The 57,671-nt window shown below is 67.8% G+C and carries 53 protein-coding genes and 1 pseudogene (2 of these 54 only partly in view); 31 read left to right on the forward strand and 23 right to left on the reverse strand.

From position 1 onward, the window contains the following. From MHN84_RS14780 to MHN84_RS14800, 5 genes are all read left to right on the forward strand, one after another. Positions 1-1,718: the 3' portion of a bifunctional serine/threonine-protein kinase/transporter substrate-binding domain-containing protein gene (locus tag MHN84_RS14780; RefSeq protein ID WP_241205283.1), read on the forward strand. It extends 43 nt beyond the left edge of the window; 1,718 of the gene's 1,761 nt are visible here — the last part of the coding sequence; the start codon falls outside the window, past its left edge; it ends in the stop codon at positions 1,716-1,718. Positions 1,719-1,788: 70 nt separating this feature from the next. After that, a complete protein-coding gene (locus tag MHN84_RS14785; RefSeq protein ID WP_241205284.1) occupies positions 1,789-2,334 on the forward strand; it encodes a CsbD family protein in 546 nt (181 codons plus the stop codon). Between the two features lie 9 nt (positions 2,335-2,343). Then, a complete protein-coding gene (locus tag MHN84_RS14790) occupies positions 2,344-3,009 on the forward strand; it encodes an IF2 family translation initiation factor (RefSeq protein WP_241205285.1) in 666 nt (221 codons plus the stop codon). Continuing rightward, on the forward strand, positions 3,006-3,239 hold the full coding sequence (locus tag MHN84_RS14795; protein ID WP_241205286.1) for a DUF6480 family protein: 234 nt from the start codon (positions 3,006-3,008) through the stop codon (positions 3,237-3,239). The genes MHN84_RS14790 and MHN84_RS14795 overlap by 4 nt, the downstream gene beginning before the upstream one ends. Positions 3,240-3,523: 284 nt before the next feature. Next, positions 3,524-4,615 (forward strand): PE-PPE domain-containing protein, encoded by a 1,092-nt coding sequence (locus MHN84_RS14800; protein WP_241205287.1) that lies wholly within the window; start codon positions 3,524-3,526, stop codon positions 4,613-4,615. Positions 4,616-4,661: 46 nt separating this feature from the next. Here MHN84_RS14800 and MHN84_RS14805 read toward each other — a convergent pair whose 3' ends face one another. Then, entirely contained in the window at positions 4,662-6,854 is a 2,193-nt protein-coding gene (locus MHN84_RS14805; protein WP_241205288.1) for an MMPL family transporter, read from the reverse strand. Between the two features lie 347 nt (positions 6,855-7,201). On the opposite strand from MHN84_RS14805, the gene MHN84_RS14810 reads away from it, so the two are divergent. Both MHN84_RS14810 and MHN84_RS14815 read left to right on the forward strand, forming a co-directional pair. Then, entirely contained in the window at positions 7,202-7,687 is a 486-nt protein-coding gene (locus MHN84_RS14810) for a DUF5994 family protein (protein ID WP_241205289.1), read from the forward strand. Between the two features lie 82 nt (positions 7,688-7,769). Next, on the forward strand, positions 7,770-7,973 hold the full coding sequence (locus MHN84_RS14815) for a cold-shock protein (RefSeq protein ID WP_046366004.1): 204 nt from the start codon (positions 7,770-7,772) through the stop codon (positions 7,971-7,973). A 99-nt stretch (positions 7,974-8,072) separates the two neighbouring features. On the opposite strand, the gene MHN84_RS14820 is transcribed toward MHN84_RS14815, so the two are convergent. Further along, the gene (locus MHN84_RS14820) at positions 8,073-9,707 is read right to left on the reverse strand and encodes a fatty acyl-AMP ligase (protein ID WP_241205290.1); all 1,635 of its coding nucleotides are present in this window, start codon (positions 9,705-9,707) and stop codon (positions 8,073-8,075) included. Positions 9,708-10,009: 302 nt separating this feature from the next. On the opposite strand from MHN84_RS14820, the gene MHN84_RS14825 reads away from it, so the two are divergent. From MHN84_RS14825 to MHN84_RS14840, 4 genes are all read left to right on the forward strand, one after another. Continuing rightward, entirely contained in the window at positions 10,010-12,391 is a 2,382-nt protein-coding gene (locus tag MHN84_RS14825) for a CocE/NonD family hydrolase (RefSeq protein ID WP_308192947.1), read from the forward strand. A gap of 61 nt (positions 12,392-12,452) precedes the next feature. Beyond that, a complete protein-coding gene (locus tag MHN84_RS14830; RefSeq protein ID WP_241205292.1) occupies positions 12,453-13,232 on the forward strand; it encodes a maleylpyruvate isomerase family mycothiol-dependent enzyme in 780 nt (259 codons plus the stop codon). Next, positions 13,229-13,930 (forward strand): DsbA family protein, encoded by a 702-nt coding sequence (locus tag MHN84_RS14835; RefSeq protein ID WP_241205293.1) that lies wholly within the window; start codon positions 13,229-13,231, stop codon positions 13,928-13,930. The genes MHN84_RS14830 and MHN84_RS14835 overlap by 4 nt, the downstream gene beginning before the upstream one ends. Before the next feature lie 30 nt (positions 13,931-13,960). Further along, complete coding sequence (locus MHN84_RS14840) at positions 13,961-15,346, forward strand: wax ester/triacylglycerol synthase family O-acyltransferase (RefSeq protein WP_241205294.1); 1,386 nt, start codon at positions 13,961-13,963, stop codon at positions 15,344-15,346. Positions 15,347-15,351: 5 nt separating this feature from the next. Here MHN84_RS14840 and MHN84_RS14845 read toward each other — a convergent pair whose 3' ends face one another. Both MHN84_RS14845 and MHN84_RS14850 read right to left on the reverse strand, forming a co-directional pair. Further along, positions 15,352-16,263: an MBL fold metallo-hydrolase gene (locus MHN84_RS14845; RefSeq protein WP_241205295.1), complete on the reverse strand. Its 912-nt coding sequence runs from the start codon at positions 16,261-16,263 to the stop codon at positions 15,352-15,354. Between the two features lie 94 nt (positions 16,264-16,357). After that, positions 16,358-17,071: an SDR family NAD(P)-dependent oxidoreductase gene (locus MHN84_RS14850; protein WP_241205296.1), complete on the reverse strand. Its 714-nt coding sequence runs from the start codon at positions 17,069-17,071 to the stop codon at positions 16,358-16,360. Between the two features lie 145 nt (positions 17,072-17,216). Here MHN84_RS14850 and MHN84_RS14855 point away from each other — a divergent pair, with 145 nt between their 5' ends. From MHN84_RS14855 to MHN84_RS14885, 7 genes are all read left to right on the forward strand, one after another. After that, positions 17,217-17,900 carry a nitroreductase gene (locus MHN84_RS14855; protein WP_241205297.1) on the forward strand — a complete coding sequence of 228 codons (684 nt, stop codon included), beginning with the start codon at positions 17,217-17,219 and terminating at the stop codon, positions 17,898-17,900. Between the two features lie 64 nt (positions 17,901-17,964). After that, positions 17,965-18,720, forward strand: a complete 756-nt coding sequence (locus MHN84_RS14860) for an SDR family oxidoreductase (protein ID WP_241205298.1) — start codon at positions 17,965-17,967, stop codon at positions 18,718-18,720. A 58-nt stretch (positions 18,721-18,778) separates the two neighbouring features. After that, complete coding sequence (locus MHN84_RS14865; protein ID WP_241205299.1) at positions 18,779-21,568, forward strand: helix-turn-helix transcriptional regulator; 2,790 nt, start codon at positions 18,779-18,781, stop codon at positions 21,566-21,568. 123 nt (positions 21,569-21,691) lie between these two features. Further along, a complete protein-coding gene (locus MHN84_RS14870; protein ID WP_241205300.1) occupies positions 21,692-22,300 on the forward strand; it encodes a sigma-70 family RNA polymerase sigma factor in 609 nt (202 codons plus the stop codon). Positions 22,301-22,307: 7 nt separating this feature from the next. Next, entirely contained in the window at positions 22,308-22,718 is a 411-nt protein-coding gene (locus tag MHN84_RS14875; protein ID WP_241205301.1) for a cupin domain-containing protein, read from the forward strand. Positions 22,719-22,798: 80 nt separating this feature from the next. Next, a complete protein-coding gene (locus MHN84_RS14880) occupies positions 22,799-24,283 on the forward strand; it encodes a serine/threonine-protein kinase (RefSeq protein WP_241205302.1) in 1,485 nt (494 codons plus the stop codon). A gap of 46 nt (positions 24,284-24,329) precedes the next feature. Next, on the forward strand, positions 24,330-25,667 hold the full coding sequence (locus MHN84_RS14885) for an MFS transporter (RefSeq protein WP_241205303.1): 1,338 nt from the start codon (positions 24,330-24,332) through the stop codon (positions 25,665-25,667). A 4-nt stretch (positions 25,668-25,671) separates the two neighbouring features. Here MHN84_RS14885 and MHN84_RS14890 read toward each other — a convergent pair whose 3' ends face one another. The 4 genes from MHN84_RS14890 to MHN84_RS14905 form a co-directional block, all read right to left on the reverse strand. After that, positions 25,672-26,232, reverse strand: coding sequence for a TenA family transcriptional regulator (locus MHN84_RS14890; protein ID WP_241205304.1), 561 nt, complete (start codon positions 26,230-26,232; stop codon positions 25,672-25,674). 60 nt (positions 26,233-26,292) lie between these two features. Then, positions 26,293-26,784: a hypothetical protein gene (locus MHN84_RS14895; RefSeq protein ID WP_241205305.1), complete on the reverse strand. Its 492-nt coding sequence runs from the start codon at positions 26,782-26,784 to the stop codon at positions 26,293-26,295. Then, positions 26,781-27,353, reverse strand: a complete 573-nt coding sequence (locus MHN84_RS14900; RefSeq protein ID WP_241205306.1) for a hypothetical protein — start codon at positions 27,351-27,353, stop codon at positions 26,781-26,783. Before MHN84_RS14900 ends, MHN84_RS14895 begins: the two co-directional genes overlap by 4 nt. Before the next feature lie 90 nt (positions 27,354-27,443). Next, positions 27,444-27,599 carry a DUF6131 family protein gene (locus MHN84_RS14905; RefSeq protein ID WP_241205307.1) on the reverse strand — a complete coding sequence of 52 codons (156 nt, stop codon included), beginning with the start codon at positions 27,597-27,599 and terminating at the stop codon, positions 27,444-27,446. A gap of 101 nt (positions 27,600-27,700) precedes the next feature. Here MHN84_RS14905 and MHN84_RS14910 point away from each other — a divergent pair, with 101 nt between their 5' ends. Next, positions 27,701-28,357: a response regulator transcription factor gene (locus tag MHN84_RS14910; protein ID WP_241205308.1), complete on the forward strand. Its 657-nt coding sequence runs from the start codon at positions 27,701-27,703 to the stop codon at positions 28,355-28,357. Between the two features lie 3 nt (positions 28,358-28,360). On the opposite strand, the gene MHN84_RS14915 is transcribed toward MHN84_RS14910, so the two are convergent. The 4 genes from MHN84_RS14915 to MHN84_RS14930 all read right to left on the reverse strand — a co-directional run bounded on the left by MHN84_RS14915 (position 28,361) and on the right by MHN84_RS14930 (position 32,279). Next, positions 28,361-29,530: a N(5)-(carboxyethyl)ornithine synthase gene (locus MHN84_RS14915; RefSeq protein ID WP_241205309.1), complete on the reverse strand. Its 1,170-nt coding sequence runs from the start codon at positions 29,528-29,530 to the stop codon at positions 28,361-28,363. Between the two features lie 144 nt (positions 29,531-29,674). Further along, positions 29,675-30,577 carry a MetQ/NlpA family ABC transporter substrate-binding protein gene (locus MHN84_RS14920; protein ID WP_241205310.1) on the reverse strand — a complete coding sequence of 301 codons (903 nt, stop codon included), beginning with the start codon at positions 30,575-30,577 and terminating at the stop codon, positions 29,675-29,677. Beyond that, complete coding sequence (locus MHN84_RS14925; RefSeq protein WP_241205311.1) at positions 30,574-31,287, reverse strand: methionine ABC transporter permease; 714 nt, start codon at positions 31,285-31,287, stop codon at positions 30,574-30,576. Before MHN84_RS14925 ends, MHN84_RS14920 begins: the two co-directional genes overlap by 4 nt. Next, positions 31,284-32,279 (reverse strand): methionine ABC transporter ATP-binding protein, encoded by a 996-nt coding sequence (locus MHN84_RS14930; RefSeq protein ID WP_241205312.1) that lies wholly within the window; start codon positions 32,277-32,279, stop codon positions 31,284-31,286. The genes MHN84_RS14925 and MHN84_RS14930 overlap by 4 nt, the downstream gene beginning before the upstream one ends. Before the next feature lie 116 nt (positions 32,280-32,395). Here MHN84_RS14930 and MHN84_RS14935 point away from each other — a divergent pair, with 116 nt between their 5' ends. From MHN84_RS14935 to MHN84_RS14955, 5 genes are all read left to right on the forward strand, one after another. Continuing rightward, a complete protein-coding gene (locus MHN84_RS14935) occupies positions 32,396-33,304 on the forward strand; it encodes a MetQ/NlpA family ABC transporter substrate-binding protein (protein ID WP_241205313.1) in 909 nt (302 codons plus the stop codon). Then, complete coding sequence (locus MHN84_RS14940) at positions 33,301-34,635, forward strand: LLM class flavin-dependent oxidoreductase (protein ID WP_241205314.1); 1,335 nt, start codon at positions 33,301-33,303, stop codon at positions 34,633-34,635. The genes MHN84_RS14935 and MHN84_RS14940 overlap by 4 nt, the downstream gene beginning before the upstream one ends. 22 nt (positions 34,636-34,657) lie before the next feature. Beyond that, positions 34,658-35,812 carry a beta-lactamase family protein gene (locus MHN84_RS14945; RefSeq protein ID WP_241205315.1) on the forward strand — a complete coding sequence of 385 codons (1,155 nt, stop codon included), beginning with the start codon at positions 34,658-34,660 and terminating at the stop codon, positions 35,810-35,812. Positions 35,813-35,820: 8 nt separating this feature from the next. Then, on the forward strand, positions 35,821-36,681 hold the full coding sequence (locus tag MHN84_RS14950; protein ID WP_241205316.1) for an oxygenase MpaB family protein: 861 nt from the start codon (positions 35,821-35,823) through the stop codon (positions 36,679-36,681). A gap of 444 nt (positions 36,682-37,125) precedes the next feature. Beyond that, positions 37,126-37,449: a hypothetical protein gene (locus MHN84_RS14955; protein ID WP_241205317.1), complete on the forward strand. Its 324-nt coding sequence runs from the start codon at positions 37,126-37,128 to the stop codon at positions 37,447-37,449. Between the two features lie 460 nt (positions 37,450-37,909). Here MHN84_RS14955 and MHN84_RS14960 read toward each other — a convergent pair whose 3' ends face one another. From MHN84_RS14960 to MHN84_RS15000, 9 genes are read right to left on the reverse strand one after another with little or no spacing between them, the layout of a single operon-like run. Beyond that, positions 37,910-38,917, reverse strand: coding sequence for a zinc-binding dehydrogenase (locus tag MHN84_RS14960; protein WP_241205318.1), 1,008 nt, complete (start codon positions 38,915-38,917; stop codon positions 37,910-37,912). A 15-nt stretch (positions 38,918-38,932) separates the two neighbouring features. Then, the gene (gene araA, locus MHN84_RS14965; RefSeq protein ID WP_241205319.1) at positions 38,933-40,444 is read right to left on the reverse strand and encodes an L-arabinose isomerase; all 1,512 of its coding nucleotides are present in this window, start codon (positions 40,442-40,444) and stop codon (positions 38,933-38,935) included. Then, positions 40,441-41,154, reverse strand: coding sequence for an L-ribulose-5-phosphate 4-epimerase (locus MHN84_RS14970; protein ID WP_241205320.1), 714 nt, complete (start codon positions 41,152-41,154; stop codon positions 40,441-40,443). Before MHN84_RS14970 ends, araA begins: the two co-directional genes overlap by 4 nt. Beyond that, the gene (araB, locus tag MHN84_RS14975; protein WP_241205321.1) at positions 41,151-42,818 is read right to left on the reverse strand and encodes a ribulokinase; all 1,668 of its coding nucleotides are present in this window, start codon (positions 42,816-42,818) and stop codon (positions 41,151-41,153) included. Before araB ends, MHN84_RS14970 begins: the two co-directional genes overlap by 4 nt. Then, the gene (locus tag MHN84_RS14980) at positions 42,815-43,843 is read right to left on the reverse strand and encodes a LacI family DNA-binding transcriptional regulator (RefSeq protein WP_241205322.1); all 1,029 of its coding nucleotides are present in this window, start codon (positions 43,841-43,843) and stop codon (positions 42,815-42,817) included. The genes araB and MHN84_RS14980 overlap by 4 nt, the downstream gene beginning before the upstream one ends. After that, entirely contained in the window at positions 43,840-44,835 is a 996-nt protein-coding gene (locus MHN84_RS14985) for a sugar ABC transporter permease YjfF (protein WP_241205323.1), read from the reverse strand. Before MHN84_RS14985 ends, MHN84_RS14980 begins: the two co-directional genes overlap by 4 nt. Next, positions 44,832-45,887 (reverse strand): ABC transporter permease, encoded by a 1,056-nt coding sequence (locus tag MHN84_RS14990; protein ID WP_241205324.1) that lies wholly within the window; start codon positions 45,885-45,887, stop codon positions 44,832-44,834. Before MHN84_RS14990 ends, MHN84_RS14985 begins: the two co-directional genes overlap by 4 nt. Then, positions 45,884-47,398 (reverse strand): sugar ABC transporter ATP-binding protein, encoded by a 1,515-nt coding sequence (locus MHN84_RS14995; RefSeq protein WP_241205325.1) that lies wholly within the window; start codon positions 47,396-47,398, stop codon positions 45,884-45,886. Before MHN84_RS14995 ends, MHN84_RS14990 begins: the two co-directional genes overlap by 4 nt. Before the next feature lie 19 nt (positions 47,399-47,417). After that, the gene (locus MHN84_RS15000; RefSeq protein WP_241205326.1) at positions 47,418-48,407 is read right to left on the reverse strand and encodes an ABC transporter substrate-binding protein; all 990 of its coding nucleotides are present in this window, start codon (positions 48,405-48,407) and stop codon (positions 47,418-47,420) included. A 274-nt stretch (positions 48,408-48,681) separates the two neighbouring features. Between MHN84_RS15000 and chvE the strand changes: the two genes are divergently transcribed. From chvE to MHN84_RS15035, 7 genes are all read left to right on the forward strand, one after another. Then, positions 48,682-49,788 (forward strand): multiple monosaccharide ABC transporter substrate-binding protein, encoded by a 1,107-nt coding sequence (gene chvE, locus MHN84_RS15005; protein WP_241205327.1) that lies wholly within the window; start codon positions 48,682-48,684, stop codon positions 49,786-49,788. Then, on the forward strand, positions 49,788-51,326 hold the full coding sequence (gene mmsA / locus MHN84_RS15010; protein ID WP_241205328.1) for a multiple monosaccharide ABC transporter ATP-binding protein: 1,539 nt from the start codon (positions 49,788-49,790) through the stop codon (positions 51,324-51,326). Before chvE ends, mmsA begins: the two co-directional genes overlap by 1 nt. After that, positions 51,327-52,559 carry a multiple monosaccharide ABC transporter permease gene (mmsB, locus tag MHN84_RS15015; protein ID WP_241205329.1) on the forward strand — a complete coding sequence of 411 codons (1,233 nt, stop codon included), beginning with the start codon at positions 51,327-51,329 and terminating at the stop codon, positions 52,557-52,559. Between the two features lies 1 nt (position 52,560). Continuing rightward, a complete protein-coding gene (locus MHN84_RS15020) occupies positions 52,561-52,782 on the forward strand; it encodes a hypothetical protein (protein ID WP_046362468.1) in 222 nt (73 codons plus the stop codon). Continuing rightward, on the forward strand, positions 52,749-53,831 hold the full coding sequence (gene galT, locus MHN84_RS15025) for a galactose-1-phosphate uridylyltransferase (RefSeq protein ID WP_241205330.1): 1,083 nt from the start codon (positions 52,749-52,751) through the stop codon (positions 53,829-53,831). Before MHN84_RS15020 ends, galT begins: the two co-directional genes overlap by 34 nt. Continuing rightward, positions 53,828-54,886 carry a galactokinase gene (locus MHN84_RS15030; protein WP_241205331.1) on the forward strand — a complete coding sequence of 353 codons (1,059 nt, stop codon included), beginning with the start codon at positions 53,828-53,830 and terminating at the stop codon, positions 54,884-54,886. The genes galT and MHN84_RS15030 overlap by 4 nt, the downstream gene beginning before the upstream one ends. A gap of 218 nt (positions 54,887-55,104) precedes the next feature. Continuing rightward, positions 55,105-55,425 carry a hypothetical protein gene (locus MHN84_RS15035; RefSeq protein WP_241205332.1) on the forward strand — a complete coding sequence of 107 codons (321 nt, stop codon included), beginning with the start codon at positions 55,105-55,107 and terminating at the stop codon, positions 55,423-55,425. Positions 55,426-55,428: 3 nt separating this feature from the next. Here the strand turns inward: MHN84_RS15035 and MHN84_RS15040 are convergent, their stop codons facing one another. Together MHN84_RS15040 and ponA2 are read right to left on the reverse strand one after the other, a co-directional pair. Beyond that, a complete protein-coding gene (locus tag MHN84_RS15040) occupies positions 55,429-56,946 on the reverse strand; it encodes an MFS transporter (protein ID WP_241205333.1) in 1,518 nt (505 codons plus the stop codon). A gap of 49 nt (positions 56,947-56,995) precedes the next feature. Further along, positions 56,996-57,671, reverse strand: a pseudogene (gene ponA2, locus MHN84_RS15045) (transglycosylase/D,D-transpeptidase PonA2); it runs 1,786 nt beyond the window's last position.

Below are 57,671 nucleotides of genomic sequence, written 5' to 3' on the forward strand. Positions count from 1 at the left end.
TCGGTCAGGGCGGCATGGGTGAGGTCTACCGTGCATACGACACGAAGACCGATCGGGTGGTCGCGCTCAAGGTCCTGCCCCACCACATGGCCGCCGACGCGGTGTTCCAGCAACGTTTCCGGCGGGAGTCGCAGGCCGCCGCCGGGTTGAACGATCCCCATGTCGTCCCGATACACGGGTTCGGCGAGGTCGACGGCCGCCTGTATCTGGACATGCGGCTCATCGAGGGTCGCAACCTCGGCACCATGCTGCAGGAGGCCGACGAGCCGCTCGGTGTGGGATTCGCCGTCAGCATCGTCGAACAGGTCGCCGAGGCGCTCGACGCCGCGCACGCGACGGGTTTGATCCACCGCGACATCAAGCCGTCGAACATCCTCATCACCAGCGGTGACTTCGTGTACCTGATCGACTTCGGGCTCGCGCGCACGGCAGGAGAGCACGGTCTGACCACCGCGGGAAGCACCTTGGGCACGCTGGCGTACATGGCGCCCGAGCGTTTCGAGGGCGGCGAGGTCGACCGGCGGTCCGACATCTACGCCCTGACCTGCGTGCTCTACGAGTGTCTGACCGGGTCACGGCCCTATCCCGCCGACAGCCTGGAACAGCAGATCGCCGGGCACATGGTCTCGCCGCTGCCGCGCCCCTCGGACACCGACCCTCGGCTCGCCGCGTTCGACGCCGTCATCGCGAAGGGGATGGCCAAGAAGCCGGACAAGCGCTACCAGAGCGCAGGCGAACTGGCGGCCGCCGCGCGCAGAGCGATGACCGCTCCCGTGCCCCGGGCCGGCCGCGGCTCTCGGCATGCGGCCCGACCCCGACGCCGTGTGCCGGTCAAGGCGCTCTCGGCGGCGGCCGCGGTGGTCGTGCTCGCCGCGGGTGCGGCCGGACTGTGGATGTGGGCGCCGTGGCGGGACACGTCCACGACACCCGATGATCTGCCGGACGGGGCCGTGGCGTCGATCGCAGCCGCGGTCCCCGCCGACATCCGGGAGACGGGCCGGCTGGTGATCGGCGTCAACGTTCCGTACGCGCCGATGGAGTTCAAGAACGCCGACGGGCAGCTCGCCGGGTTCGACGTGGATCTCATGACCGCGGTCACGCGAGTCCTGGGTCTGGTGCCGGATTTCCGTGACACTCCGTTCGATTCGATCCTGCCGGGGGTGGTCGACGGCACGTTCGACACCGGTTCGTCGTCGGTGACCGACACCACCGACCGCGAGGAGCTGGTCGACTTCGTCACCTATTTGCGTGCCGGTACCCAGTGGGCACGCCGTCCGGGTACCTCATTGGGCCCGACGTCGGCCTGTGGTGTGAAAGTCGGTGTGGCGCAAGGGACTCTGCAGGAGACCGATGAACTGCCCCGGAAGAGCACCGAGTGCACGGCGGCGGGTATGGCGCCGGTGGAGATCATCGTGTTCAAAAGTCAGGACGAGGTGACCACGGCGCTGCTCAAGGGCGAGGTGGATGCCATGTCGGCCGACTCGCCCGTCACCGGATTCGCGATCAAGCTCAGCCGCGGTGACCTGGTACCTGCCGGTGACGTGTTCGACTCCGCTCCCTACGGGTGGCCGGTGAAGAAGAACTCTGCCCTCGCCGACGCGTTGCGCCAGGCGCTCGAGCAGCTAATGGACAGTGGCGAATACCGGGCCATCGCCAACATGTGGGGGGTGGAGCGCGGGATGATCGATCGCCCGGCCGTCAACGGCGCGACGAAGTGAGGCGTGTTCCGGTCAGTCCGTCGGTGTAGATCGGGTCAGCACGGGTAGCCCCCTCCCCGAAGGAGGCCACATGACCGATGACAACGCCGCCCAGACCCGCAAGAGCTTCGTGGAGTCCGTCAAGGGCAAGGCCAAGGAAGTAGCGGGCGCGGTGACAGGCAACGACTCGTTGACTGCGCAGGGCCAACTCGAGCAGACCGAGGCCACGCAACGGCGCGAGGCGAGCCGCATCGATGCCGAGGCCGACGTCGAAGCCGCCGAGGCACGCGACATCGCCACGGCAGCACAGCGCGAAGGCGCCCAGGAGCGGTCGGCGGCCGAAGCGCGTGCGGCTGAAGCGAAGACGTCGGTACGTGCCCAGGAGGCCGCCCAGCAGAGCGCGGCCGAAGAGGCGGGCCGCCGCGACGTCGATCGGGCGCAGGCCCAGTCCGAGGCCGAGGTCCGCAGCGAGGCGCTGCGTGCGTCTGCACAGGAAGACCAGCAGGTCGCGGCCGCCCAGTCCGAATACGACTCGGCGCTGGACGACTATCGCGACGAGGTCGGCGCGGCGGCACAGGCCGAAGCCGAGGCCGACAGGTTGCGCCGCCGAGCCGAGTCCGTCGACCCCGATGCCTAGGAGGCTCCGATGAAACTCACTGACGTACCGTTCGCCATTCTGCGGCTCCAATACCGCATTGCACGAACGCCATTGCAGTTGGTCGAGGATCGGTTGATGCCCCGCATCGACCAGGAGGCGCCGGGTCGGCTGATGTACGAGCGTGCGTTGGGTGCACTCGATGCCGCGGCCGGCAATGCACTCAAGGATGCTGCTCTCGAGGAGAGCGGAATCTCCCGTATTCAGCGGGCCGCGGCGCTGAGCGACGCGATGCGCCTCGACGACCTGGCAGCGGAGAAGAAGGAACACGCGCAGGATCAGTTGGCTCGCAAGCGTGAAAAGGCTGCGTCCGCACCCCAACAGGCGCAGGCAGAGGCCGAAGAGCGGGTCGCTTCTGCGCAGGAACGCGCTGAGCAGAAGACAGCGCAGGCCACTCGTTCGGCCGCCGAAAAGACGGCGGAGGCGAAGCGGAAGATCGAGCAGTCGGCGGATCAGAGCGTTGCTGCGGCCGAGAAAGCCAAGCGCAGCGCTCAGAACCGTAGCGAGGCCGCCGAGAAGGCGGTCACCGATGTCGCCGACGAAGAAATGGACGACGCCGCCGCGAAACGACGTGCGGCCACGGGAGCGCGAGCCCGGGCCGACCGGTTGGGGGATCTGAGCGACAGTGAACGGCAGCGGCAGGGCAACGTGCCGTGACCGCGCTGCCGCCCGATCCCGACCCCATGGACACCCCCAGCGAGGAGCGCGCTGGGGGTGTCCCCCCGGGGGAGATCTCGCCCCAGGCCGCGCAGACGTCAGCGACCAAGAATCCCGATCCGACGGCGGGCAGGAATCTGAATCCGCGCGCCGCCATCGGCATTGCTGCGGTCGCGCTCTTCATCGCGATCTTCGCGGTCGTCGCGATCGTTCTGATCATCCAGATCTGACGCGGGCGTACCAGAATGTGACTTTGGTCATCGCGCAAAGTGACAAATGCGCTGGCTCCGAATTTTGTATGCCATTTTGGTTAGCTGGCGCTTAACACGTTGATGGGTTTTCGGCCGTTGTCAGCTGGACAAGCACGGCCTGCTAGTTCAAGATCACGATTGCTGAAATTCCGATAATGGGAACACTTCGGATTTGCTGATGGCTCCTGCATTTCCCGGCCATACGCTCGTGTGGCGCCGATGGAATGGCGTTTCGACACGACGAGACAGATCCGGGGACACTCATGAACACCACCTTCTGCAAAGCCGCCGTCACGTGCGGGATCGCGTTTGCCTCAGCCTCGCTGGCGCTCGCCGGCGCCATGCCGGCCTCGGCCAGTAGCTCGGCGCTGATCATCGGCGGCATCGGGGCCGGCACCATGGGAGACTCCCTGATGGCCCCGCTGCTGGGAGGACAGTTCAAGAACGAGACGCGCGTGAACGTCACGTGGCCCGCACAGGCGGGGCCGATCACCGGCAAGAAAGACAAGAACCTCGGCGACTCCATCGACATCGGCGTGACCAACCTGACCGCCGCGATGAACACCGCGCTCAAACAGTTGTCCCGCGACGCCAACGGCAACGTGATCAACGGCGAGAAAGTCACCATCGTCGGGCTGTCGGCGGGTTCGCTGGTGGTCAACGAAGTCATGCGGAACATGGTCAGCAGCGGTCAACTGCCCGATCCCGACGACATCGAGTTCATCGTGGTCGAGGACTCCAGTCGGCAGGAGCTGATCAAGAACTCCACCAAGTACAGCGCCAAGCTGAACTACACCTATCAACCCGCGCCGGTGACGCCCTACGACGTGGTCGTCATCACCGGCGAATACGACGGCTTCGCCGATTTCCCCGATCGGCCCTGGAACGCGCTGGCGGTGGCCAATGCGATGGCCGGCGCCATCGTCGTCCACGTGCCGGTGATGTACGGCGGACTCGGAGCGGTCCCGGCGAAGAACATCACCGTCGAGACCAACGCAAAGGGCGGTACCACCACCCACTATCTGGTGCCCACCGCCACTTTGCCTCTGGTGCAACTGAATCCGAAGCTGAAGTCGCAGGAGGCCGCGCTGAAGGCGAAGATCGACGCGGGCTACAGCCGCAACGACAAGGTCGGGGCAACGCCGGCCAAGCTGACCGCGCTCGACGCTCCCGTCGTGGACACCCCTACACCGCAGGCAGAACCCACGCCGAAGTCAGACGCTGCCACCCGCCGCGAGGCGCGCGCGTCGCACCGCGCGGAGGTCAAAGCCGCCAAACGAGACGCACGCACGGCGGCCAAGGCCACCAGGGCCGCCCAGCGTGAGGAACGGAAGGCGGCACGCGCCGACGCATGACGAACCCGACCGAAGCCCCGACCTGACAGGTCGGGGCTTCGCCGCGTCAGGACACCGGCACCGGCGGGAAATGTCTGGCCGCCAAGGACGTGCCCTCGATGTCGAGGTCCGGCACGTACCTGTCGAACCACGTCGAGTGCTTCCACATACGGTCGCCGAGCATGGCCATGACCGCAGGGATGAGCGTGAGCCGGACGACGAACGCGTCGAGGAACACGCCGACGGCCAGGGTCAGGCCGACCGACTTGATGATCGGATCGCTACCGGCCACGAACGCGATGAACACGCCGAACATGATCAGCGCAGCGGCCGTCACCACCCGCGCCGACAATCCCACGCCGTGCCGCACAGCGGTCAGTGCGTCAGCGCCGTGGCCGACTTCCTCCTTGATCCTCGACACCACGAACACCTCGTAGTCGCTGGACAGGCCGAAGATGATCGCCAGCACGATGATCGGCAGGAAGCTGATCGTCTCTCCGGGCGTGATACCGAGAAGCGATGCACCCCAACCCCATTGGAAGACGGCGACCTGAACGCCCAGAGCCGCGAACACGGACAGGAGGAACCCCACGATCGAGGTCAGGGGCACCAGCGCGGCGCGGAACGCGATGGTCAGCAAGATGAAGGCCAACCCGACGACCACGATCAAGAAGATCGGCAACGCGGCCGCCAGCTTCTCGGAGGTGTCGATGTTGGACGCCGTGGTCCCGCCCACCAGGAAGGTCGCCCCGGTGTCGGCCTCGATGGCGTCGCGGTCGGCGCGGATCCTCGTGACCAGGTCCGCGGTGGCGGGGTCGTTCGGACCGGTCGTGGGGATGACCTGGATGATCGCGGTGCGGCCGTCGCCGCCGGCGGGCGCCGCCACGGCCACCCCATCCTCTTCGCCGATGTTCTTCGCCAGCGTGGCCACTGCGCGTGGATCGGTCGCCCGGGTCAGATCGGCCACCACCAGGAGCGGTCCGTTGAAGCCCTCACCCAGGTGTTCAGCGGTCAGGTCGTACGCCTGCCTCGATGTGTTGGATTCCGGCTGCGACGCGCCACTGGGCAGGCCGAGTTGCAGGCCGAGGGCCGGAATGCCGATCACGACGAGCGCCGCCGCCCCGCCCGCCAGCAGCGGCTTACGGAATCGCACCACGAATCCTGCCCAGCGGGCTCCGAGCGTGCGGTGCGGGGTGTAGGCCGCGACCTGCGCCACCTGCCTGGGCCGGCCGGGTTGGAGAGGGGGTTCGATGAACGACGCGACCTTCCCGCCCGCGAAGCCGAACAGCGCCGGCAACAGCGTCAACGCGATCAGCATCGCGAGGAGCACCGATACCGCTGCTGCGAGGCCCATATAGGTCAGGAACGGAATGCCGACGATGGCCAGGCCGCACAGCGCGATGATGACCGTCAGGGCGGCGAACACCACCGATCCGCCGGCGGTACCCACCGCGAGGGCGGCGGCTTCCTGGCGCGGCATCAGCAACAGCAGGTTGGTGCGGTAACGATTGAGGATGAATAGCGCGTAGTCGATACCGCACGAGAGACCCAGCATCAACGCCAGCGACAGCGATGCCGAGGGCATGTCGACGAACGCGGCGACCACGAAGATGCCGAGCGCGCCGATGCCGACGCCGATGCTCGCCGTGAGGATGGGGAGTCCGGCCGCGATCACTGCGCCGAACGTGACGAGGAGGATCAGGAACGCCGCCGCGATCCCGATGATCTCGGGCAGGTGCGGAACGTCGACTTTGTACCCGGGGAACACGCTGCCGGCGTACTCGACTCGGACGCCCGCCTTCTCGACCGGTGCCATCGCCGACTCGAGATCACCGAGCGACGCGTCGGTCACCTCGCCGATCGGAGCTCGCCACTGGACGGTCCCCAATCCGACCTGTCCGTCGGGTCCGATCTGGCGGGTCTGGGCCGGCCCCGCAGCGGCTGCCACCTCGGGCATCCGGGCCAGGGAGGCGACGGCTTCCTCGATCGTGGGTGCGACGGCCGGGTCGGTCAGGGTCTGCCCCGCGGGCGCGGCGAACGTGATCTGGGTCTGTGCGCCGGCGAAGGCCGGAAGCCGCTCGTGGAGCTGCTCGACGGCCCGCTGCGATTCGGTTCCCGGGATCGTGAAGTTGTCCGACGGCTCTCCCCGGAAGCCGACGAAGGCGAGCGCCACACCGATGAGGATTGCCAGCCACGTGCCCAGCACCAGGCGGCGACGGCGGAAGCTGAACCCACCGAGGGCGAACAGATAGCGCGACATCGATCTCTCCGTCAGATAGTGAACAGGAATCGTGATCTGTTCAGTGATGCCCGAATGCGCGCTGGATATTCGCCACGAACCTGTGATGTCGATGACGCCGTATCGGCTCCACCGGTGGGGTGTATGGTCGATGTCAGGGTTGCTCAGCCGGCGAAGCGATCGAAGCTTCCGCACTCAAGAGGCGGGACCCTCCCAACACTCGAGGACGTGCTCATGGATTCGTCTGAACTGTTTTCTCATCGTCAGGTCGCGCAAGAACATGCTCCGGTGTCGTCATCCGACGAACCGGTGGAGGCTCCTGTTTTCTCTGACCTTCTTCCGAGGCATTCTGCTGATTCGCCCCGTCGGTGAACGGCATACCGCGTGCCCGTCGTGCGGCCAAGCCGGTTCGCGTCAGTCTTGCGACCGACCGCGGTGGCGTGATCGACGGGGCGTGGTGGCCCCACTCCTCGGCTATCGCAGCTGAACTGCCCGACCTGATCGGGGCTTTGCATCGCGCACTCGGCGAGGTCCTGACGATGCAGATCAACTGGTCACCCACGGAGGGGCAGCTGGACCTTGAGACCATCGCGGCCGGGTCTCGCATGGCGTTGCCCGGTGGGCATCATCGCCGGCCACGGTTGATGTCGATCGTCGGTCGCGACGCGGCGGTGAAATTGCTTGTCGTCCCGAGCATGACGTCGGTGGCGCTCGGATCGATGGTGCTGCGGGCAGCCGCGGGGATGCCGCCCGGGATCGATCCGTCTAACAATCGGATGTACGAAACAGCTTGTCTGGTGGTCGGTCTCGCGCGTACGGAAAGCGTGAAATGGGGCGAGGCCGCCAATTCGTGACTGTTCGGCCGCTCGGCGCGTGCTACCGTAAGGGCGGGACGCCGAATCTGGCGTTTCATCCCATGAGAGAAGTTGAAAAAGTATGGCACAGGGAACTGTGAAGTGGTTCAACGGCGACAAGGGCTTCGGCTTCATCGCCCCCGACGGCGGCGCAGAGGACGTTTTCGTCCACTACTCCGCGATCTCCGGCGGCGGTTACCGCTCGCTCGAGGAGAATCAGCGCGTCGAGTTCGACGTCGAACAAGGACAGAAGGGTCCGCAGGCCGTCAACGTGACGGCTGTCTAAAGCGGCACGAGCTTTCGATCGTGGGCTGGTGGGTCACACTCACCAGCCCACTTTTCGTTTTCCGGCCCCCCTCGGGCTCACCCCCAGGGCAGCACCTCGCTAGCTGACCAGGGCCAGTGCATGCGCACGGCGTAGCTTGCCCGACGCCGTCTTGGGGATCGTCCCCGGCGCCAGAACCGCGACGTTGCGCGGCCGCACGTTCACCTCCGCGAAGACCTCGTGGGCGACCCGACGCTGCATTCGGCGGACCTGCTCGGCGTCGTGAAAGTCCTTGGACTCCACGGCAACTGCGAACGTCTCTCGTGACATCCCGGCGTCGAGTCGTACCGCCACCGCGCAGCCTGCGCGCACGCCCTCGACGCGGGCGGCGGCGCGCTCGATATCGGTGGGGTAGATGTTGCGCCCCGCCATGATGATCACGTCCTTGAGGCGTCCGCACACCACGATCTCACCGGTCTCGGTGAGGTAGCCCAAATCGCCGGTGTCGTACCAGCCGAGTTCGTCCTGGGCGGAGATGAAGCCGGCGACGGTCGTGTAGCCGCTCGTGACCGCTGCGCCTCGCACCTCGATGACACCGACGCCGCGGGTGGGCACCTCGGCGCCGTCGTCGTCGACGACACGGATGTCCATCCCGTCCAATGGGCGACCCAGTGAAACAAGTTGTCGGGCAGTACCTTTCGTGACCGGAACGGCGCGGTGCAGCGCAGACAGCAGATGGGCGTCGACATGGTCGACGACCATCCCGCCGCCGCACTGGGAGAACGACACGGCGACCGTCGTCTCGGCCATCCCGTAGGCCGGGATGATGGCCCCGGGATGCAGGCCGAACGGTGCCCCGGCATCGCAGAGCTCTGCCACGTCGAGGGGGTCCACCTGCTCGGCGCCCGACAACGCCCACCGCAGGGACGACAAATCGAACGCCCCGGGCTCGGCCTGGCGACGCAGTCGCTTGGACAACAGGGTGTAGGCGAAGTTGGGCGCAGCGGTCATCGTCCCGCGGTACTTGGAGATCAGCCGAGGCCACAGAAGTGTGTCGCCCAGGAAGTCCATGGGTGTGACCTTGACCAGTTCGGCGCCGAAGTACATCGGCACCGTCAGATATCCGGTCATTCCCATGTCGTGGAAGCACGGCAGCCAGCTGACGATCACGTCGGTGTCGAGGTCGAAATCGCACGCTGTCGTCATCGCCGCGGCGTTGGCGACGATGTTGGCGTGCGTGATTCGCACGGCCTTCGGGGATCCGGTCGAGCCGGAGGTCAGCTGCAGCAGCGCGAGATCGTCGTCATCGGTGTCGACCGGGCGCACGGGATCGTGGCCCAGCAAGGCATCGACGGTCACCACCGTCACCCCGAGTCCGGCGAGGACGGGGATCGCGGCCAGGAAAGGTTCGGAGACGACGACCGCCTTTGCCGCCAGCATGCGGATGACCGTGATCGTCTCGTCCGCCCAGCGGTTGAGGTCGGTGCGTGGTGTCGGTTGGTGCACCATCGTCGCGCTGGCGCCGCGCATCCAAATGCCTTGTGCGGTGGGCGCGATGTCAACGGGTGCGCCGGCGAGGACGGCAACGGCGTCGCCGGGCCCGACGCCGGCCGCGGCAAGTCCTCCCGCGATGCGGGCGGCTCGGTCGTGCACCTCCAACCACGACTGGCGCAGTGGCGCGTCGGGTTCGCCGGTGATGAATGCCCGCACGCTTCGGCGGGCGTTGTCGTACATGGTCTCGGTGAACTGGCTCAAGACAGCCCCTCAGGCGTAGGTCTGTGTGGTGGGTGAGCCGCTGGAGTACGACCTGCGCGGGGTTGACCTCCCCTGGGGTGCCCAGATGTGTGTGTGGTCTCCGACTGTACGGACCGCGACGCCCAGTTCCGGGGACGCGCGCGATATCCGTCGCGCGTTTCGCGAAACGCCACGGGTTCCGTCGCCGGAAACCCGGGATCTGACTCATCGGTAAGAAAGCGGCGAAACGCTCCCACCGCGTGCGGACCGCACGGTAAGACTGACGCATGGGTGCCGGGTCGTGTGTGGGTCGTGTCGGGGGATTGGCAGTAGCGCTCGGGATCGGAGTCGCGGTTCTCGCCGGTGCGGGCGTTGCGGCAGCCGACGACGGTGGCGACTCGTCGGGCACGTCCGGCGGATCGGCCGCCAAAACTTCCCAGACCTCCCAGACGTCGAAGCCGTCCCAGACGTCGAAGTCGTCGCGGAACTCGAAGACGTCGGACGCGTCGCGCCAGAAGCCCACAGTCAACCGCCCTGATGAGTCCACGACCTCAGCGCGCGCCACCGACGACGAGAAGCCGGATGCGGACACCAGGCCCGTCCGCACACGGCACAAGCTCGCCACGTCCATCTCCGAGACGCGAGCCGACAAGGCACGGGCCGACGAGACGCCCGACACCCGGCCGGCAGACACCGTCACCGAACCCGAGGTGGCGCCCGCCGGATCGGCTGTCGCCGATGTGCCTTCGGTGGTGCACAAGCCGTTCTGGGTGAAGAAGCCGGAGCTCGCCCGCGCCGAACCCGAGGTGGCAGAGCCGGCTTCGGACGAGCCGGCCCGCGCGCTGACGCCGCTGCTCGACCGCATCGCCGCCAAGCGCGCCGAGACGGGTGCCGGTGACAACCCGGCGCTGCCCGCACTGGCATCGCTGGTGATGTCGGTGGTGACCGCCGGTCGCGAGGTCACCGACGACACCTCGCCGACCGTCGCCGGCGCGCAGACCACGAGCCAGGTGGCCGACAGCTACTCGATCCCGGAAGGCGTGACGGTCGAAGAGGTTCACCCCCCGCTGTTCTGGCTGCAGCGCATCCCGGTGCTCGGCACGTTCGTCTTTACTCCGATCGTCCGCACGCTGCATGCCCTTCCCCTCGTCGGGGACGCCCTGCAGCCCATCATCGGCTTCCCCCTCAACCGGTTCGACCCGCCCGGGACGCCGCAACCGAAGAGCTACTGGGTCACCTCGTTCGACGGGACCCGAATCTTCGTCAACGTGATGCCGTCGTTGACGTTCGACGAAAACGGCCAAGCACCCACGGTTCTCGACGGCCCCGGCCTCGGCCTGCCGGGGTCGACGTCGCTGGCTCTGCAGAACGACAGCCTGTTGCCGTACGACGTTATCGGCATCGGACGGCTGCGGGAAGCCGGCTACAACGTGGTGACCTGGGATCCGCGCGGCGAGTGGCGGTCCGGCGGCATCATGCATCTGGACTCGCCGGATCTCGAGGGCCGCGACGTCTCCCACATCATCAGCTTCCTGTCGACGCTGCCGTACGTGAAACTGGACACGACCAATGATCCCCGCCTCGGGATGGTCGGCGCGTCCTACGGCGGTGGCATCCAATTGTCGGCAGCCGCAATCGATCACCGTATCGATGCGATCGTGCCCACGATCGCGTGGAACGACCTCGTCGACGTGCTCTTCCCCCGCGGAGCGGTCAACAGCGCATGGGGCACCCTGTTGCCTGCGGTGCTGGTGCTGACGTTGGCCCGCGAACACCCGCGGATCCTGCCCGTCGCCGTCATGGGGGTGCTGTTCGGCAAGGTGCAGCAATCCGACCTCGACCTCGTCGAGAGCTTCGGGTTCGCCGACCAGATCAAAGACATCACCGCGCCGACCCTGCTGATCCAGGGCACCGTGGACACGCTGTTCCCGCTCAGCCAGGCCGACGCCAACGCCAAGGACCTCCTCGCCGCGGGCACCATCACCAAGGTGATCTGGTACTGCGGCGGCCACGGCGCCTGCCTGAGTCAACCCAAGAGGGGCGAGGTGATCCTCGACCGCACGATGGACTGGCTGGACCGCTACGTGATGGGCGACGACACCGTCTCCACGGGGCCCGAATTCGAGTGGACCGACCAGAACGGCGTCTGGTACAGCTCCGACAAGTACCCGGTGGACAACGGCACCCCGATCACCGCGACCGAAGACACCCCGAAGACCATCCCGTTCATCCCGTTCCTCGGCGGCTCCGGACCCGACCCGCGGATCCTCTTCCACGGACCGCTGCAGACACTGCTCGGCATCGCCTCAGCAGGTCCCGCTCTGAACGCAGTCAACCTGAAAGTGCCTCCGGCGCAGGAGCTCACGCACATCGTGGGGGCGCCCGAGCTCACGCTGACCTACTCCGGCACGGGCAACGCCAAGCACGTGTACGCCCAGATCGTCGACGACAAGACCGGACTGGTGCTGGGCACCCAGGCGACACCGATCCCGGTCACCCTCGACGGTGACACGCACGAGGTCACGTTCTCCCTCGAGCAGGTGGCCCACACGTTGCAGCCGGGCGAATCGGTGACCGTGCAGCTGGTCACCTCGACCATCAAGTTCCTGAACTTCTACTCGTGGGGTCGGATCACCGTCGACGGCATGACGATCACGCTGCCGACGCTGGCCACCGAAGCCCAGCCGGAGCCGATCTCGGCCTGAGCCGGCGCACAGGTTCGCGAAAAGCCTTCCCTCGGAGCGCTCGCCCGGCTAGAGAAGAGGGATGCCCTCACGTACCCCCGACGACATCCGCACTGCACTCGAACAGTGCTACACCGCGATGGAGAAGCTCGCGGCCGATCTGAGTGACGCCGACTGGCAGGTCCAGTCGCTGTGTCCGGACTGGACCGTGCGCGGCGTGTTCGACCACGTCGTCAGCGTCGAAGCGGTTCTGGCCGGGTGGCTGCCCGACAGCGTCGACGAGCTTCCGCCGTTCGAGCGGGCGGCGGAGTTCGTCGCCGACCCGTCGCCCTATGCGGAGAAGATGCGTACAGTCGTCGAGCAGCGCCGCCGCGACCTCGCCGCGCTGTCGCCCGAGGACTACGACCGGCCGTCCTGGATGCCCGTCGGCCCGGGCACGTACGGGCGCTTCCTCGCGATCCGCGTCTTCGACATCTGGGTGCACGAACGCGACGTCACCACCGCGCTGGGCCGGTCCACCGACGACGGCGGCATCGCGGCCGAACTGGCGCTCGATCAGGTGGCCAACTCGATCGGCTACATCGTCGGCAAGAAGATCGGCCTGCCCGACGGCACCAGCATCACGTTCGACCTCACCGGCCCGGTCACCCGGACGCTGCACGTCCGCGTCGACGGGAAAGCCACGGCAGTGGACCACCTCGACGACCCCGACGTCGTGGTCACCACCGACTCGACCACCTTCATCCAACTGGCGTCCGGCCGCATCGACCCCCAGACTCAGATCGACGCCGGCCGGATCCACTGGACCGGGGCTGACGAACTCGGTGATCGGGCCGCCCGCAACCTGAGGTTCACGATGTGACGAATCCTGTTGACACGGTGGACTTCCACTTCGACGTGATGTGTCCCTTCGCCTACCAGACGTCGCGGTGGATCCGGGAGGTGCGCGACCTCGCCGGCATCACCGTCAACTGGCGCTTCTTCAGCCTCGAGGAGGTCAACCGCCGAGAGGGCAAGAAGCACCCGTGGGAACGCGAGTGGTCCTACGGCTGGTCGATGATGCGTATCGGGGCGCTGCTGCGGCGACAGTCGATGTCTGCCGTCGACGCCTGGTACGAGCGGGCTGCGCGCGCCCTGCACGTCGAGGGTCACAAGCCCCACGATCCCGCCGTCGCCCGGCACCTCCTCACCGAGCTCGGTTTCGATGCGGGGCTGGTCGACGAGGCCATCGCCGACCCCACGACCAGCGATGAGGTGTTGGCCGACCACCGACGGGTCGTCGACGCCGGCGGCTACGGGGTGCCGACGCTGTTCTTCGCCGACGGGCAGTGCCTGTTCGGGCCGGTGCTGATCGACCCGCCGACGGGGGAGGCTGCGCTTCGGCTCTGGCATGCCGTGGTGGCGTGGACGGAGTTCCCGCACCTCTACGAACTGCAGCGCCCCAAGACGGCTGCCGACCAGGAGGCGATCACCGAGACGTTCCGTCCCTACCTGCAGGCGAGGGACTGGGTGTCGATCAACCGCGGCGAGGTGGTGCAGTTCGACGAGCCCGGCGTTTGACGGGGACACCGCAGCGGGTACCTCGAACCGGTGGAACGCCTGGGGGGTCTCGACGCGGGCCTGCTGTACAGCGAATCGGCCGCGGTGCCGCTCAATGTGTCGTCGGTGGTGCTCGTCGACACGTCGACGGTGCCGGGCGGGTTCACTTACGAGAGGTTTCGTCGCGACATCGGCGACCGCATCCGGGCGCTGCCCGAATTGCGCGCCAAACTCGGCGACAGTCAGTTCAACCTGGACCATCCAGTGTGGGTGCAGGACAAAGACTTTGACCTCGACCGCCACCTGAACCGGATCGCGCTTCCGTCACCCGGCGGGCGGGAAGAGCTGGCGCAGGTGTGCGGGCACATCGCCTCCATTCCGCTTGATCGCAGCAAGCCGCTGTGGGAGATGTGGATCATCGAGGGTCTCGACGGGGCCGCGCTCGACGCCGGTGGGCCGCTGGCACTCATGATCAAGGTGCATCATGCCGCGGTCGACGGCGTGTCGGCGGCGAACCTGTTGGAGACGCTGTGCGATCTGGAACCGGATGCGCCGCCGCCTGCCCCGGTCGAGGGGCCGGGAGACGCGCCGGCGTGGGCGGTCGCGGCCGACGGGTTCGTCCACTTCATGACCCGGCCGTGGCAGTTGACGCGAGTGATTCCCGAGACCGCGGCGATGGTGGCCAAGACCGTCAACCGGGCCGTGTCGGGCAACGCGATGGCGGCACCGTTCACCGCGCCGAGGACCCGCTTCAACGCCGAGGTCACCTCGGAACGCTCGATCGCGTTGGTGCAGCTCGACCTGAGCGACGTCAAGAAGGTCAAGAACCACTACGACGTGAAGGTCAACGACGTGGTGATGGCGTTGTGCGCGGGGGCGCTGCGCGGATATCTGGCCGACCGCGACGAGTTGCCGGCCAAACCGCTGATCGCGGTCGTGCCTGCATCGGTTCACGGCCAATCGGACCGGCCCGGCCGCAACCAGCTCTCGGGGATGTTCTGCAACCTGCACACCGACGTCGCCGACTCGCTGGAGCGCCTCGAGACGATCGCCGCATCGAACAGGCGGGCCAAGGAGCACAGCGGCTCCTTGGGTCCGACTCTGCTGGTGGATCTGGCGCAGCTGCTGTCGCGCAACATGTACGGCTGGATGCTGGCGATGCTGTCGCGTACCCCGCTGACCCGCACCGCCATTCACAACGTGGTGATCTCCAACGTCGCCGGCCCGCCGGCGACGTTGTACAGCTGCGGCGCCGAGGTCACCGCGCTCTACCCGCTGGGGCCCATCTTCCACGGCTCCGGGCTCAACATCACCGTGATGTCGGTCGGCGACCGACTCAACGTGGGCATCATCTCCTGCCCCCAGCTCGTGGATGACCTGTGGGACCTGGCTGACCGTTTCGACGTCGAACTGGGTGAGCTGCTGCGCGGCTGCTGAGCGGATCAGTAGTCCCACACCGTCGGCACCGCGCGAAAAGCGTCGTCCGTCGCGGCGACTCGGCACAGTGACGGGAACGGTAGGTGAGTGGCGACGAGGGACTCGCCGGTCGCGGCGAGTTCCCGCAACAGCTCGAGGCGCACGCGTGCGGCCTCGTCGGGGTCGTGTTCGAAACCGTTGTGCCACTCGGGATTGCCGAACCCGGGGGCGAACACCGCGTCCCCGGCGAACGTCAGCCGCGCACCGCCCGACTCCAGTCGCACGATGCTGTGTCCCGGTGTGTGACCCCCCGTGCGGCTGACCACGACGCCGGGTGCCACCTCGGCGTGCTGCTCGAATGTGCGCAGCCGGCCGTGGTACTCGGTGAGGAACCGGGTGGCCGTCGAGCGCAACACCTCCGGCACCGGTTCGGGCATGTCGGTGCGGGAGAAGTCGGGTGCTTCCCAGAACTCGGCTTCGGCGGCTGCGGTGTGGACGCGCAGATTCGGTCGGAGGCGCTCGCGCAGGCCGTCACTGAGCAGGCCGCCGACGTGGTCCATGTGGAGATGGGTGAGGACGACGTCCGTGATGGTCGCCGGATCGATGCCGGCGTCGTGCAGCCGGTGGGCAGTCTGACCGGCCCGAGGGAAGCCGGGGAATTCCAGTCCGAGGCCCGAGTCGACGAGGATCGTCTGGTCGCCGCTGCGGACGACGACCACGTTGAGCGGCCAGTCGAGCACGTCCGGGGGCAGGAACATGTCCTGCAGCCATCCGCCCAACGCGGCCGGTTCGGCATTCGTGCCGAGCGTCCGCGCGGTGATCGGTAGGACGCCGTCGCTGATGATCACCACCTCGATGTCGCCGACCTGCACCGCGTAGCGCGACGGCACCAGCTCGCTCCCGGCCGATGTGGTGCCTTCCACGTGATCGATGGTCATGCTCGCTCCCTCGTGTTCGATTGCGGCGTCGAGTACGCCTCTGCGACCAGGAACGCGGCGCAGCTCCGCGACTCATCCTGGGAGTAAATGTTTTTCATGTCGCCGATCCGCCGCCATCCACACGCAGGATCGCGCCTGTGATGAAACTGGCCCGGTCGGAGGCGAGGAACAGCACGGCCTGGGCGATCTCCTCGGGCCGACCGGTACGGCCGAGCGGCAGCGCGCGACCCAGTTCCTCGTTGACCTCGCCCCACTCGGCGGCGACACCCTCGGTGCGGGTGGGTCCGGGCGCGACGGCGTTGACGCGTACACCGAAGCGGCCGAATTCGACCGCCCAGGTGCGGGTGAGCGATTCCACGGCTGCCTTGGTCGCGCTGTAGGTCGAGGCGGCGGGCACCCCTTTCGCGGCCACCATCGACGAGATGTTGACGATGCTGCCGTGCCCGCGCTGCACCATGCCGTCCACCACGCCGGCGGTCATAAAGTACAGCCCCCGGATGTTGACATCGAGCGTGCGCTCGAAGGACGCCACGTCCTGCTCCAGCGTCAGCGCACCGGGAAACGCCGCGGCGTTGTTGATCAGGACATCGACGTCGCCGGCGCCGGCCACCTCGCTCACCGCGGTCAGGTCTGCCATGTCGGCGGACACGAAGCGGATGTTGGGATGCGCTGCGGCCGAACGGCTTCGGTCGACGTCGCGGCCGGTGACAATGACCTCCGCTCCGGCATCGGCCAGTGATCGCGCGCAGGCCAGACCGATCCCGGCTGTACCTCCTGTGACGAGAGCTCTTCTCCCGGACATCTCCATGGACGACTCCTTTCTCGGGGACGACACCGATGAACGGGGCGGGGCCGTGAGATTCATCCCATGCGGTCGAGCGTGCGCGGGGATGAACCGGTGGAGGCTCCACCGTTCCTGGCGCCGACTCATTCATTCGGACAGGAGGTTTTCGATGGACGTCTACGAGGCGGTGATGACGCGGCGGGCAGTGCGCGGTTTCACCGCGCGACCGGTGCCGCCCGACATCGTGGATCGGGTGCTCACCGCGGCGGCCTGGGCGCCGTCGGGATCGAACCTGCAGCCCTGGCGCATCTACGTGGTGCGAGGACCGGAGCTGACGGCACTCAAAGAGCGTGCGGTGGCACGTGTGGCGGCTGGCGACCCCTGGGATACTCCGCAGTTCGAGATGTATCCGGCGCCGACGCCCGCACCGTATGCGGAGCGGCGCAGCGATTTCGGTCGTCGGCGATACAGCGCGCTGGGGATCGACCGCGACGACTGGGAGGCACGCCGGCGAAGTGCGATCGGCAACTGGTCGTGCTTCGGCGCACCCCTTGCGATGTTCTGCTACATCGACCGCCGGATGGGGCCGCCGCAGTGGGCGGATGTCGGCATGTATCTGCAGACCGTGATGCTGCTCCTTCGCGCCGAGGGCTTGAGCAGCTGCCCTCAGATGGCATGGTCGATGACGCACACCACAGTCGGCGAGACGGTCCATCCTGACGACGATCTAATTCTCTTCTGCGGACTCAGCGTGGGATATGCCGACCCGTCGGTCCACGACGTGCGCACCCGACGAGCTCCCCTTGCCGACACCGTCTCGTTCGTCCGTGACATGAGTGCGGCCCGGGGATGAATCGCGACGCCGTCGCTCGTTCTCCCCGCTGACAGAGCGCTGACCATCACAGAAAGGCCCTTTCATGAACATCGTCGTCATCGGCGGAACCGGTCGCATCGGGTCGTCCGTTGTGGGGCTGCTCACCGATCGAGGTCACCACGTCGTCGCCGCGGCACCCTCGACCGGTGTCGACACCTACACCGGCGCCGGACTCGCGGATGTCCTCACAGGCGCCGATGTGGTTGTCGACGTGTCGAATTCGCCGGTACTCGACGACAGCGCCATCGACTTCTTCCGGGTCGCCACCGGAAATCTGTTGGCTGCGGAGGCCGACGCCGGGGTGGGCTATCACGTCGCGCTGTCGGTCGTCGGCACCGACAGGCTCGCGCCGCAGAGCGGCTACTTCGAGGGCAAGCTGGAACAGGAACGCATGATCGCCGCCGGACCGGTTCCCTACACGATCGTCCACGCCACGCAGTTCTTCGAGTTCGTTGCGACACTGGCGGATTCGGCGACGATCGACGGTGAGGTGCGGCTGCCGCCCGCTTACTTTCAGCCGATGGCCGCCGCCGACGTCGCGACCGGTGTCGCTGATGCCGCGACGGGGGCGCCTGCGAACGGGGTGATCGAGATCGCCGGCCCGGTCGCCGTGCTGCTCCCGGACCTGGTCGGGGTCGCGCTGACCGCTCGCGGTGACACCCGCCCCGTCGTCGCGGACTCCGCGGCGCGGTACTGGGGTGTCGCGCTCGAGGAACGCACCCTGTGCCCCGGTGCCGGTGCGCGGACGTTCGACACCCGATTCGAGGACTGGATTCTGCGGTCCGCGATCACGCACTGACGGCCTGACGGTAAGGTCGGTCAGCGCCACCATCTTCCATCACACGCGGCGGAGTTCAATGTCGGGTCGGGACGTGTCTCTACACGGTCGCGGACTCGAATGCGCCGAGCTGGACCGCGTTCTCGCGTCGGTCCGCGGCGGCGCCTGCGAGGTCCTGGTCCTGCGCGGTGAAGCCGGCGCGGGCAAGTCGGCGCTCCTCGGTCATCTGACGTCGGCTGCCACGGGCTTTCGCGTACTGACCGTCGCGGGCGTGCAGGCCGACATCGAACTCGCCTTCGCCGGACTCCACCAGCTCTGCGCGCCGCTGCTGGAGCAGTCCCGCGGTGTGCCCGAACCGCAGCGTCGTGCACTCGACGTGGCGTTCGGTCGCGATGTCGGCGACACCCCCGACCGGTTCCTGGTGGGGCTGGCGGTCTTGAGTCTGCTGTCGACCGCGGCGGCGGATCAACCGCTGCTGATCGTGGTGGACGACGCGCAGTGGCTCGACAAGGTGTCGCTGCAGACGCTGGCCTTCGTCGCCCGCCGGCTGCTGGCCGAGCGGATCGCTCTGGTGTTCGCGGTTCGCGAGCCGACCGCACCGCTGGCGGGACTACCGGAAATGGTCGTCGCCGGACTCTCCGACGCAGCCGCGCGGGACCTGCTGGACTCGGTGATGCCGGGCGGTATCGATCCGCGAGTTCGCGACAGGGTGGTGGCCGAAACCCGGGGACTGCCGCTGGCGATTCTCGAAGTGCCGCACAGCATGTCGGCTGCCGAACTGTCGGGTGGCTTCTGGATTGCCGGCAAACGCTCGTCACCGGCGGCCGTCGAGCAGACCTACGTCCGGCGTATCCGTGCGCTTCCTGCCGCGACCAGGCAATTGCTCCTGCTTGCGGCGGCCGAACCGGTCGGCGACTCTGCGTTGTTCCTGCGCGCTGCCGCACGCCTGGGTGTCGCGATCTCCGAGCTCGGCCCGGCGGAGGGCGAAGGCCTGATCGAGTTCGGTCCCCGGATGCGGTTCGCCCATCCGTTGATGCGGTCGGCGGCCTACCGCGCTGCCGACCTCGCCGACCGCAGAGTCGTCCACGACGCGTTGGCTGAATCCACCGACACCGCAATCGATCCCGATCGGCGCGCCTGGCACCGAGCACAGGCCGCCGCCGGCCCCGATGACGAGGTGGCCGCCGACCTCGAAAAGTCGGCGGCGCGGGCCCGGTCCCGCGGCGGTATCGCCGCTGCGGCAGCCTTTCTCGAGCGCGCGACGGTGTTGACGGCCGACCCGGTCCTGCGAGCGGAGCGGGCGCTGACCGCCGCGGTGGCCAAGCGCGACGCCGCGGACACCGCGGCTGCCTACGATCTGCTCGCCATCGCCGAATCCCAAGGCACGTCGGAGGTGCAGGCCGCCACCGCCACCCGGCTGAGAGCGCAGATGCAGTTCGTACGCAGCCGCACCGGCGACCCGGGGGCACCCCGGGTGGCCGAGACCGCTCCCTTGCTGCTCGAGACGGGCCGCCGACTGACCCGACTCGATGACTACGGCGCCCGGGAGTGCTTTCTGGAAGCTGTTGCAGCGCTGATCTATGCGGGCCGACTCGCCGAACCTGCGGCTCTGGACCAGGCCGGTGCCCTCGCGCTCGAGGCGACAGCGGACCCGTCGACCGCACAGCGACCCGTCGACCTGCTGCTGCGAGGCATCGCCGAGCGACTCACCGGAGGGCCGGGGACCGGGACGGTGACGCTTCGGGACGCGCTGACCGCCATGTGCGATCAGGTGGAATCGGACGAGTCCTCGGTGGCGCGGTGGCTGAGCGTCCCGGCGTTCCCCGTCCTGCAGGAGTCCGCGGCACACGAGCTCTGGGACGAGGACCTGGTGCGACGGCTGGCGGAGGCGGCGGCGCGATACACCCGCTCTGCCGGATCGCTGGCCGCGATGCCCCGCGCCCTGACGTTCCGGGCCGGGGTGCACGTGGTCAACGGGGACTTCACCGCCGCCGACCATCTGCTGTCCGAGGCGGCGTCGATCATGGCGGCCACCGGTGCCAAGGGATCGGTGCGCTACCACTCGTTGCTGCTGGCCGCGTGGCGTGGCGACGCCGCCACCGCCGAGAATCTGCTGACCGGGGCCGTGTACGACGCTCAGGTGCGGGGCGAAGGTCGCCTTCTCGGCTTGACCGCCTACGCCCGGGCTGTGCTGTTCAACGGCCTCGGGCGCTACGAGGAGGCTCTGGCCGCCGCGCGCGACGGCTGCCGTTACGACGATCTGGGTTTCCGGGGCTGGTCGCTGTACGAGTTGATCGAGGCGGCCAGCCACGCCGGTGACCGCGCGGCCGCGGAAGAGGCGTTCGAGCTCTTCGCGCGCAGTGCCGGGGCATGCGATACCGACTGGGCCGCCGGCGCGCTGTGCAGCGCCCGCGCGATGTTGACCGACGACCCCTCCGCGGAGGACCACTACCGGCGCAGCGTCGAGCACCTGTCCCGCACCTCGATCGTCGTGCACTTGGCCCGGGCCCGGCTCGCGTACGGCGAGTGGTTGCGGCGCGCCAACCGGCGCAACGATGCCCGAGAGCAGCTGTCCGCAGCGCATCGCGCCTTCGACGCGATGGGCGCGCAGGGTTTCGCCGAGCGGGCGCGCCGGGAGCTCGCCGTGGCAGGGGAGAAGGTACGCCGACCGCAACCCACGAGTACACCGGCTCTCACCGCGCAAGAGACCCAGATCGCCAAGCTCGCCGCCGAGGGGTTGACCAATCCTGAGATCGGCGCGCAGTTGTTCCTCAGCAGTCACACCGTCGAGTGGCATCTGCGGAAGGTGTTCGCCAAGCTCGGCATCACGTCGCGCCGCCAGCTGCGCTCGTTGCCGATGTTGCGCTGACCTGCGCCCACCACGTGGTTCCACCGCGAGACCACGGAGTCTCTGGGGCTCGGAATCGGTATCTGCCGACGAAGGTGGAGTCAGGCCCCGGCCGGGGCGATCGATCTCCGAGGAGCGTCCATCATGACCATTGCCGCCATCGTTCCGACCGCGAGACCCGACACAGATGAAGCCGCCCGGTTCGCCCGCGACATCAGCCCTCACCTGGAGGTGTTGGAGCGCGGCGCCCGTCGGCGCACGCTGTGCCGAGCCGACGCCGAAGATCTGGTGCAGGACACGCTGATGCGTGCCTTCATCGGTTTCCACACGTTCGAGCCAGGGACGAACGTCCGGGCGTGGCTGTTTCGCATCATGTACAACCAGTGGGTCACCACGTACCGCGCCAAACAGGCACGGGCGCAAGAAGTGTCGGTCGGCACAGGAGCCGATCACGATCTGTCGGCGGAGATCCAGACGCGCCACGCCGCAACGACATCGGCGGAGGACGTTTACCTCGACACCGTTCCCGCCGCAGACGTCCGAGCGGCTCTGGCGACACTGCCCGAGGGCTTCGCCGACGTTCTGTACTACGCCGACATCGAGGGCTACACCTACGCGGAAACCGCCGCCCTTCTCGACGTTCCCATGGGCACCGTGATGTCGCGGATCCACCGCGCCCGGCGCCGCCTTCGCCTCGCCCTGGCCGCCGCAACGCAGCGCGAGGCGCTCGACACCGATCGCATGAGTGCCTGAGGCGGTGATGAGCGACCACTACGACAACGGCTGGGAAGACGCGCTGACGGTGCTGCAGGACGTGACGCCGCCCGTCATCCGCGACGGTGTCCACGCGATGACCGTGCTCGTCGACTACCCCGCGGGTAGTGCCGGTGCCCCGCCGCACCGGCATCCCGGCGGGCCGGCCTTCGGGTACGTGCTCGACGGGGAAATGGTGTTCGAACTCGAGGGCCAGGCACCCCGCATCGTGCGGGCGGGGGAGGCGTTCTGGGAACCCGGTGGTGACGTCATTCACTATTCGGACGCCAACCACCGGACCGATGCGCGGCTGCGTTTCCTGGTCACGATGCTGTGCGCGCCCGATACGCCGATGCTCGTTCTCGTCGAGGAGGACGAATTGCGGGCGCGCAGGCATCTGCGCGTAACCGCTCACTGACACCGCCGGATGCTCACCCGGTAGGTTTTCTTTTCGGTGGAGGGGTCACACGATCAGGCTGCGAGGAAAGGACGCCAACAGTGAGCACCCCACGCGTCGGGACGCGGTTCGGGCCCTATGAGCTGCAATCGGTGATCGGCGTCGGGGGTATGGGCGAGGTGTACCGCGCCTACGACACGGCCCGGGAACGCATGGTGGCGATCAAGCTGCTGCGCCCGGAGATGGCCGCCGACCCGAGCTTCCAGGAGCGTTTCCGCCGCGAGTCACGGGTCGCGGCCCGGCTGCAGGAACCGCACGTCATCCCTGTGCACAACTTCGGGGAGATCGACGGTGTGCTCTACATCGACATGCGCCTCGTCGAGGGCGCCAGCCTCAAAGAGGTGCTGCGCACCCATGGCGCGCTGCAGCCGCGGCGCGCGGTCGCGATCATCCGTCAGGTCGCCGCGGCGCTCGATGACGCGCACGCCAACGGGCTGGTCCATCGCGACATCAAGCCGGAGAACGTGCTGCTGACGCCCGACGACTTCGCTTATCTGGTGGACTTCGGCATCGCCCACGGCGGCGGAGAGGCGACGGTCACCTCCACCGGGTTGGTCGTCGGATCGTGCGCCTACATGGCGCCGGAGAGGTTCAGCGGGGAGCGCGGCGGGCCGGCATCGGATGTGTACTCGTTGGCGTGTCTGCTCCACGAGACGCTGACGGGCCGGGCGCCCTTCGAGGCGGGCGATGTGCGGCAGGTGATGAGCGCACACATGTTCTCGGCGCCGCCGCGGCCCAGCATCATGCGGCGCGGGATCAGCCGGGCGTTCGACGACGTGGTGGCCCGCGGGATGGCGAAATCGCCGGGGGACCGGTACACCTCCGCGGGAGACCTCGCGCGGGCCGCAGGTGCGGCCGCCGAGCGCGCGCCGAGCGCCGCCCCGGTCGCCCCGGCCGCGCCGCCCCCGTCGACGCGGCAGTTCTCGGCGGCGTATGCGACTCCGCCGCCGTACGCGCCTGGACCGGCGCCCGCGGCACCGCGTCCGTCGCGGCGGTTCAGTCAGGGGCAGGTCGCGCTGATGGTCGCCACGATCGTGCTGCTCACCGCCGCGGTGGTGCTCGCTCTCGTCCTGGTGTTCAGTGGCGGCGGTACCGGGACCGCGCCGACCACGCGCCTCGCGCCGCCGGCATCGTCTGCGTCGTCTTCTGAAGAGACCACGACGTCGGAGGAACCGAGCACGACGACCTCGAGCAGTCAGCCGATCAGCGGGGTCTCCGGTACGGATTCGCAGGGATTCGTGGGGCATTCGGCCCGCTGTGACAGCGGCGACTCGGCGGCGGCAGCGATCCGAACGGCTCAGTCGTTGGCGGTGGTGTGCAAGGCCGGTGACAGCTACTACTACCGGGGTGAGCGGTTACGGGACGGCGCGAGCCTGGAGTTGCAGAACGCCCAGCGCTCGGGTGCGGGGTTCCGGGTCACCAACCCTGCCGACGGCATCCAGTACGCCGTGCAACCGGACGGGTTGACGCTGTCCAGCAGTCGCGGCGTCGATCGGGAGCCGGCAGTGGAATACGGTTCGGGCTGAGCGATCGGGCGTAAGGTACCGGCTACGCGAACAGGGGAGGGCGCCGATGACCACCACGACAGTGCCGCGCTCGAGCGGCGCCGCGACCCGGCGGGCGATCTGGAACACCATCCGGGGGTCGTCGGGAAACCTCGTCGAGTGGTACGACGTCTACGTCTACACCGTGTTCGCAACCTATTTCGAGGGCCAGTTCTTCGATGAATCCGAGAAGAACTCGACGGTATACGTGTACGCCATCTTCGCGATCACGTTCGTCATGCGGCCGGTGGGGTCGTGGTTCTTCGGCCGCTTCGCCGACAGGCGAGGACGACGGGCGGCACTGACGTTCAGTGTGTCGCTGATGGCGTTGTGCTCGTTGGTCATTGCGATCGTGCCGTCGCAGGCCGTGATCGGCAGTGCGGCGCCGATCATCTTGATCCTGTCCAGGCTGGTGCAGGGGTTCGCGACCGGCGGCGAGTACGGTACGTCGGCCACCTACATGTCGGAGGCGGCGACGCGAGAGCGGCGCGGGTTCTTCTCGTCGTTCCAGTACGTGACGCTGGTCGGCGGACACGTGCTCGCCCAGTTCACCCTCCTCGTCCTGCAGACCTTCCTCGACGATGATCAGCTCCGCGAATTCGGTTGGCGCATTGCATTTGCCATCGGTGGTCTGGCCGCGATCGTGGTGTTCTGGCTGCGGCGCACGATGGACGAGTCGCTGTCCGACGAGGTGATCGAGGCGGCGAAAGCCGGCAAGGATCCCGGTGCCGGCTCGATGCGCGCACTGTTCACCGAGTACTGGCGTCCCCTGCTGCTGTGCTTCCTGATCACCCTCGGCGGCACGGTCGCGTTCTACACCTACAGCGTCAACGCGCCCGCCATCGTGAAGACCGCCTACAAGGGCGAAGGCATGACGGCGACGTGGATCAACCTGGCCGGGCTCGTCTTCCTCATGCTGCTGCAACCGGTGGGCGGGATGATCAGCGATCGGATCGGCCGCAAGCCGATGCTGGTGTTCTTCGGAATCGGCGGGGTGATCTACACCTATGTGCTGATCACCTACCTGCCCGAGACGCGTTCTCCGTTGACGTCTTTCGCGCTGGTGGCCGCGGGGTACATCATCTTGACCGGTTACACCTCGATCAATGCGCTGGTGAAGTCAGAACTGTTCCCCGCGCACATTCGGGCCCTCGGTGTGGGCGTCGGTTATGCGCTGGCCAACTCGATGTTCGGGGGCACGGCGCCGCTCATCTACCAGGCGCTCAGGGAACGCGACCAGGTGCCGTTGTTCATCGGCTACGTCACGGTCTGTATCGCGATCTCGTTGATCGTGTACGTGTTCTTCCTGCGCAACAAGGCCGACACCTACCTCGACCGGGAGCGGGGATCGGCGTTTCGGGCGTGACCTGCTAGCGCTCCAATGCCATGTCCCAGAACGCGATCTCGTGGTCGAGGACCTCGCGGACGAGGTCGCCATGCGCGTCGGCGTCGGCCACACTCTCGAGTCCGCTGACGTAGTCGGCGAACTCCGGCACGGTCCAGTGCTGGACGAACTCGGCAAACGGGGAGTCGTCGGACTTCGCATGGGACCAGGCGAGCAGATAGACCCTCTCGATCACCCACAGCGCTGTCAGCGCGGCGGCCGCCGGCGCCGCGTCCAGGCGGAAGAGCAGATCCCGGTACGCCAGCGTCGCCGGTAGTGCGGGCTGCAGCATGTCGAGCCCGCGTTCACCCGCTTTGTCGTCGAACCAGTCCAACTCGGCGACCAGGGCCACGCATCCGCCGGCGAGCACCCCCTGCGCCGGGCGGGGAGCCCGCGCCAACAGCCGCGCCTGGAACGCCAGCAGATCGGTGACGAACAACGAATCCTGGACCAGCCAACGGTCGAACGCGTCGGCGTGGATGGTGCCGTCTCGCACCGCGTCGAGAAACGGATGCTGGGTGGCTGCGGTCCACAGCGAATCGTGCATGCGGGCAACAATAGTCATGCCGAAGGCGGCGGGCACGCAGCCCGCCGCCTCGGCGCTCGCTCAGACCGTCAGAAGCCTCTCGAAGAAGCTGCGGTAGCGCTTGAGCGCGACGCGCAGGTCCTCGGTCGAGGCCTGCTCACCGCGGCTCCACTGGTCTTCGAGCCGCGAGCGGGCCTGCCCGAAGCCGGTGGTCAGCTGTTGCACCAGATCGGCCACCAGACTGTCGGCCTTCTGCACGCAGTCCTTGGGATCGTCGACGAAGCTGGCCTGGACCGCGTCCCACCGGGCGCGCAGACCGGCGAGTTCGTCGTGCGCGAAAAGCCCGGCCTCGGGATCGGTTTCGCGCCCGTCGTGGTGCTCTTCTCCGTGATGCTGGTCGGGGTGGTGTTGTGCGCCCGCGACCTGGGGATCCATCGGCGCAGTGGGCGGGCCGGCGCCGTGGGTCGCGGTGACGTCGTCGCGCGTCGGGGCGACCTGGTCCTCCGGAATGTAGTTCGGATTCTCCGTCGCGAACTGCCGCGACTGGTCCGCGTGTTGATCGTGGGTGGTCATGCGCGCGCCTCCTTCGAGGTGTCGTTATCGGTGGTGTCGAGAAGTCGCTCGAACAGGGCGCGGTAGTGCACGAAGGCTTCCCGCTGGCGTTCGGTGTTGACCTCTCCGCGCTCCTGCGCGGTGTGCACGCTGTGTGCTGCCCGGTAGTTCTCGACGATGTGCGGGTGGTCGACGGAGATGTCGGCTGCACGGCGCTCGAAGTCGTCGACGGGGTAGCCGCGCTGGCGCATCACCTCGGTGACGAGCAGGTCGGCGGTACCGACGGCGCGAGCGGGATCGTCGACGAACTCCGTCTGGACCTGTGCCCATCGCACTTCGAAATCGTTGCGCGCCACGGGGGACAGCGCCACGATGTCGAGCTTGTCGCGCTTGCGGGCCCGGTTGGCGAGTTCTTTCTCCGCCGCTTTGGGGTCACCGGTGCGCTGCACGGTCCGGTCGTACTCCGGTCCGAAGTGGGCCTTGAGGTCTTCACTACTTGTGCGTCCGCTGCGGGAACGCACTGCCAGCGCCACCAGCACGATCACCACGATGATTGCTGCGGCAATCAAAATCCATTGCCAGGTAGGCATTTCGAACTCCTTTCGTGCACGTCGGGTAACCGTGGCGTGGTCTACGCAAACGTCAGTTTGTGACCGGCGCCACGCGGCCCAGGTCGGAGGTCAGAAGTAGTGACGCCGGCCGCCGACGGCGCGTCCGGTGGAGCCGAGGACCGCGAAAACGGCCCCGACGACGAGGAGGATGACCCCGATCGTGGTGAGGATGGAGATCTTCAGTAGCAGCCCTGCGATGACGGCGATGATGCCGAGAATGATCATGATCGATCCTTCCGTAGAGGGAGTTTCGGCCGTTCGACCACGTTCAGTCGACCACCCCCAAGGGTGTGGCGGTACACCCCTAAGGAGGTAATGTCGGCGCCGTGTCCGAGCCCATCACCGTGGCGTTGATCGACGACTATGACGTCGTCGTCCAGGGTGTGGCCAACATGCTCGAGCCCTACCGGGATCGCGTCGTGGTTGCGGAGCTCGATGCGAGCACGCCGCTGAAGGACACGGTCGACATCGCGCTCTATGACAGCTTCGCCCAACCGGAGTCCGACCACGAGGAGATCGGCGTCCTGGTTGCCAACCCGTGTGCGCGTCGAGTTGTGGTGTACACGTGGAACTTTCACCCTGACTTGATATCCAGTGCGCGGGAGCGCGGCGCGCACGGCTATCTGTCGAAGACCCTGCCGGCGCGCGAGCTGGTGGCCGCGCTGGAGGCGGTGCACCGCGGCGAGACGGTGATCAGCGAGTCGCCGCCACGCAGCCGGCCCGCGCCGGGCAACGACTGGCCCGGCCGCGGCGAGGGCCTCAGCGACCGGGAGGCCGAGATCCTGGCCCTGATCACGCAGGGCAAGAGCAACGCCGACGTCGCGCGGTTGACGTACCTGAGCCCGAACACGGTGAAGTCCTACATCCGCTCGCTGTACCGCAAGCTCGACGTCGAGAGCCGAACGCAGGCGGTGCTGTGGGGGACCCGGCACGGCTTCCTGCCGGATCACCACCGCATCGAGCACTGGAAGGGGGGTCCGTAGGACCTAACTCTTTCGCGCGTGCGGGTAGGTGTCGGCGCGGTGCTGAAACGACAGGATCTCGTCGTTGAGCACGACCCCGTCGCGCATCTCGACGGCGCGCTCAATGGTGGCGCTGCCCTCCCACTCCGCCGGCCCGCCCAGGACCGTCTCCAGATGCGGCAGCAGCGCCTCGCTGATCTCCCAAGTCGCGGAGTTGAACAGGTAGGACGGACTGTGGTCGACCGCGTAGTAGTGAATGCCGTTGTCCAACAGCCGAAGCGGATCGGCGAACGACGTGGGCTGCGCCCAGCTGAAACCCATGCCGGCGTCGCAGGACACGTCGACGATCAGGCTTCCGGGCGTGAAGTCGGCCAGGTCGTCGTCGGTGGCGAAGATCAACGGGCTCGTGGGGTTCTGCAGCACGCAGTTGACGGCGATGTCGTGGTCGGCGAGCAGTCTCGCGACGGGGATGACACCGTCATCGCCGGTGTCGACCCACGTCGCCTCCGGCGGGGCGTCGTCGTCGTGTCCCATCTGCAGGATCTCGGTGGACGGGATCGGTGCGGCGACGGCCGCGACATCCCGGTTGGTCAGCACGCGGACCTCGTCGACACCGTGGGCGTTCAACGCGGTGACGGCGCCGCGGGCGGTCGCGCCGAAGCCGATGACTGCCGCACTGAGACGCCGGCCGTAGTTCCCGGTGACACCGATCAGGGACAGCGCGTGCAGGACCGAGCAGTACCCCGCGAGTTCGTTGTTCTTGTGGAAGACGTGCAGGGCGAAGCTGCCGTCGGCGTTCCAGTGGTTCATCGACTCGAACGCGATCATCGTCAGCCGTCGGTCGATGGCGGCCTGCGTCACGTCAGGGTTCTGGACCAGATGCGGCCAGCCCCAGACTATCTGCCGCTCCCGGAACTCAGCCAGGTCCTGTGCTTCGACCTTGGGCAGCAGGATGACGTCGCAGTCGGCGATCAACTGCTCCCGTGTGCGGAGTCCGCCGACCACATCGGCGAGGGATTCGTCGGTGGCGCCCAAATGGGACCCGTAACCGTGTTCGACGAAGATCCGGCTGCGGATCGACGGGTCGATGCGGGCGAAGTGATCGGGGTGGATGGGCAGCCGGCGTTCGTCCGGCTTGCGCGAGGTGGCGAGAACCCCCAGCGTCAGTGCGGGGGCGTCGGTGTTCGCGCTCACTCGGCTGCCTTCTGGGGCCGGGCGCCGTCGGCGCGCAGAGCAAGCAGCCGGGATGTGGCGACGGAAAACATGGTGATCTCAGATCTGCTCGAAGGGAGATCAGTACACGCCGCATTCGATGAGCTGTCAAACAGATCCCGGGCGCTACAGCGGCAGGAGGATGCCCTTCACGCTGGGATCGGTGGCCAGGAACTGCTGCACCGCGGGGTCCTTGAACGTCGCGACCAGCTTCTTGATGTTGTCGGTGTCCGCCCAGCGGCTGCCGATGGTCAGCTGTCCGGCAAACTCGTCGGGTGCCGGCGGCGCGAAGATCTGCTGTTGCACCGGCACTTTGGCGGCCAGGTAGTACTCGGTGTAGCCCACCGCGGCGTCCAGGTCGGGCAGTGAGCGGGACTGCGCGGCGAAGTCGAGTAGCGTGAACCTCAGGTTCTTCGGGTTGGCGACGATGTCCTTCTGCGTCGCGGTCCACTTGTCGACGGCCGGGTTGAGGGTGATCAGGCCGGCCCGTTCGAGCAGCCACAGTCCTTGCGCCTCGTTGGCGGGGTCGGAGTACAGCGAGACGTTGGCCCCGTTCGGGAGCTGGTTTACGTCGGTGTACTTGTCCGACCAGATGCCGAATCCCCAGCGGAACACCGGTGTGGCCGCCTGCTCCTGGAAGTCGGGGTTGGCTTCGAGCACCTGGCCCAGCCATAGCTTGTGCTGGTAGACGGTGCCGGCCACTTCGCCGTCGCTGACGGCGCGGTTGATGGTGTTGCTGTCGGCCAGCCCGCGGAACGCCACTTTGATGTCGTGCTTCGGTGCGACCTCGCGGCTGATGTACTCGATGAGCGCTTGCTCGGCCGCGTTGCCCTCGTTGGTGGCGACGACCAGGGTTGCTCCCGGGATTTCGTTGGCGGACTTGGTGTCTCCGAAGAAGAAGAACCGGCCCGCGACCACGGCGACGATCACGACCACCAGCCCGGCGGCAAGCCATATCCAGCGGGGACGTTTCTTGAGGTCGAACCCGTGGTCGTCGGGACCGGCGACCTGGCTCTCGGTGGTGGTCATGCGGTGACGGTTCCTTTCACACGGGCGTGGGGGGTGGTGAAGCGGACCGCGGCGTCGCCGATCAGCTGGACGGCGGCGACGGTCGCGACGAGGATGACGATGGTGGCCAGCATGACGCCCTGGTCGAAACGCTGATAGCCGTAGGTGACTGCGACGTAACCGATTCCGCCCGCACCGATGGTGCCGGCGATCGCGGAGTATTCGATCATCGCGATGATGTTGATGGTCAGCCCGCCGAGGATCGACGGGACGGCCTCGTTGAGTTGGGCGGTGCGGATGATCTGCAGCCGCGAGCCGCCCGATGCACGGGCGACCCTGACCACTGACGGCGGCACCGATCGCAGCGAGTTCTCGACGATGCGGGTGAAGAACGCGATGCCGGCCAGTGACATCGGCACCACGGCCGCCGCGATGCCGATGTTCGTACCGGTGATGAACCGGGTGAACGGCATGATCGCGGCCATCAGGATCAGGAAGGGCAGCGAGCGGCCGATGCTGATGATCCAGCTCAACACCGTGTGCAGCGTGGGGTTCTCGAACAGGCCGCCGGGCGCGAGGTTGTGGATCAGCGCACCGAGCGGCACCCCGACCAGGACGACGATCGTCATCACGATGCCGACCATGATCAGCGTGTCGATGAGTGCGGGGAACAGCAGACCCGGCAGCTCATTGACGGGGACCTTGGCGTTGGCCAGCAGGGTCTGCGTCACGCCGCGCCTCGCAGCGGCGCGTCACCGGTGGCGAGCCCGTAGCGGGTCAGCACGTCGGCGGCCCGGCTGGACAGCTCGACGGGAATGCCGAGGGTGGCCGAGCCGACGGTGACACCGTGGACCTGCTGTACCGAGGCGCCGAGGACCGCAATGGGCGCGCCGAGGTCGGCGCTGGCGCGGGCGATCCAGTCGCTGGGCACGCTCGGCGAGTCGTACACCACCTGCAACACCCGCTGGCCGACAGCGGCATCGCTGGACACCCCTTGCGGCCGGAGCTCGGCGCCCAGGGACGACTCCGGATCGGTGAGAAGGTCGACCAGGCGGCCGGATTCGACGATGCTGCCGTGATCGAGCCGCGCCGCCGAATCGGCGATCTTCAGCACGGTGTCCATCTCGTGGGTGATGAACACGATCGACAGGTTCAGATCGTCACGCAGCTCGCGCAGCAGGTCGACGACCGACGCGGTGGTGGTCGGGTCCAGGCCTGCGGTCGCCTCGTCGGAGAGCAACACCGAGGGCCGTAACGCCAACGCGCGGGCGATGCCGACGCGCTGCTTCTGCCCGCCGGAGAGCTGGAACGGGTAGTGGTTCGCCCGGTTGGACAACCCGACCCGGTCGAGCAGCTCGGCCACCCGCTTCTTCGACTCCGCCGCGGTGACCCCGAGGTACTCCAGCGGCAAGGCGACATTCCCTGCGGCAGAGCGCCGTTCGAACAGGCCTGCGGACTGGAACACGGTGCCGATGCGCCGCCGTGCGACGCGCAGCTTCTGGGCAGACAGCGTGGTGAGGTCTTCGCCGTTGACGACGACCGAGCCCGACGTCGGGAGGGTGAGCAGATTGATGCACTCGGCCAACGTGCTCTTGCCGGCCCCACTGGGGCCGACGACGGCCAGGATCTCCCCGGCGTCCACGCGGAACGTGATGCGGTCGAGCACCACGGTTCGGTGTTCGCCACTGCCGTAGACCTTGGTCAGCTCGGTCAACTCGATCATGGGGGCGAACTGTGTCAAAGCACGATGATGCGGGACACCTTTGCGCTCAGGGTGAGTGGATCGCCGTGATCGCAACCCTGTGCACGGTGCCGATCATGCCGCACAGTACTGGACGCATGAGCATCGATGAGTCGGTTGCGGCGCAGCCACACGGTTTCACCATCAAGAAGCGGCGCCGCTGGCCCTACCTGGTGGCGGCGGTCGTCGTCATCATCAGCGCGGCAGTATTTTTCGTCGTCCAGCGTTCCGGCGGCACGACGTCGGCGAACGAGACGGCAGGCGCGACGCTCGACGTCGTGTATCTGGATTCCAACCCCGCGGAGAAGGCGATCATCGAATACATCGCCGCGAACATCGCGCCCGACTACGACGTCAAGGTCGGTGCGGTCGGGCTCGGCGACAGTACCCAGATCAACCAGGCGATCAGCGACGGACGCTACGCCGGCACCATCTTCCAGCACCGGCATTGGCTGCAGCAGGTGCTCGATGCGAACCCGAGCTTCAAGGAACAGGCCGCGACCGGGCCGTTTTTCCACCGGGTGTTCGGCATCTGGTCGGACAAATACCGCACACCGCAGGATCTTCCGGACGGCGCCACGGTGTCGCTGCTGGCCGATCCGGCCAACAACGCCCAGGGCATCTGGTACCTGGCCCAGGCCGGGCTCGTCACAGTGCGTCCTGATGCCGACATCACCGCGTTGACCACCAAGGACATCGTGGCCAACCCGAAGAACCTGAAGTTCACGCTGCTGGACTTCGGGGCGCAACCGCGGGCGCTGCCCGATCTGGATGCGATCGTCGGCTATGCGGAGTCGTTCCTTGCCGCGGGGGTCAGTGAGGACAAGTTGATCTACGCGCCGAAGTCACCGGACGAATTCGCCTCGGTGCTCACGGTGGGCAGCGACTACGTCGACACGGAGAACGTGAAGAACCTGATCAAGGCCTTCAAGGATCCTCGGGTGCAGCAGTTCATCGCCACCGATCCCGAGGTGAAGAAGCTCGCGCTGCCCGGTGATCCGGCGTGACGCGAAGGGAACTCCACCTGGGCGTGAATGTCCTGTCCGACGGAATGCATCCGGCGGCGTGGCAGTTTCCGGGCGCGGACCCGCACTGGTTCACCGACCTGTCCTACTGGATCGAGGTCGCCCGGATCGCCGAACGCGGCACGCTCGACGCGCTGTTCTTGGCCGACAGCCCGTCGCTGTTCCAGAAGCCCGACGAGCCACTGGTGGCGCCGCCGCTGGCGCTGGACCCGATCGTGCTGCTGTCGGCGCTGGCATCGGCGACGACGCATCTCGGGCTGATCGGCACGGTGTCGACGTCCTTCGAGGAGCCGTACAACCTGGCGCGCCGCTTCGCATCGCTGGATCACCTCAGCCGCGGCCGGGTCGCGTGGAACGTGGTGACCAGCAGCGACGCGTACGCGTGGAACAACTTCGGGGGGAGCGGCCAACCGGACAGAGCTCAGCGGTACCGACAGGCCGCCGAGTTCATCGATGTGGTTCGCGCGCTGTGGGATTCGTGGGATGACGACGCCGTGCTGGCCGACAAGAAGACGGGTGCGTTCAGCCGACCCGGTGCGATCCACACCATCGACCACCGCGGCGAGTTCTTCTCCGTCGACGGGCCGCTGACATTGCCACGGTCCCCGCAGGGACATCCGGTGCTCTTCCAGGCCGGTGGCTCACCGGGCGGGTTGGATCTGGCGGCCCGCTATGCCGACGGGGTGTTCGCCGCGCAGGCGTCGCTGCCCGACGCGCTGCGCAATGCCAACGAGATCCGTTTGCGGACAGCCGCATACGGTCGGCCGCGCGATGCGGTGCGGATCATGCCGGGGTTGTCGTTCGTGCTGGGCAGCACCGAGGCGGAGGCGCGGCGGCGCAACGACGAGCTCAACGAGCTCGCGGGTGAGCGGCGGCTGGCCCACCTCGCCGGCCAGTTGTCGGTCGACCCGGCGGAACTGCACTGGGATCAGCCACTGCCACAGTGGTTGCTCGACGGTGCAGTGACCGATTCGGGATCGCAGGGCGCCCGAGACATCGTCGTCAACCTGGCGCGGCGGGAATCGCTGACGGTGCGTGAGTTGCTGGACCGGGTGATCACCTGGCACCGTCTCGTGGTCGGTGGGCCGGAACAGATCGCGGACGCGATCGAGGAGTGGTTCGTCGCGGGTGCGGTCGACGGGTTCAACCTGATGCCGGATGTGTTCCCGTCCGGGCTGGAGTTGTTCGTCGACTACGTGGTGCCGATCCTGCGGGAGCGGGGCTTGTTCCGGCGTGAGTACACGTCGACGACGCTGCGGGGTCACCTGGGGCTGGCGCGGGTGCCGGATCGGAACCTCGCCCGCGCGGTGTAGCGTCCGTGCCATCATGGCGGCCATGGGATTCGAGAAGATCGACGAGATTCTTGACGGAGTGACGGCGAGCGGTTCGCTGCACGGTGTCGCCGCGACCGTGGTCGGCCGTGACGGCGTCCTCTACGAGCACGCCGCCGGAGATGCCAAGCCCGACACGATGTTTCGCAATGCATCAATGACCAAGGCTGTCGCCACCACCGGCGCACTGCAGCTCGTCGAGCAGGGTCGGCTGGCCCTGGATGCCACGGTCGCGTCGATCCTGCCCGAGTTCGGTGAGCTGCAGGTGCTGGATGGCTTCGACGGCGGGGAGCCGGTGCTGAGGGCGCCCAAAACGCAGGCGACCATCCGGCAGTTGATGACGCACACCGCCGGCTGCGGTTACCACTTCACCAACCAGAAGCTCTTCACCTATTGCACGGAGCACGGCTTCCCCAACGCCCTCGACGGCGTCAAGCGCAGCCTCAGCGCACCGCTGATCAACGATCCGGGAACCGTCTGGGAGTACGGCGTCAACACCGACTGGCTGGGGCTGGTCATCGAGGCTGTCAGCGGTCAGTCGCTGAGCGCCTACCTGACCGAGCACGTCTACGGTCCGCTCGGGATGACGGAGACGACGTTCGACCCGACCGATGAGCAACGTGCGCGGCTGCTGCCGATCCGGTTTCGCGCGCCGGACGGGAACCTGGTCGAGACGGACCTCGATCTGCCGGCAGCGCCGGAGTGGGATGCCGGCGGCCATGGCTCGTACGGGACGATCGCCGACTACGGGCGGTTCGTGCGGGCCTGGCTGAACGGCGGTGAACTCGACGGCACGCGCATCCTCGCCGAGGAGACCGTCGAGCTCGCGCTGCGCGATCACCTCGACGGGGCGCCGCTGCCGAAAGAGTCGATATCGACCGTGCCGGAGCTCAGCAACACGGTCGCGCTGCTGGATGTGCCGCAGGGCTGGGGCCTTGGATTCCACCTGTACCTGACCGATCTGCCGGGCATGCGCAGGGCCGGGTCGGCCGACTGGTCGGGCCTGTTCAACAGCTTCTACTGGATCGACCGCAGGGCCGGCGTCGCCGCGGTCATCGCGACGCAGGTGCTGCCGTTCTTCGACGACGCGATGGTCAAGACGATCCTCGGGTTCGAGGCCGCGGTGTACGCAGAACTCGGCGCTGCCGCCACCCCGTAGCCTGGGGTATGGCTTTAGACGCCCTGGGGGTTGTCCGCACGCGGATGGGGAGCGCGCTGTTCGGGATGGTGGCCGGCCCGGAAGGGCCCGAGAACCGCGCCCGCATCCACGAGACGCCCGGCCCTCGCTGGTTCGCCGAGGACCGTCCAATCCGGCAGGTGCATGCCGACGCGTCGATGTTCGTCGGCGGGCTGCGGGCGCTGCTGCTGCAATCGCTGCACCCGCTGGCGATGGCCGGGGTGGCCGAGCACTCCGACTACCGCGGCGACCCGTGGGGCCGGCTGGCGCGGACGAGCACCTTTCTCGCGGTGACGACGTTCGGACCGGCCGACGATGCGCAGCGCGCGGTCGATAAGGTGCGCGGCATCCACCGGCGGGTGCGTGGGGTCGCGCCGGACGGGCGGGCCTACGAGGCGGGGGATCCGCACCTGCTGGAGTGGGTGCACATCGCCGAGGTCGACAGCTTCCTGCGCGCACACCAGCTGTACGGATCGGCCCCGCTGGATCAGGCGGGCCGTGACGGGTACGTCGCCGACACCGCGGAGGTGGCCGCGAAGTTGGGTGTCATCGATCCGCCGCGTACGGAAGCCGAAGTGGCCGAGAGACTTTCCTCGTACCGGTCGGAGCTGGCCGGGACCGCCGCCGCCCGCGATGCGGCCCGGTTCCTGCTGCTGACCCCGCCGCTGCCCATCCTGGCGCGCGCACCGTATGCCGCGCTCGCCGCGGCAGCGGTGTCGATGCTGCCGCGGTGGGCGCGCGGACCGCTGTGGCTGCCGTACTTCCCGCCCGCGGAGGCGACGGTGGTGCGCTCGGCCGGGCATGTGCTCGTCGGCGGTATTCGGTGGGCGATGTCCGCCAACGCGGGGTGAGCGGTTCTTACAACCTCTTGATCTGCAGCTATTGCGTCAATACGTCCGATATCGGACTATATATGCATGCCTGAAATGACGGCGGCCGACGCCGCCGAACACCTGCAGGTGTCCCAACGGCAGGTGCGACGCTTGGCCGACGACGGCGTTCTCATCATCAGCCGCGTGGTCGGGCGCTCACTGCTCCTCGACGCTGCGTCGGTGCACCGACTCGCGGGGCGCGTCCGTCACAACGGGAGACCGTGGACCCCGGCGACGGCATGGGCCGCACTTACGCTCTTGTCCGGCGGGAGGGCGCCGTGGATGGATTCCGCGGCCCTGTCCCGTTTGCGCCACCGCCTACGCGCCGCGCGTGCACCCGAGGTGGCGTGGTTGGCTCGCGGGCGTGCCCGTGTGCACCAGATGCGGGGCTGGGGTCGGGTCGGTGGTCTCGTCCCGACCGGCGTGAGTGCGCTGCGCGATCCGGAGGTGGCTGCACGGTTTGGCTTGTCGCCCGTGGAGCGAGGAACCGACGGTTACGTTGCGGCACGTGACTTCCCTGACACCGTAAACAAACTCGGACTCATCGAAGACCTCGAAGGCGACATCACAGTGCGCGTCATTCCGGACGATGCCGGTTGCACCGTTGATCGGCCGCTCATGGCAGCTATCGCCGTGGATCTGTCCGAGTCTCTTGACACTCGTGAAGCGTCCGCCGGGGAGCGGGTACTCGGCGAACTGCTCGACGCATTCCGCGCCGGCAATACCCACGTCGAAGACGTTCCGTGAGCCAAGCTGGGGCCGGCGAGCGCCCCGTGTGGAAGATTGACGCCCCTCCGGGAGGTTGGCCCCCACCGTGGCCACAACTCTTTGAGATCGCCCGAACCATCCCGCCTACCCAATGGACGTGGTCGGCGGGCTGATGGTGCAACTCCATGCCGCGAGGGCTGGATTGGCGCTAACCCGGCCAACGGTCGACGTCGACATTATCTTGCATATCCAGACAGGGGCGGTCACCTTCAACAGTGTCCGCGATGACCTGGAAGGGCTTGGGTACACGCTCGCGGAACCGATGGGTGACGGGCCGATCCACCGATACGTTCGGGGGCGGACCAGCACAGAGACAATCGACGTGATGGTGCCGGACCGCCTGCCGGAGGGAAAGCGGCCAAAAGCTCTGCGGCGACTCGTGTTCGCAGTCCCTGGCGGCACCTCGGCTTTCATGAAAACGGTTATCTGCGAGGTAGACTCAGCCCGATACGGTGACCACGACCTTGCCGCCGCAGCGTTGCGCCGCTGAGGTGAACGCCTCGGCGGCTTCGGCCAGCGGCCGTCGCTGACTGACGATCGCATCGAGATCGATTCCACCCGTGGCCAATTCGATCGCCCGCGGATAGGTGTCGTTCATCCGCCGCACCATCGCGAACGTCAGGCCTTTGCGCCGGGCCGCGGCCGCCGGGAACGACGACGTAGCCTCCGACGGGATGCCGCCGAGCGCGATGCGCGCCCCCGGTCGGCACGCCCCGACGGCGGTCGCGATCGCGGCATCCGTGCCGGCCATCTCGATCACCGCGTCCACACCCCTGCCCTCGGTGGCGTCCAAGATCTCGTCGACGGCGTTCTCGGGTGCGAACGCGGCATCGACACCGGCTCGCAGCGCTGTCGCGCGGCGATGGGCGAGCGGCTCGACCAGGAATACGCGCCGGGCTCCGGTTCGCCGCACCACCTGCGCGGTGAGCACGCCGATCGGGCCACCACCGACCACGAGGACGTCCATGCCGGCCCGGACGTGCCCGACACCGACCGCATGAACGGCGACACCAAGCGGTTCGAGCAGTGCGCCGGCATCGTCGCTGAGATCGTCAGGCAACGGATGCAACAGGTGATCTGGCCACACCAGGTGTTCCCGCAGCGCCCCGTCGAGCGTGCCGTGCCCGGCGAATTCCACTGTGGGGCAGAGGTTGTGGAAGCCGGCGCGGCACATCTCGCAGTTCTGGCAGGGGATCGCGGGGTCGACGGCGACTCGGCGGCCGGTCAGCGGGCCGGTGAGCGCGACGGCGGCGAACTCATGGCCGGGGACGACGGGCCGCTCGATGCGGTTCTCCCCGATACCGCCGTCGGTGAACCAGTGCAGATCGGAACCGCAGATGCCGACCGAGGTGACCGCGAGCAGCGACCAGCCCTTCGGCGGTTCGTCAGGGTCGAGTTCGCGGTACACACGCAGATCACCGACGCCGTGCAGACGGGCGGCGAGCATCACCGCACCGCCGTGTCAGAGTCCGCCGGCGACATGGTGATACACCCCGTTCCACTTCAGCGTGTTCTGGAAGTCGCGGACGGTGGTGCCGGCGTCGATGACCAGCAGCTCGGTGCCGGTGATTTCCGCGAAGTCCTCGAACGTCTCGGTGTCCACCGCGGTGGTCAGCACGGTGTGGTGCGGCGCGCCGGCCATCAGCCACGCCTCGGCGGAGGTGGACCAATTCGGCAGCGGCTCCCACACCGCACACGCGACGGGCAGCTTCGGCAGCTCGGCGGAGGGTTCGACCACGCGAACTTCGTTGGCTACCAACCGGAACCGGTCACCCATGTCGCAGATGCCCAGGATCACGGCGTCAGCCGGGGCGGCGGTGAACCGCAGCCGCACCGGGTCGTCGCGGTCGCCGATCGAGAGCGGATGCACCTCCAGCGTCGGCACGTCGGCGGCGATGCTCGGGCAGACCTCCAGCATGTGTGCGCCGAGGATGCGCTCGCGGCCGGGTGTCAGGTCGTAGGTGTAGTCCTCCATGAACGACGTGCCGCCGGGCAGCCCTTCGCCCATCACCTTGACGGTGCGCAGCATCGTCGCGGTCTTCCAGTCGCCCTCGCCGCCGAAGCCGTAGCCGTCGGCCATCAGTCGCTGTACCGCGAGCCCGGGCAGTTGGCGCAGCCCACCCAGGTCCTCGAAGTTGGTGGTGAAGGCATGGAAGCCGCCGTGCTGCAGGAACTTCCGCAGACCGAGCTCGATCTGCGCGCCGACCCGCAGCGAGGTGTGCCGATCACCGCCGGGCAGCAGCTCCGGCGCCACCCGGTAGGTGTGGGCGTATTCACGGACCAGCTTGTCGACGTCGGCGTCACTGATGTTGTTGACGACCCGCACGAGGTCGTTGACGCCGTAGGTGTCCACCGACACCCCGAAGTGAGCCTCGGCCTCGACCTTGTCGCCCTCGGTGACGGCGACGCCGCGCATGTTGTCGCCGAACCGGGCGACCTTCAGCGTGGACAACTCGGCGTGACCGAGGGCCGCGCGCATCCAGGAGCCGATGCGGCGGCGGGTGCGCGGGTCGCTGACGTGCCCGGCGACGGTCTTGCGCGGGTGCGCCATGCGGGTCTGGATGTAGCCGAACTCGCGGTCGCCGTGGGCGGCCTGGTTGAGGTTCATGAAGTCCATGTCGATGGACGCCCAGGGCAATTCGACCCCGAACTGGGTGTGCAGATGCAGCAGCGGTTTGGTGAGGGTCTTGAGCCCGCGGATCCACATCTTCGCCGGCGAGAACGTGTGCATCCAAGCGATCACGCCGATGCACTCCGGCGTGGCGTTCGCTTCGGCGAGGACGCGAGCGATGTGTTCGGTGTCGGTGACGACGGGAAGCCAGCGCACCTCGACCGGGATCTCGGGGCCGGCGTCGAGTTGCTCGGCGATCTGGCGGGACTGCTCGGCGACCTGGTCGAGGATGGCCTGCCCGTACATCGACTGGCTACCGGTCACCAGCCACACCTGGCTGGTGACGAGTCGGGACGCGATCATCGCAGGGTCTCCTCGGAGGTCTCCGGTGTGCGGCCGGGCTGGCCGTACACGTTCTGGTAGCGCTCGAACAGCGCGGTGACGTCATCGGCGTCGATCAGCGGTGGCGCACCGAGCTGACGGGCGATGTGCACGGTGCGGGCGACGTCTTCGACCATCACGGCGGCCTTGACCGCGTCGCGGGCGTCGCGGCCGATGGTGAACGGTCCGTGGTTGCGCATCAGTACCGCGCGAGACCTGCTGTGCTGCAGCGTCTCCACGATGCCGCGACCGATCGAGTCGTCGCCGATCAGCGCGAACGGGCCGACGGGGATGTCGCCGCCGAACTCGTCGGCGATCATCGTCAGCACGCACGGAATCGGCTCGCCGCGTGCGGCCCACGCGGTGGCGTAGGTGGAGTGGGTGTGCACGACACCGCCGACGTGGGGCATGTGCCGGTACACGTAGGCGTGGGCGGCGGTGTCCGACGACGGGGAGAGCTCTCCGTCGACGAGGGTCCCGTACAGATCGCAGACCACCATGTCCTGGGCGGTCATCGACTCGTAGTCCGCCCCGGAGGGCTTGATGATCATCAGGTCGCGGCCAGGGACTCGGGCCGAGACGTTGCCCGCGGTCCAGATCACCAGTTCGTACTGGGTGAGGTGGCGGTGCAGCTCGCAGACCTGCCGGCGCAGATCTGCGATGGCGGCGTCGACGTCGGAGGTGATCGTCACGACAGAACTCCTACGGGTTCGGGGGTGCCGATGCGGCGAAGCCGCCGCATCATGCCGTTGCCGCGGCCGAACCACTCGTAGGCCGCGACGTATTCGCGGTAGAGCTGGTCGTAGGCAGCGACATTGGCGGGGATCGGGGTGTAGGCATCGCGGATGCGGCGGCCCATCTGCCGGGCGGCGGTGGGCACGTCGGGAAAGGCGCCGGCCGCGGCGGCGGCGTGAATGGCCGAGCCGAGCGCGGGCGCCTGCGGGGACGGCACCACCGACAGCGGCAGCCCGACGGCGTCGGCGTAGATCTGCATCAAGAGACTGTTCTTCAGCAGACCGCCGGCGACGACGAGCTCGTTGACCGGGACACCGCTGCGCACGAACGTCTCCACAATCATCCGGGTGCCGAACGCGGTGGCCTCCAGCAGCGCCCGGTACATGTCGACGCACGTGGTCGCCAGCGTCTGCCCGACCATCACCCCCGAGAGCTCGTGATCGACGAGCACGGAACGGTTTCCGCTGTGCCAGTCCAGCGCGATCAGGCCATGCTCGCCGACCCGCTGACGGCCGGCCAGCTCGGACAGGTGTTCGTGCAGGGACAGCCCGCGGCGCCGGGCCTCGTTCTGGTAGCTCTCGGGCACGCAGTTGGCGACGAACCAGCCGAAGATGTCGCCGACCCCGGATTGCCCGGCTTCGTAACCCCAACTGCCGAAGCTGATTCCGTCGAGCACGACGCCGCACATGCCGGGGACTTCGCGCAACACGTCGGAGTTCATCACGTGACACGTCGAGGTTCCCATGATCGCGACCAGCGATCCCGGGTCGAGTGCGTCGGCGGCGGCGACGGTGACGTGGGCGTCGACGTTGCCGACGGCGACCGGAATGCCCTGCGGCAGGCCGGTCCAGGCAGCGGCCTGCGCGGTCAGCGTGCCGGCGCTGTCGCCGAGCCGTCCGATGCGGTGGTCGAGCTTGTCGGTGACGAAGTCGGCGAACTCGGGGCGCACCGCGGCGAGGAAGTCCCGCGACGGGTACTCGCCGTCCTGCCGGATGCCCTTGTAGCCGGCGGTACACGCGTTGCGGACGTAGGAGCCACACAGCTGCCAGACGATCCAGTCGGCGGCCTCGACGAAGTGGTCCATCTCGTCATACACCTGCGGGTCCTCGTCGAGGATCTCCAAGGCTTTCGCGAATTCCCACTCGCTGGAGATGAGCCCGCCGTAGCGCGGCAGCCAGGCCTCTTCCCGTCGTGCGGCAACGGTGTTGATGCGGTCGGCCTGCGGCTGGGGGGAATGGTGGCGCCACAGCTTGGCGTAGGCGTGCGGCCGGTCGGTGAACCCGGCGAGCTCACACAGCGGGGTGCCGTCGCTGCGCACCGGGACCATCGTGCAGGCGGTGAAGTCGGTGCCGATGCCGATGACGTCGGCTGGGTCGATGCCGGCGGCGGCGACGGCCTCAGGCACCGCGGTGCGCAGCACGTCGACGTAGTCGCTGGGCACCTGCAGCGCCCACTGCGGGGGCAGCCGGTCGGTGCCGCCGGGCAGGGTGTCGGTCACCACCGCGTGCCGGTAGACGTGCTCGGCGCTGGCCATCTCGTGGCCGTCGCTGACCCGCACCACCAGCGCACGTCCGGACAGGGTGCCGAAATCGACTCCGACCGTGTATTTCTCACTGCTCACGAAGACTCCTTCGGGGATGCGGTGCTGGCGCGGACGATCAGTTCGGTAGGGAGCAGGGGCACATTCGCGCTCGATCCCTCGAGGGTCGCCGTCACCAAATCCATGGCGCGGCGACCGATCTCGTGGAAGTCCTGGCGGATCGTGGTGAGCGCTGGGATCAGGAAGCCCGCCTCGGGGATGTCGTCGAACCCGACGACGCTGACGTCGCCGGGGACCGACAGGCCGGCTTCGGCGAAGGCATGGAGGACGCCGATCGCCATCTGATCGTTGGCGACGAACACGGCGGTGAAGTCACGGCGGCGGGCGAATTCCTGGCCGATCTCGTAGCCGCGCGCCGGGGTCCAGTCGCCTTCGCAGGCACGGCGGGGAGTCAGTCCCGCATCCCGCATGGTCTGCTCGTAACCGGTCTGCCGGCCTTTGGCTTCCGTGAAATTCAGGGGCCCGGCGATGTGTTCGATCGCGGTGTGGCCGAGGTCGATCAGGTGCGCGGTGGCCTGGCGGGCGCCGTCGATCTGGTCGACGCCGACGCTGAGTCCTCGCCCGGACAGGTCGCCCTCGACCACGACGAGGGGCAGGTCGGCGTGCGCGGAGTGCACGATCTCGAGCGCGTCCTCCTGCGCGGCGATCATCACGATGGCTTCGACGGACTGCCGGGTCAGGTGGTCGAGGGCGTCGCGCAGCGACTCGCGGGTGACGTCGGCCAGGGGCACCAGGCTGGTGAAGTAGCCGGCCGCGCGGGCGGCTTCCTGCACGGACCGCTGGATGCTCGACGGGCCGTAGAGGGCGCTGTTGGTGCCGACGATGCCGATGATGCCCGAGCGGCGGGTCACCAGCGCGCGGGCTGCGGTGTTGGGCCGGTAGCCGAGTTCCTCGATGGCCTGCTCGACGCGCGCCTTGGTGGCGGGCCGGATGCTCGACGAGCCGTTGATCACCCGCGACACGGTCTGGTGGCTGACGCCGGCGAGACGCGCCACGTCGGCCATCACCGGCTTGCCGGCGATCGGGGGAGTGGGCTGGGTGCTCATCCGGGTTTCCTCACCACTAGTCGTTGAACCAGGACGAATATCAGCAGCAGAACCCCCGTCATGATGCGGGTCCAATACGAGTCGAGGTTGGCTGCGGTGACGAACGTGCCGATGGTGCCGAGCACCAGCACCCCGATCAGCGACCCGAGCACGAAGCCGACACCGCCGGCGAGCAGCACGCCGCCGATGACGGCGGCCGCGATCGCGTCGAGTTCGAGCCCGATGCCGTTGAGGCTGTAGCCGGACAGCTTCTGCATCGCGAGCAGCAGGCCGGCCAGCGCCGCGCAGAAGCCGCTGATGGCGTACACCCCGACGCGGGCGCGAGACGCATTGAGCCCCATCAGCTGTGCGGACTGCCGGTTCCCGCCGACGGCGTAGACGGTTCGGCCGAAACGCGTCTGGTGCAGGATGTAGACCGCGGCCACCACGACGACGAGCGCGATCACGACCGTCCACCGGATGAACTTGTCCTCGTAGAGGTAGACGTAGTTCAACCCGATGGCACGCATCACCGGATCGTCGATCGGCAAGGTGTCGACGCTGATCACGTAGCAGAGGCCGCGGGCGAGGAACATGCCGGCGAGGGTGACGATGAACGGCTGGACGTCGAAGTATTCGATCACCAGGCCCATCACGAGCCCGAGCAGCGGACCGACGACCAGCACGGCGGCCAGCGCCAGCGGCGTGGACCACCCCGCACGCAGCGTCGTCGCCACGATCACCGTGGACAGCGCCACCACCGACCCGACGCTCAGATCGATGCCGCCGGTCAGCAGCACGAACGTCATCCCGACCGCGAGCACGATCAGATAGCTGTTGTCCACCAACAGGTTCAGGAACACCTGAGCGGGGCTGGCGAAGTCGAACCGGGTGACGACGGCGACGAACATGACCAGGAACAGCGCCAGTGAGGCGAGCGGCGACAGGTAGCGGCCCCGGGCATAGCGGGCGAGGCCGGCGAGGGCGCCGGGCCGGGTGGCGGCGACGGTCATCGCGTCACCACCGGCTCGGGGAGGCGAACCGCGGCCGGCGTCGCGGGTTGTGCCGTGCGCCTGCGGCGTCGCAGCAGCGCCCGGAACTTCGGGGCCTGCAGCAGGCACACCGCGATCACCACGAGCGACTTGAACACGAGGGTGGTCTCCGGCGTGATGCCCGCGGTGTAGACCGTGGTGGTCAGTGTCTGGATGATCAACGCGCCCAGAATCGTTCCGGTCAGGCTGAACCGGCCGCCCAGCAGCGACGTGCCGCCGATGACGACCGCCAGGATCGCGTCCATCTCGATCCACAGCCCGGCGTTGTTGGCGTCGGCGGCCGAGATGTTCGAGGCGATCATCAACCCGGCGATGCCGGCGCACAACGCACTGAACACGTACACCGCGAACACGATCGAGCGGTGCCGAACCCCGGCGAGCCTGCTGGCCTCGGGGTTGACACCGACCGATTCGAGCAGCATGCCGAGCGCGGTGCGCCGGGTCAGCACCCCGACGAGGGCGAACACCGCGAGACTGACGAGGATCGCGACCGGCAGCCCGAGCGCGAACCCGGCACCGAGGACTTTGAACGGCGCGCTGTCGGTGGTGACGATCTGGCCGTCGGTGATGAACAACGCGATGCCGCGGCCCGCGGTCATCAACACCAGCGTGGCGATGATCGGTTGCACCCCGAACACCGACACCAGGGCGCCGTTCCACAGCCCCAGCAGGACGGCGACGCCGAGCGCGATGCCCATGGCGGTCAGCACCGTGGCGGGGCTGCCGGGATCGCCGGAGGCAGCGATGTGCGCGCACGCCAGCGCACCGCTGACGGCGACGACGGCGCCGACCGACAGGTCGATGCCGCGCGAGGCGATCACCAGCGTCATCCCGAGCGCGACCAGCATCGTGGGGGCGCCGTTGCGCAGGATGTCGATGAGGCTGCCGAACAGGTGACCGTCCTGCACGCGGATGCTCAGGAAGCTCGGTGTCAGGATCACGTTGACCGCGAGCAGCGCGACGAGCGCCAGCGCGGGCCACAGCAGCGGGGAGGCGGTCAGCTTCTTGATCACGCGGCACCGTCCCCGGCGATCAGTGCGGTCAATTCGCGCACACCGCAGTCATTTCCGACCTGCGCGACACACCGGCCCTCCCGTAGCACCGCGATTCGGTCGCTGATGCGGGCGACTTCGTCGAGCTCGGCGGAGATGAACACGACACCCATGCCGTCGGCGGCCAGGTCGGCGATGAGCTTCTGGATCTGTGCCTTGGCGCCGACGTCGATGCCGCGGGTGGGTTCGTCGAGGATGAACAGCTGGGGTTCGGTGATGAGCCATCGGGCCAGCAGCACCTTCTGCTGGTTGCCGCCGCTCAAGTTCTTCACCGGCAGCGAGGCGTTGCGGGGGCGGATGTCGAGCGCTTCCATGTAGCGGTCGACGAGGTCGTCCTTGGCGGCCCGGGACAGCGGACGGGCGAAGCCGCGGCGGGCCTGCAGAGCGAGGATGAGGTTGTCGCGGATGGAGAGGTCGCCGATGATGCCCTCGCCCTTGCGGTCCTCGGAGGAGAACGCGATCCGGTGCGCGATCGCGGCGCGGGGGGAGCGCACGGTGGCCGGTGCGCCGTCGATCGCGATCTGTCCGCTGGTCGCGCGGTCGGCGCCGAACAGCAGGCGCGCCAGCTCCGTTCGGCCCGAGCCGAGCAACCCGGCCAGCCCGACGACCTCACCGCGGTGGATGTCGAGATCCAGCGGCTGCAGCGCCGGTGCGCGGCCGAGATCGCGGGCGCTGAGCACGACGTCGTCGCTGACCGGCGCGCCGGTCTTGTCGGCGATCTCGTCGAGCGCGGCCAGCTCGTGGCCGAGCATCGCCGAGATCAGCGCGAGCCGGTCCAGCGTCGCGGTCTCGTACTCACCGACCAGGCGGCCGTTGCGCAGCACGGTCATCCGGTCGGAGATCGCATACACCTGGTCGAGGAAGTGCGACACGAACAGGATCGCGGTGCCGGCGTCGCGCAGGCGCCGCATCACCCGGAACAGTTCGGCCACCTCGTCGGCGTCCAGACTGGAGGTCGGTTCGTCGAGGATCAGCACCCGCGCCGAGACCGCCATCGCGCGTGCGATGGCCACCAGCTGTTGCAGCGCGATCGGATGCGCGCCCAGCGTGGACCGCGGATCGATCGCCAGGTCGAGCTCGGCGAGCAGCCCGGAGGCCCGGCGATTCATCGCCCGCGAATCGATGCGGCCGAAGCGCCGCGGCTCACGGCCCAGCAGGATGTTCTCTGCCACCGTCAGATTGGGGCAGAGGTTCACCTCCTGGTACACGGTGCTGATGCCGGCGTCCTGCGCCTGCCGCGGCGTGGTGAACCGCTGCGGGACGCCGTCGACGGTGATGGAGCCCGCGTCGATGTCGTAGACCCCGGTGAGGGCCTTGATCAGCGTCGACTTCCCGGCGCCGTTCTCGCCCATCAGCGCGTGGATCTCACCGGGCAGCAGGCGGAACTCCACCCCGTCGAGGGCCTTGACCCCGGGGAAGTCGATCGTGACGTCCCGCATGTGGACGACCGGGTCGACGGTCGGTGCTGTCATGACGGCGTGCACGCGTCGGTCAGTACTTGCGCTCGGGCAGGATGGCTTTGGCCTGCGCCTGATCGAACGTCTGGTCCGGGGTCACGACGCGTGGCGGAACCGGTTCGCCCGCAACCACTTTCTTGGCCAGGTCCATCAGTTGCGGCCCGAGCAGCGGGTTGCACTCGACGATGAAGTTCATCTTGCCGTCGGCCAGGGCCTGCATGCCGTCATGCGTGGCGTCGATCGCGACGATCTTGATGTCCTGACCGGGCTTCTTGCCCGCGGCCTCGATGGCCTCGATCGCGCCAAGGCCCATGTCGTCGTTCTGCGCGAATACCAGATCGATCTTCGGGTTGGCCTTGAGGAAGGCCTCCATCACCTGCTTGCCGCCGGATCGGGTGAAATCGCCTGACTGCGAGGCGATCACCTTGAGGTTCGGGTTGGTGGCGATGGCCTTGGAGAATCCGGTGCTGCGCTCCAGCGCGGGGTCCGATCCGGTGGTGCCTTCGAGCTGCACGATGTTCACCGGCCCGGTGGCGTTGGCGAATTCCTTGACCACCCAGTCGCCGGCCCACTGACCCTCCTGGACGAAGTCGGCGCCCAGGAACGTCTTGTAGACGTCCTTCTCCTGAGTGTCGACGGCACGGTCGGTCAGGATCACCGGGATGTTGGCATTCTTGGCTTCCAGCAGGACGGCGTCCCAGCCGGTGCGCACCACGGGACTGAACGCGATCACGTTGACGCGTTGCTGGATGAAGGACCGGATCGCCGAGATCTGGTTCTCCTGCTTGCCGTTGGCGTCCGAGAACTTCAGGTCGATGTCGGCGGCCTTGGCGGCGTCCTGGATCGAGGTCGTGTTGGCGGTGCGCCAGCCGCTCTCCGCGCCCACCTGGGAGAAGCCCATCGTGATCTGGCCGCCGGAGCCGCCACCGCCGCCGGGGGCGTTTCCGGGCGCGGGTCCACTGCCGCAGGCCGCGACCACGCCCGCCGTTGCGACGGCGAGCATCGCAGAGAGGATTTTCTTCACGAGGACTCCTTACGGGATGCCATCGGACCAGGTCACGTCCGTGTTCGGCGGGGATCGGCGACGTCGGTGACCATGTGACCGGCGTTACACTGCGGCGATGTTAACGCTCACATTCAGACGCTGTCAACGATTTGTTAGCGCTCACATAGATCCGGCGTGAGCTCTTGACAGCGGCGTGAGCCGCGTCACAAGATGCTCGATGTTAGCGCTCACATCGTGTTGGCGGCCGACGTGTCGGGCCCGCGGTGAGTGGCAGGACCAACCGGAGGAATCCATGCGAAAGAGCCTTCTTCGAATCGCGGCCGCGCTGGCCGTGACGGCCTCGCTGGCGACTGCTGCGTGCGGTCGCTCGACCGGACCCGAGGCCAGCGGTGGCGGGAGCGGGGGTGACCGCGGCGGCACCATCGGCATCGCGATGCCGACCAAGTCCTCAGAGCGGTGGGTCGCCGACGGCGACAACATGGCCAAGCAGTTCCAGCAGCTGGGGTATGAGACCGACCTGCAGTACGGCGACGACGTGGTGCAGAACCAGGTCTCGCAGATCGAGAACATGATCACCAAGGGCGTCAAGGTGCTCGTCATCGCCCCGATCGACGGATCGTCGCTGACCGACATCCTGCAGCGCGCCGCCGACGCGAAGATCCCGGTGGTCAGCTACGACCGGCTGATCCGCGGCTCGGCCAACGTCGACTACTACGCGACGTTCGACAACTTCAAAGTCGGTGTGCTGCAGGCGCAGTACATCGTCGACAAGCTGGGTGTGGCACAGGGCAAGGGTCCGTTCAACATCGAGCTGTTCGCCGGCTCGCCCGACGACAACAACGCGACGTTCTTCTTCAACGGCGCGATGAGCGTGCTGCAGCCCTACATCGACAGCGGCAAGCTCGTGGTGCGCAGCGGTCAGACGTCGTTCGACCAGGTGGCGACGCTGCGCTGGGACGGCGGCCTGGCGCAGTCCCGGATGGACAACCTGCTGAGCCGCTCGTACACCAGTGGCCGGGTGGACGCGGTGCTCTCGCCGTATGACGGCATGTCGCTCGGCATCATCTCGGCGTTGAAGAGCGCCGGCTACGGCATCCCGGCCAAACCGCTGCCCATCGTCACCGGTCAGGACGCCGAGCTCGCGTCGGTCAAGTCGATCATCGCCGGTGAGCAGACCCAGACCGTGTTCAAGGACACCCGCGAGCTCGCGAAAGCGGCTGTGCAGATGGCCGATTCGCTGCTGACCGGCGGCAAGCCGGAGGTCAACGACACCACCACCTACGACAACGGGGTGAAGGTTGTGCCGTCGTACCTGCTGCAGCCGGTCAGTGTGGACAAGTCGAACTACCAGAAGGTGCTGGTGGACTCCGGCTACTACACCTCCGCGCAGCTGGCCTGATGGGCGGCGAGGACACCGCACTGCTGGAGATGCGGGGCATCACGAAGCGCTTCGGCGCGGTGACCGCGTTGTGCGACGTGAATCTCACGGTCCGTCAGGGGGAGATCCACGCGATCTGCGGGGAGAACGGCGCCGGCAAGTCGACCCTGATGAAGGTGCTCAGCGGGATCTACCCGCACGGCTCCTACGACGGGGAGATCGTCTTCGACGGTGCGCCGGGCGATTTCAAGGACATCCGGTCCAGCGAGCGGCGCGGCATCGGGATCATCCACCAGGAGCTCGCGCTGGTGCCGGTGCTCTCGATCGCGGAGAACATCTTCCTGGGCAACGAGCACGCGTCAGCGGGGGTGATCAGCTGGCACGAGACCACCACCCACGCGCAGCAGCTCCTCGACCGGGTAGGTCTGCGGGAGAGCCCGGGCACCCGGATCTCCGACATCGGGGTGGGCAAGCAGCAGCTCGTCGAGATCGCCAAGGCACTGTCGAAGAGGGTGAAACTGCTGATCCTCGACGAGCCGACCGCCGCGCTGAACGACGAGGACAGCCGCAACCTGCTCGACCTGATCCTGGATCTGCGGCGCCAGGGTCTGACGTGCATCATCATCTCGCACAAGCTCAACGAGGTGACCCGCGTCGCCGATCGCATCACGGTGCTGCGTGACGGCCGCACGATCGAAACCCTCGACGTGGGGCCGGATCTCACTGAGGAGCACATCATCCGCGGCATGGTGGGCCGGCCGCTGGTCGACCGGTTTCCCGAGCGCACCGCGCATGAGATCGGCGATGTCACGTTCGCGATCGAGGACTGGACGGTGTACCACCCGCTCGATCAGCAGCGCAAGGTCGTCGACGGCGTCTCGCTGAACGTCCGCCGCGGCGAGGTGGTCGGGCTCGCCGGGCTGATGGGCGCCGGGCGCACCGAGCTCGCGATGAGCGTGTTCGGCCGCAGCTACGGCAAGAAGGCCGGCGGCTCGGTGTTCAAGGACGGCAGAGAAATTCGCACCCGCACCGTGCCCGAGGCGATCAGCCACGGCATCGCCTACGCCACCGAGGACCGCAAGCACTTCGGCCTCAACCTGATGGACGACATCGCCCGCAGCATCACGCTGGCGTCGCTGCCGAAGGTGAGCCGGCAATCGGTCATCAACGAGCACGAGGAGACCAAGGTCGCCGAGCGGTTCCGCAAGGACATGCGAATCAAGGCCCCGTCGGTCAAGGCCATCACCGGCAACCTGTCGGGCGGCAATCAGCAGAAGGTCGTGCTGAGCAAGTGGGTGTTCGCCGACCCCGATGTGCTGATCCTCGACGAACCCACCCGCGGCATCGACGTCGGCGCAAAGTACGAGATTTACACGATCATCAATTCGCTGGCCGCACAGGGCAAAGCGGTGATCGTCATCTCCTCGGAGCTGCCGGAACTCATCGGCCTGTGCGACCGCATCTACACACTCAACGAGGGCCGGCTCACCGGTGAAGTGGCCCAGGCCGACGCGTCGCAGGAGACGCTGATGCGCTACATGATGAAGGGACGAGGATAGATGACCACCACCCCGACGGTGTCGACGCCACCGAGCGCCCCGGCGCCATCGCCCTCGGACTCGGCGGTGTCGCGGGTGAAGGCGTTGCTGCAGGGCAACTTCCGGCAGTACGGCATGGTCGTCGCGCTCGCCCTGATCGTCATCCTGTTCCAGGTGTGGACGGGCCGCATCCTGCTCAAGCCGCTCAACGTCACCAACATCGTCCAGCAGAACGGCTACATCCTGATCCTCGCGATCGGGATGGTGATCGTGATCATCTCCGGTCACATCGACCTGTCGGTGGGCTCGATCGCCGGGTTCATCGGGGCGATGTCGGCGGTGCTGATGATCCGCAACGACATGCCCTGGCCGGTCGCGGTCGCACTGTGTCTTTTGTTGGGCGCATTGATCGGGGCGTGGCAGGGCTTCTGGATCGCCTACGTCGGCATCCCGTCGTTCATCGTGACGCTGGCCGGCATGCTCGTGTTCCGCGGCGCGACACAGTATCTGCTCGAGGGGCAGTCGATCGCGCCGTTCCCGCGCACCTTCGGCCAGGTCAGCAGCGGATTCCTCCCCGAGCTCGGCGCGAACGCCGTCTACCACTGGCCCACCGTGATTCTCGGTGTGTTCGTGATGCTGGCCGCGGTGTGGCAGCAGGTGCGGCAGCGACGCGCTCAGAGCCAGTACGGATTCAGCGTTCTCCCGCTCGGCTGGTTCGTCGCGAAGTGCGCGGCGATCGTCGCGGCACTGGCGGCGTTCACGCTGCTGCTCGCGAGCTACCGCGGCGTCCCGGTGGTCGGCATCATCCTGGCCCTCGCCTTCGTCGTGTACGCGTTCATCATGCGCGGCACGGTCGTCGGCCGGCAGGTGTACGCCGTCGGCGGTAACGAGGCCGCGGCGCGACTCTCGGGTGTCAAGACCAAGCGGGTGACGTTCCTGGTGTTCGTCAACATGGGTCTGCTCTCGGCGCTGGCCGGGCTGCTGTTCGCCGCCCGGCTGAATTCGGCGACGCCGCAGGCAGGTATCGGCATGGAGCTGGAGGCGATCGCCGCGGCGTTCATCGGCGGGGCATCGGCCAGCGGCGGTGTCGGCACGGTGTTCGGCGCGATCATCGGCGGCTTCGTGCTCGGCGTCCTCAACAACGGCATGTCGCTGATCGGTATCGGCAGCGACGTGCAGCAGGTGATCAAGGGCCTGGTGCTGCTGGCCGCGGTCGGCTTCGACATCTACAACAAGAAGAAGGGCGGGGCCTGATATGCCCGGCGTCGCGGATCGCTACGAACACGACATCGTCACGTTCATGCGGAGCTGGGCTCCGTACGGCGGCCCGCCCGCCGACGAGGTGCTGCCAGAGTTCGGGCTGACCCGGGAGCAGCTCGTCGCGCGTTACCATCAGATCCTGGACGCTGAGGCTATGCGCCGGGCAGAGGAGTTGCGTCAACCGTGGTTGAGAATCCGTCGCGCACGGACGCAGTGACGGCATGGACCCTCGCCGACGGACGCGATCTGCTGTTCTTCAGCCTCCCTGGCCACGAGCCGGCTCCGGTTCCTGACCTCCGTCCGCTACCCCCGCGGTCAGAGTCGCTGTCGGAGTTGCGATTCGATCAGACCACCGGGCAGTGGGTGATCGTCGCCCCGGCCCGCCAGGACCGCACCTACCTCCCGCCGCGCGGGCAGTGCCCGTTGTGTCCGGGCCCGTCGAGCCTCACGAGTGAGATTCCGGCGCCGGACTACGACGTCGTGGTCTTCGAGAATCGGTTCGCTTCTCTCTCAGGGTCGGGCGGCGGCCTTTCTGCTTCTTCGGAGTTCGTGCCGGTGCCCGGCCACGGTCACTGTGAGGTGATCTGCTTTTCCAGCGACCACGACAGCTCGTTCGCCTCTCTCGACCCCGCGCAAGCCCGCCTCGTCGTCGAGGCGTGGCGACACCGCACCGCTGACCTGCTCGGTCGGCCCGGCATCGCGCAGGTGTTCTGCTTCGAGAATCGCGGTGAGGAGATCGGAGTAACGCTGACCCACCCGCACGGGCAGATCTACGGCTATCCGTTCCTGACGCCGCGGACGGAGCAGATGCTGCTTCGTGCCTCTGCATATCGGGAGCAGCACGGCAGCAATCTGTTTGATGATCTGGTGGCGCGGGAAGTCGCGGACGGACGCCGGATCGTTGCGCGGGACGCGGCGTTTACGGCGTTCGTGCCCTTCGCGGCACGTTGGCCGGTGGAGGTGCACATCTACCCGAACCGGTTCGTGTATTCGCTACTCGATCTCTCGGCTGCCGAGCTGGATGCGTTCAGTGCTATGTACCAGGAGATCCTGCAGCGGCTGGACCGGATGTACGACGCGCCACTGCCGTACATGGCGGGGCTGCACCAGTACCCGGAGGGGGAGGGCTGCTTCCACGTCGAGATCATCTCGACCCGGCGGACCGCCGACAAGCTCAAGTTCCTGGCGTCGTCGGAGTCGGTGATGGATGCGTTCATCAACGACGTGGTGCCCGAGGGGCTAGCGGAGAGGCTGCGCTCTTTATGAGTTTCCGCTTCTCGGCGCCGGGCCGAATCAACCTGATCGGCGAACACACCGACTACAACGCGGGTTTCGCGTTGCCGATCGCACTGCCGGGGCGCACGGTCGTGGAATTCGAGCCGGCGGACAGCGGCGAATTGGTGGTGAGCACGGACCTGTCGCCTGACGTGGTGCGGATTGGTCTCGACACGGTGCCCGGCGACGTGACCGGTTGGGCCGCGTATGTCGCGGGTGTGGTGTGGTCGCTGCGGAAGGCGGGCTATCCGGTGCCGGGTGGGACGCTGGCGATTAGCAGTGGAGTGCAGATCGGCTCCGGCCTGTCGTCGTCGGCGGCGCTGGAATGCGCCGTCCTGGGCGCGCTGCTCGGTGATGTCGTAGTCGATCGGGTTGAGCAGGCACGGATCGCGCAGCGCGCCGAGAACGAGTACGTGGGTGCACCAACGGGATTACTCGATCAGTTGGCGATCCTCTACGCGCAGCCGCGGTGCGCCCAGCTGATTGACTTCCGCGACCTCACCGTCACCCCGGTGCCGTTCGACCCCGACTCGCACGGGGTGACGCTGTTGCTGATCGACTCGCAGGCGCGACACCAACATGCGGGCGGTGAGTACGCCGCGCGGCGGGCGTCGTGTGAGCGGGCCGCGGCGGCGTTGGGGGTGGCGTCGCTGCGAAAGGCGTCGTCTGTGTCGTCGCTCTCTGGAGAAGATCAGCGCCGCGCCCGGCACATTGTCACGGAGAACCAGCGGGTGCTGGACACGGTGGAGGCGTTGTCTGCGAACGACTTTGGACGGGTCGGGGAGTTGTTCACCGCGTCGCATGAGTCGATGCGGGATGACTTCGAGATCACCACTCCGCACCTCGATCTCATTACTTCTACCGCGGTGTCGGCTGGGGCGCTGGGGGCGCGGATGACGGGCGGCGGGTTCGGCGGCTGTGTGATCGCGTTGGTGCCGTCGGGCTCGGTGGATGCGGTGTCGGCCGCGGTGCGAGAGGCGATGCAGGGCTCCGGGTATCCGGCGCCGACGATCGAGCCGACGGTGGCGGGTGCGGGGCCCGCCTGACCAGTTTTTGCCGCTCCGGTCCGCCTCGACAAGCCTTTAGGATGGCTCTGTCGTGCAGGGTTCCGGGGGAGGTTCTCGTTGATGGTCCGATGTCGTCGATGACTACGCGCAGACGGTGGCTCGTAGTCTGCGTTCTGGCTGCTCTCGGCGTCGTCGCTTGTGTGTTGATCGTCCGGCAACAGAGTCGGCCTGACGGCGATTGTCGGCTAGCCGCCGAGGTGTTCGAGACGTGGACGTCGCTCAGCGCCTCACTGAACGCCATGGTCGATGCGCCGGACGACAATGCGACAAAAGCCGCAGAGTCCGAGGATGCCGCTGCTCGTGACATCCGGAAAAAGGCCTCCCAGATTGCGTCGCCGGATATCCGCGCACACGCGCTGGACATGGCCGACGCCCTCAGGCAAATTGCTGATGCACAACGATCTACGGGATCATCGGAATCGGTCGATGCTCGATACATGGACGGGTCTGCGGCGGCGATGGCCGCCGCTGCTGGGCTTCGCAAGGAGTGCCCGTCGATACCAAGAGATCGACAGTGATGCTCAGCGATTCGGCTTGATCAGCCAGAGCGCCAGGATGATCGCGATGATCGGCCCGGCGGCCATGATGAGACTCAGCGTGTGGATGGCGTCGATCGCGTTGTTGGGTGCCTGATCGACGATCAGGCGGGCCTGCTCGGGATTGACCAGCGTCGCGCCGCTGTGACCGCCGTGTGAGGTGATCAGCGCTTCGCGGGTATCGGCCCGCGTGACACCGTCTTTGGTCAAGTCATGGGCGCTGTCGGTGAGAAACAGGTTGATGCCGACGAGCGCGAATAGCGCTGGCCCGAGGGAGTATCCGCCCTCGTTGACCGCACTCTTGACGGCGGACACGGCACCGCCGAGGTCGGCTGGGGCGCTGCTCATCATGATCATGGCCTGCGGGGTGGTGACCAAGGCGCCGCCGATGACCATCAGCGCAGCCGTGACGAACACGGTCACGCGGGTGGTGTCGAGCGTGTAGCTGTGCAGCACCACGAGGCCGCCGAGCATGAGGACGAGCCCGGTGACCATGACGGTGCGGGCGCCGAACTTGTTGGCGACGGGGCCGGCGGAGAGGGCCGCGAGTGCGGCCATCGCGGTGGCGGGCATGAGCAGGTAGCCGAACAGCTCGTGAGATTCCTTGCGGATGGTGACGAGGTAGAAGGCCAGCAGGATCATCGAGCCCCCGAGCACGATGTTGAACACGACACCGGCGGCGACGGCGGCGTTGAAGCGGCTGGACCGGAAGACGCGCATGTCGAGGGCGGGGTGGTCGGTGCTGCGCTCGCGGACGACGAAGGCGACGCCGGCGGCCAGGCCGGCCGCGATGCAGGTGAGGCCGACGGCGTCGATGCCGGTCTCGATGCGGGACATGCCGTAGATGAAGGCGAGCAACGCGACGGCGAAGAGCGCCATGCCGGGGATGTCGAGGCGGCGGCTGCTGCGCAGGGTCTCGGGGACGAAGCGCCAGGTGATGAGCAGACCGACGGCAGCGATGACGGGAACGAGGAAAAACGTTGCGCGCCATCCGATGGCGTGGGCGAGGGTGCCGCCGAGCGCGGGCATGGGGGTGGAGACGGCGTAGCCGACGCCGAAGTAGGCGGCGATGGCGGCGGCGCGGCGTTCGGGGGAGAAGACGGCGTTGGTGAGGGCGAGGGAGAGGCCGATGAGGAAGGCCAGGGCGATGCCGACGCCGGCGCGGGCGATGATGAGGACGGCGGCGACGGGGGCGGCGGCGGCGAGGAGGCTGAACGCGGCGGCGCCCGCGAGGCCGACCAGGTAGAGGCGGCGCATGCCGTAGAGGTCGCCGAGGGCGCCGGCGGAGAGGACCGCGGCGGCCATGGTCAGGGTGGCGAGGCTGGCGATGAAGGTGGCGGTGCTGCCGGTGATGCCGAGCCCGGCGGAGACGACCTGCAGGTTGGCCGACAGGGTGGTGGGGTCGCCGATGGAGACGGCGTAGCCGAGGCCCATCGCGAGCACGGTCATCACGGCGGCGATGCCGGAGACGTGGCGCTGCTCGGTGGCTGTTTCGGGGTGCACGCGGTGATGGTAGGGCGTTGACCGGCCGCTGCGCAGGATCACTGCCGTTTCAGGCCGGCGGTGGAGGCGGGGGAGGAGGGGCCGGCCAGGGCAGCACGATGGGCGGGAGTCCGGGGATGGTGAGGACGTTCGGCGGGGGAGGCGGCGGTACGTCGGGAGGTGGTGCACCCGTCGGCGGTGCGCTGGGAGGCGGCGGTTGGTACACCGGCGCGGGGACGTATCCGAGGCTGGTGTTGATCGTGACGATGGACCCGGGGATCGTCCTGCCGGTCGGTGTCGTGCCGACGACGCTGCCCTTTGCCGACGAGCTGTAGACCGCGGTGGGTGCGGGCGCGACCTGAAAGCCGTCGTCGCTCAGTCTCTTCCGCGCGGTATCGAGATTCAGCCCGGCCACGCCGGGCACCTCGCTTCCCGGTCCGCCGTCGACGTAGCGCGGATCGGTAGGGGGCAGTGCGATGGGGCCGAAGTCCTCGGCGATCGGCGTCATCGCCGCGAACCACGTCCGCGCCGGTTCGGTCCCGCCGTACAGGTCACCGTCGCTGCATTCGCGCAGCGGGGAGGAGCACAGACCCGACGGTGTCGGGGAGTCGTCGAAGATGTAGTTCGCGGCGGCGTACTTGTTGGTGAAGCCGAGAAACCCCGATGACCGGTGGGACTCGGTGGTGCCGGTCTTACCCGACATCGGCAGCGTCCAACCGGCCGAACTCGCTGCACCCGCCGCGGTT

Source organism: Mycobacterium sp. PSTR-4-N (assembly GCF_022348085.1).
In the GTDB taxonomy this organism is placed as follows: domain Bacteria; phylum Actinomycetota; class Actinomycetes; order Mycobacteriales; family Mycobacteriaceae; genus Mycobacterium.

Coding starts and splice junctions, on each gene's coding strand:
- MHN84_RS14785 (WP_241205284.1), top strand. CDS start 1,789: ATGACCGATGACAACGCCGCCCAGACCCGCAAGAGCTTCGTGGAGTCC.
- MHN84_RS14790 (WP_241205285.1), top strand. CDS start 2,344: ATGAAACTCACTGACGTACCGTTCGCCATTCTGCGGCTCCAATACCGC.
- MHN84_RS14800 (WP_241205287.1), top strand. CDS start 3,524: ATGAACACCACCTTCTGCAAAGCCGCCGTCACGTGCGGGATCGCGTTT.
- MHN84_RS14805 (WP_241205288.1), bottom strand. CDS start 6,854: ATGTCGCGCTATCTGTTCGCCCTCGGTGGGTTCAGCTTCCGCCGTCGC.
- MHN84_RS14815 (WP_046366004.1), top strand. CDS start 7,770: ATGGCACAGGGAACTGTGAAGTGGTTCAACGGCGACAAGGGCTTCGGC.
- MHN84_RS14830 (WP_241205292.1), top strand. CDS start 12,453: ATGCCCTCACGTACCCCCGACGACATCCGCACTGCACTCGAACAGTGC.
- MHN84_RS14845 (WP_241205295.1), bottom strand. CDS start 16,263: ATGACCATCGATCACGTGGAAGGCACCACATCGGCCGGGAGCGAGCTG.
- MHN84_RS14850 (WP_241205296.1), bottom strand. CDS start 17,071: ATGGAGATGTCCGGGAGAAGAGCTCTCGTCACAGGAGGTACAGCCGGG.
- MHN84_RS14855 (WP_241205297.1), top strand. CDS start 17,217: ATGGACGTCTACGAGGCGGTGATGACGCGGCGGGCAGTGCGCGGTTTC.
- MHN84_RS14860 (WP_241205298.1), top strand. CDS start 17,965: ATGAACATCGTCGTCATCGGCGGAACCGGTCGCATCGGGTCGTCCGTT.
- MHN84_RS14865 (WP_241205299.1), top strand. CDS start 18,779: ATGTCGGGTCGGGACGTGTCTCTACACGGTCGCGGACTCGAATGCGCC.
- MHN84_RS14870 (WP_241205300.1), top strand. CDS start 21,692: ATGACCATTGCCGCCATCGTTCCGACCGCGAGACCCGACACAGATGAA.
- MHN84_RS14875 (WP_241205301.1), top strand. CDS start 22,308: ATGAGCGACCACTACGACAACGGCTGGGAAGACGCGCTGACGGTGCTG.
- MHN84_RS14885 (WP_241205303.1), top strand. CDS start 24,330: ATGACCACCACGACAGTGCCGCGCTCGAGCGGCGCCGCGACCCGGCGG.
- MHN84_RS14890 (WP_241205304.1), bottom strand. CDS start 26,232: ATGCACGATTCGCTGTGGACCGCAGCCACCCAGCATCCGTTTCTCGAC.
- MHN84_RS14895 (WP_241205305.1), bottom strand. CDS start 26,784: ATGACCACCCACGATCAACACGCGGACCAGTCGCGGCAGTTCGCGACG.
- MHN84_RS14900 (WP_241205306.1), bottom strand. CDS start 27,353: ATGCCTACCTGGCAATGGATTTTGATTGCCGCAGCAATCATCGTGGTG.
- MHN84_RS14905 (WP_241205307.1), bottom strand. CDS start 27,599: ATGATCATTCTCGGCATCATCGCCGTCATCGCAGGGCTGCTACTGAAG.
- MHN84_RS14920 (WP_241205310.1), bottom strand. CDS start 30,577: ATGACCACCACCGAGAGCCAGGTCGCCGGTCCCGACGACCACGGGTTC.
- MHN84_RS14930 (WP_241205312.1), bottom strand. CDS start 32,279: ATGATCGAGTTGACCGAGCTGACCAAGGTCTACGGCAGTGGCGAACAC.
- MHN84_RS14935 (WP_241205313.1), top strand. CDS start 32,396: ATGAGCATCGATGAGTCGGTTGCGGCGCAGCCACACGGTTTCACCATC.
- MHN84_RS14945 (WP_241205315.1), top strand. CDS start 34,658: ATGGGATTCGAGAAGATCGACGAGATTCTTGACGGAGTGACGGCGAGC.
- MHN84_RS14950 (WP_241205316.1), top strand. CDS start 35,821: ATGGCTTTAGACGCCCTGGGGGTTGTCCGCACGCGGATGGGGAGCGCG.
- MHN84_RS14960 (WP_241205318.1), bottom strand. CDS start 38,917: ATGCTCGCCGCCCGTCTGCACGGCGTCGGTGATCTGCGTGTGTACCGC.
- araA (WP_241205319.1), bottom strand. CDS start 40,444: ATGATCGCGTCCCGACTCGTCACCAGCCAGGTGTGGCTGGTGACCGGT.
- MHN84_RS14980 (WP_241205322.1), bottom strand. CDS start 43,843: ATGAGCACCCAGCCCACTCCCCCGATCGCCGGCAAGCCGGTGATGGCC.
- MHN84_RS14985 (WP_241205323.1), bottom strand. CDS start 44,835: ATGACCGTCGCCGCCACCCGGCCCGGCGCCCTCGCCGGCCTCGCCCGC.
- MHN84_RS14995 (WP_241205325.1), bottom strand. CDS start 47,398: ATGACAGCACCGACCGTCGACCCGGTCGTCCACATGCGGGACGTCACG.
- chvE (WP_241205327.1), top strand. CDS start 48,682: ATGCGAAAGAGCCTTCTTCGAATCGCGGCCGCGCTGGCCGTGACGGCC.
- mmsA (WP_241205328.1), top strand. CDS start 49,788: ATGGGCGGCGAGGACACCGCACTGCTGGAGATGCGGGGCATCACGAAG.
- mmsB (WP_241205329.1), top strand. CDS start 51,327: ATGACCACCACCCCGACGGTGTCGACGCCACCGAGCGCCCCGGCGCCA.
- MHN84_RS15020 (WP_046362468.1), top strand. CDS start 52,561: ATGCCCGGCGTCGCGGATCGCTACGAACACGACATCGTCACGTTCATG.
- MHN84_RS15030 (WP_241205331.1), top strand. CDS start 53,828: ATGAGTTTCCGCTTCTCGGCGCCGGGCCGAATCAACCTGATCGGCGAA.